Source organism: Pseudoalteromonas sp. XMcav1-K (assembly GCF_044005875.1).
Taxonomy (GTDB): domain Bacteria; phylum Pseudomonadota; class Gammaproteobacteria; order Enterobacterales; family Alteromonadaceae; genus Pseudoalteromonas; species Pseudoalteromonas spongiae.
In genome coordinates this window covers 1-57,671 of sequence record NZ_JBIPJE010000049.1, presented here as the reverse complement: position 1 = coordinate 57,671, position 57,671 = coordinate 1, and the positions used below count along the sequence as shown (strand labels likewise).

Annotated in this window: 56 protein-coding genes (1 of these 56 running past the window's edge); 44 read left to right on the top strand and 12 right to left on the bottom strand. The window is 40.6% G+C overall.

Translation table 11 applies throughout. The features are described from left to right. The 4 genes in view from ACHSBP_RS16775 to ACHSBP_RS16760 are tightly spaced (at most 11 nt apart) and all read left to right on the top strand, a layout consistent with a single transcriptional unit that may run on beyond the window. Positions 1–322: the final stretch of a cell wall metabolism sensor histidine kinase WalK gene (locus ACHSBP_RS16775; RefSeq protein ID WP_010561967.1), read on the top strand. The gene continues 1,226 nt to the left of window position 1, outside the view; the window shows 322 of its 1,548 coding nt (coding positions 1,227–1,548); its start codon lies beyond the left edge, outside the window; it ends in the stop codon at positions 320–322. After that, positions 322–708: a hypothetical protein gene (locus ACHSBP_RS16770; protein WP_010561966.1), complete on the top strand. Its 387-nt coding sequence runs from the start codon at positions 322–324 to the stop codon at positions 706–708. Before ACHSBP_RS16775 ends, ACHSBP_RS16770 begins: the two co-directional genes overlap by 1 nt. Beyond that, entirely contained in the window at positions 695–2,095 is a 1,401-nt protein-coding gene (locus tag ACHSBP_RS16765) for a hypothetical protein (protein ID WP_010561965.1), read from the top strand. Before ACHSBP_RS16770 ends, ACHSBP_RS16765 begins: the two co-directional genes overlap by 14 nt. A gap of 11 nt (positions 2,096–2,106) precedes the next feature. Next, positions 2,107–2,793, top strand: coding sequence for a response regulator transcription factor (locus tag ACHSBP_RS16760; RefSeq protein ID WP_010561964.1), 687 nt, complete (start codon positions 2,107–2,109; stop codon positions 2,791–2,793). Positions 2,794–2,880: 87 nt separating this feature from the next. Here the strand turns inward: ACHSBP_RS16760 and gorA are convergent, their stop codons facing one another. Further along, a complete protein-coding gene (gene gorA / locus ACHSBP_RS16755) occupies positions 2,881–4,239 on the bottom strand; it encodes a glutathione-disulfide reductase (RefSeq protein WP_010561963.1) in 1,359 nt (452 codons plus the stop codon). 136 nt (positions 4,240–4,375) lie between these two features. On the opposite strand from gorA, the gene prlC reads away from it, so the two are divergent. From prlC to alr, 20 genes are all read left to right on the top strand, one after another. Beyond that, positions 4,376–6,412 carry an oligopeptidase A gene (gene prlC / locus ACHSBP_RS16750; RefSeq protein ID WP_395389685.1) on the top strand — a complete coding sequence of 679 codons (2,037 nt, stop codon included), beginning with the start codon at positions 4,376–4,378 and terminating at the stop codon, positions 6,410–6,412. 409 nt (positions 6,413–6,821) lie between these two features. Continuing rightward, entirely contained in the window at positions 6,822–8,030 is a 1,209-nt protein-coding gene (locus tag ACHSBP_RS16745) for a response regulator transcription factor (RefSeq protein ID WP_395389684.1), read from the top strand. A gap of 81 nt (positions 8,031–8,111) precedes the next feature. After that, a complete protein-coding gene (locus tag ACHSBP_RS16740; RefSeq protein ID WP_395389683.1) occupies positions 8,112–8,888 on the top strand; it encodes a class I SAM-dependent methyltransferase in 777 nt (258 codons plus the stop codon). Positions 8,889–8,934: 46 nt separating this feature from the next. Further along, complete coding sequence (locus ACHSBP_RS16735) at positions 8,935–10,842, top strand: methyl-accepting chemotaxis protein (RefSeq protein ID WP_395389682.1); 1,908 nt, start codon at positions 8,935–8,937, stop codon at positions 10,840–10,842. Positions 10,843–10,874: 32 nt separating this feature from the next. After that, positions 10,875–11,348 (top strand): peroxiredoxin, encoded by a 474-nt coding sequence (locus tag ACHSBP_RS16730; protein WP_395389681.1) that lies wholly within the window; start codon positions 10,875–10,877, stop codon positions 11,346–11,348. 297 nt (positions 11,349–11,645) lie between these two features. Beyond that, positions 11,646–12,170, top strand: coding sequence for a non-heme ferritin (gene ftnA, locus ACHSBP_RS16725; RefSeq protein ID WP_010561957.1), 525 nt, complete (start codon positions 11,646–11,648; stop codon positions 12,168–12,170). 254 nt (positions 12,171–12,424) lie between these two features. Then, positions 12,425–12,766, top strand: coding sequence for a 30S ribosomal protein S6 (gene rpsF, locus ACHSBP_RS16720; RefSeq protein WP_010561955.1), 342 nt, complete (start codon positions 12,425–12,427; stop codon positions 12,764–12,766). 17 nt (positions 12,767–12,783) lie between these two features. Beyond that, positions 12,784–13,131: a primosomal replication protein N gene (gene priB / locus ACHSBP_RS16715; RefSeq protein WP_038637364.1), complete on the top strand. Its 348-nt coding sequence runs from the start codon at positions 12,784–12,786 to the stop codon at positions 13,129–13,131. Beyond that, complete coding sequence (gene rpsR, locus ACHSBP_RS16710; protein ID WP_010561953.1) at positions 13,106–13,333, top strand: 30S ribosomal protein S18; 228 nt, start codon at positions 13,106–13,108, stop codon at positions 13,331–13,333. The genes priB and rpsR overlap by 26 nt, the downstream gene beginning before the upstream one ends. Positions 13,334–13,369: 36 nt before the next feature. Continuing rightward, positions 13,370–13,822, top strand: a complete 453-nt coding sequence (gene rplI / locus ACHSBP_RS16705) for a 50S ribosomal protein L9 (RefSeq protein WP_010561952.1) — start codon at positions 13,370–13,372, stop codon at positions 13,820–13,822. Positions 13,823–14,033: 211 nt separating this feature from the next. Beyond that, complete coding sequence (locus ACHSBP_RS16700) at positions 14,034–14,423, top strand: type IV pilin protein (RefSeq protein ID WP_395389680.1); 390 nt, start codon at positions 14,034–14,036, stop codon at positions 14,421–14,423. Between the two features lie 4 nt (positions 14,424–14,427). Then, on the top strand, positions 14,428–14,856 hold the full coding sequence (locus ACHSBP_RS16695) for a GspH/FimT family pseudopilin (RefSeq protein ID WP_395389678.1): 429 nt from the start codon (positions 14,428–14,430) through the stop codon (positions 14,854–14,856). Next, the gene (locus tag ACHSBP_RS16690) at positions 14,856–15,263 is read left to right on the top strand and encodes a prepilin-type N-terminal cleavage/methylation domain-containing protein (RefSeq protein WP_395389677.1); all 408 of its coding nucleotides are present in this window, start codon (positions 14,856–14,858) and stop codon (positions 15,261–15,263) included. Before ACHSBP_RS16695 ends, ACHSBP_RS16690 begins: the two co-directional genes overlap by 1 nt. Positions 15,264–15,265: 2 nt before the next feature. Next, the gene (locus ACHSBP_RS16685) at positions 15,266–15,784 is read left to right on the top strand and encodes a prepilin-type N-terminal cleavage/methylation domain-containing protein (RefSeq protein ID WP_395389676.1); all 519 of its coding nucleotides are present in this window, start codon (positions 15,266–15,268) and stop codon (positions 15,782–15,784) included. Continuing rightward, complete coding sequence (locus ACHSBP_RS16680; RefSeq protein ID WP_395389674.1) at positions 15,784–17,559, top strand: hypothetical protein; 1,776 nt, start codon at positions 15,784–15,786, stop codon at positions 17,557–17,559. Before ACHSBP_RS16685 ends, ACHSBP_RS16680 begins: the two co-directional genes overlap by 1 nt. Positions 17,560–17,701: 142 nt before the next feature. Then, positions 17,702–18,271, top strand: coding sequence for an RNA polymerase sigma factor (locus ACHSBP_RS16675; protein WP_010561946.1), 570 nt, complete (start codon positions 17,702–17,704; stop codon positions 18,269–18,271). Further along, on the top strand, positions 18,258–18,746 hold the full coding sequence (locus tag ACHSBP_RS16670) for a hypothetical protein (RefSeq protein WP_010561945.1): 489 nt from the start codon (positions 18,258–18,260) through the stop codon (positions 18,744–18,746). The genes ACHSBP_RS16675 and ACHSBP_RS16670 overlap by 14 nt, the downstream gene beginning before the upstream one ends. Before the next feature lie 11 nt (positions 18,747–18,757). Further along, complete coding sequence (locus ACHSBP_RS16665) at positions 18,758–19,699, top strand: DUF4097 family beta strand repeat-containing protein (protein WP_395389672.1); 942 nt, start codon at positions 18,758–18,760, stop codon at positions 19,697–19,699. Between the two features lie 94 nt (positions 19,700–19,793). Then, positions 19,794–21,173 carry a replicative DNA helicase gene (gene dnaB, locus ACHSBP_RS16660; protein ID WP_010561943.1) on the top strand — a complete coding sequence of 460 codons (1,380 nt, stop codon included), beginning with the start codon at positions 19,794–19,796 and terminating at the stop codon, positions 21,171–21,173. Further along, positions 21,173–22,252 (top strand): alanine racemase, encoded by a 1,080-nt coding sequence (gene alr, locus ACHSBP_RS16655; protein WP_395389671.1) that lies wholly within the window; start codon positions 21,173–21,175, stop codon positions 22,250–22,252. Before dnaB ends, alr begins: the two co-directional genes overlap by 1 nt. Before the next feature lie 26 nt (positions 22,253–22,278). On the opposite strand, the gene ACHSBP_RS16650 is transcribed toward alr, so the two are convergent. The 3 genes from ACHSBP_RS16650 to ACHSBP_RS16640 all read right to left on the bottom strand — a co-directional run bounded on the left by ACHSBP_RS16650 (position 22,279) and on the right by ACHSBP_RS16640 (position 23,693). After that, positions 22,279–22,707 carry a secondary thiamine-phosphate synthase enzyme YjbQ gene (locus ACHSBP_RS16650; RefSeq protein ID WP_010561941.1) on the bottom strand — a complete coding sequence of 143 codons (429 nt, stop codon included), beginning with the start codon at positions 22,705–22,707 and terminating at the stop codon, positions 22,279–22,281. Between the two features lie 2 nt (positions 22,708–22,709). After that, positions 22,710–23,177, bottom strand: coding sequence for a chemotaxis protein CheX (locus ACHSBP_RS16645; protein WP_010561940.1), 468 nt, complete (start codon positions 23,175–23,177; stop codon positions 22,710–22,712). 84 nt (positions 23,178–23,261) lie between these two features. Continuing rightward, a complete protein-coding gene (locus tag ACHSBP_RS16640) occupies positions 23,262–23,693 on the bottom strand; it encodes a transcriptional repressor (RefSeq protein ID WP_010561939.1) in 432 nt (143 codons plus the stop codon). Between the two features lie 151 nt (positions 23,694–23,844). On the opposite strand from ACHSBP_RS16640, the gene dusA reads away from it, so the two are divergent. From dusA to ACHSBP_RS16605, 7 genes are all read left to right on the top strand, one after another. After that, on the top strand, positions 23,845–24,807 hold the full coding sequence (dusA, locus tag ACHSBP_RS16635) for a tRNA dihydrouridine(20/20a) synthase DusA (RefSeq protein ID WP_395389670.1): 963 nt from the start codon (positions 23,845–23,847) through the stop codon (positions 24,805–24,807). Between the two features lie 198 nt (positions 24,808–25,005). After that, positions 25,006–25,167 (top strand): hypothetical protein, encoded by a 162-nt coding sequence (locus ACHSBP_RS16630; protein ID WP_158523445.1) that lies wholly within the window; start codon positions 25,006–25,008, stop codon positions 25,165–25,167. A gap of 634 nt (positions 25,168–25,801) precedes the next feature. Continuing rightward, entirely contained in the window at positions 25,802–26,470 is a 669-nt protein-coding gene (gene pspA, locus ACHSBP_RS16625) for a phage shock protein PspA (RefSeq protein ID WP_395389669.1), read from the top strand. Between the two features lie 8 nt (positions 26,471–26,478). Continuing rightward, positions 26,479–26,685 (top strand): PspC domain-containing protein, encoded by a 207-nt coding sequence (locus ACHSBP_RS16620; protein WP_010561936.1) that lies wholly within the window; start codon positions 26,479–26,481, stop codon positions 26,683–26,685. A 120-nt stretch (positions 26,686–26,805) separates the two neighbouring features. Beyond that, a complete protein-coding gene (locus tag ACHSBP_RS16615) occupies positions 26,806–27,267 on the top strand; it encodes a copper chaperone PCu(A)C (protein WP_010561935.1) in 462 nt (153 codons plus the stop codon). Positions 27,268–27,275: 8 nt separating this feature from the next. Then, positions 27,276–28,259 carry a DUF2333 family protein gene (locus ACHSBP_RS16610; RefSeq protein WP_010561934.1) on the top strand — a complete coding sequence of 328 codons (984 nt, stop codon included), beginning with the start codon at positions 27,276–27,278 and terminating at the stop codon, positions 28,257–28,259. 4 nt (positions 28,260–28,263) lie between these two features. After that, complete coding sequence (locus tag ACHSBP_RS16605; RefSeq protein WP_395389668.1) at positions 28,264–29,028, top strand: TIGR04219 family outer membrane beta-barrel protein; 765 nt, start codon at positions 28,264–28,266, stop codon at positions 29,026–29,028. A gap of 78 nt (positions 29,029–29,106) precedes the next feature. On the opposite strand, the gene ACHSBP_RS16600 is transcribed toward ACHSBP_RS16605, so the two are convergent. Both ACHSBP_RS16600 and ACHSBP_RS16595 read right to left on the bottom strand, forming a co-directional pair. Then, the gene (locus ACHSBP_RS16600) at positions 29,107–29,988 is read right to left on the bottom strand and encodes a TIGR03899 family protein (protein ID WP_010561932.1); all 882 of its coding nucleotides are present in this window, start codon (positions 29,986–29,988) and stop codon (positions 29,107–29,109) included. Continuing rightward, positions 29,978–30,511 (bottom strand): hypothetical protein, encoded by a 534-nt coding sequence (locus ACHSBP_RS16595; protein ID WP_010561931.1) that lies wholly within the window; start codon positions 30,509–30,511, stop codon positions 29,978–29,980. The genes ACHSBP_RS16600 and ACHSBP_RS16595 overlap by 11 nt, the downstream gene beginning before the upstream one ends. Positions 30,512–30,721: 210 nt before the next feature. Here ACHSBP_RS16595 and ACHSBP_RS16590 point away from each other — a divergent pair, with 210 nt between their 5' ends. Further along, entirely contained in the window at positions 30,722–32,908 is a 2,187-nt protein-coding gene (locus ACHSBP_RS16590; RefSeq protein ID WP_010561930.1) for an EAL domain-containing protein, read from the top strand. Between the two features lie 62 nt (positions 32,909–32,970). Then, positions 32,971–35,187 (top strand): YgiQ family radical SAM protein, encoded by a 2,217-nt coding sequence (locus tag ACHSBP_RS16585; protein ID WP_395389667.1) that lies wholly within the window; start codon positions 32,971–32,973, stop codon positions 35,185–35,187. A gap of 172 nt (positions 35,188–35,359) precedes the next feature. On the opposite strand, the gene ACHSBP_RS16580 is transcribed toward ACHSBP_RS16585, so the two are convergent. The 3 genes from ACHSBP_RS16580 to coaBC form a co-directional block, all read right to left on the bottom strand. Beyond that, positions 35,360–38,128, bottom strand: a complete 2,769-nt coding sequence (locus ACHSBP_RS16580; RefSeq protein ID WP_395389666.1) for a prolyl oligopeptidase family serine peptidase — start codon at positions 38,126–38,128, stop codon at positions 35,360–35,362. A gap of 121 nt (positions 38,129–38,249) precedes the next feature. Continuing rightward, a complete protein-coding gene (gene slmA, locus ACHSBP_RS16575) occupies positions 38,250–38,837 on the bottom strand; it encodes a nucleoid occlusion factor SlmA (RefSeq protein ID WP_010561927.1) in 588 nt (195 codons plus the stop codon). A gap of 82 nt (positions 38,838–38,919) precedes the next feature. After that, complete coding sequence (gene coaBC, locus ACHSBP_RS16570) at positions 38,920–40,128, bottom strand: bifunctional phosphopantothenoylcysteine decarboxylase/phosphopantothenate--cysteine ligase CoaBC (protein ID WP_010561926.1); 1,209 nt, start codon at positions 40,126–40,128, stop codon at positions 38,920–38,922. Positions 40,129–40,222: 94 nt separating this feature from the next. Between coaBC and radC the strand changes: the two genes are divergently transcribed. Together radC and ACHSBP_RS16560 are read left to right on the top strand one after the other, a co-directional pair. Beyond that, on the top strand, positions 40,223–40,897 hold the full coding sequence (gene radC / locus ACHSBP_RS16565; protein ID WP_010561925.1) for a DNA repair protein RadC: 675 nt from the start codon (positions 40,223–40,225) through the stop codon (positions 40,895–40,897). 129 nt (positions 40,898–41,026) lie between these two features. Beyond that, the gene (locus ACHSBP_RS16560; protein WP_010561924.1) at positions 41,027–41,242 is read left to right on the top strand and encodes a bacterioferritin-associated ferredoxin; all 216 of its coding nucleotides are present in this window, start codon (positions 41,027–41,029) and stop codon (positions 41,240–41,242) included. Positions 41,243–41,315: 73 nt separating this feature from the next. Here ACHSBP_RS16560 and ACHSBP_RS16555 read toward each other — a convergent pair whose 3' ends face one another. Next, complete coding sequence (locus tag ACHSBP_RS16555; protein ID WP_010561923.1) at positions 41,316–42,284, bottom strand: class 1 fructose-bisphosphatase; 969 nt, start codon at positions 42,282–42,284, stop codon at positions 41,316–41,318. Between the two features lie 156 nt (positions 42,285–42,440). Between ACHSBP_RS16555 and ACHSBP_RS16550 the strand changes: the two genes are divergently transcribed. From ACHSBP_RS16550 to ACHSBP_RS16525, 6 genes are all read left to right on the top strand, one after another. Further along, entirely contained in the window at positions 42,441–44,843 is a 2,403-nt protein-coding gene (locus ACHSBP_RS16550; protein WP_395389664.1) for a zinc-dependent metalloprotease, read from the top strand. Positions 44,844–44,961: 118 nt separating this feature from the next. After that, on the top strand, positions 44,962–46,305 hold the full coding sequence (mpl, locus tag ACHSBP_RS16545; RefSeq protein ID WP_010561921.1) for a UDP-N-acetylmuramate:L-alanyl-gamma-D-glutamyl-meso-diaminopimelate ligase: 1,344 nt from the start codon (positions 44,962–44,964) through the stop codon (positions 46,303–46,305). 7 nt (positions 46,306–46,312) lie between these two features. Continuing rightward, complete coding sequence (locus tag ACHSBP_RS16540; protein ID WP_010561920.1) at positions 46,313–46,939, top strand: flavin prenyltransferase UbiX; 627 nt, start codon at positions 46,313–46,315, stop codon at positions 46,937–46,939. Between the two features lie 32 nt (positions 46,940–46,971). Next, complete coding sequence (locus ACHSBP_RS16535) at positions 46,972–47,892, top strand: ABC transporter ATP-binding protein (protein ID WP_395389663.1); 921 nt, start codon at positions 46,972–46,974, stop codon at positions 47,890–47,892. A gap of 2 nt (positions 47,893–47,894) precedes the next feature. Next, a complete protein-coding gene (locus ACHSBP_RS16530) occupies positions 47,895–48,662 on the top strand; it encodes an ABC transporter permease (RefSeq protein WP_010561918.1) in 768 nt (255 codons plus the stop codon). 4 nt (positions 48,663–48,666) lie between these two features. Continuing rightward, positions 48,667–49,341, top strand: coding sequence for a tRNA (guanosine(46)-N(7))-methyltransferase TrmB (locus ACHSBP_RS16525; protein ID WP_010561917.1), 675 nt, complete (start codon positions 48,667–48,669; stop codon positions 49,339–49,341). Here ACHSBP_RS16525 and ACHSBP_RS16520 read toward each other — a convergent pair. Then, positions 49,328–51,202 carry an EAL domain-containing protein gene (locus ACHSBP_RS16520; RefSeq protein WP_010561916.1) on the bottom strand — a complete coding sequence of 625 codons (1,875 nt, stop codon included), beginning with the start codon at positions 51,200–51,202 and terminating at the stop codon, positions 49,328–49,330. The two genes, ACHSBP_RS16525 and ACHSBP_RS16520, sit on opposite strands and share 14 nt — an antisense overlap. A 201-nt stretch (positions 51,203–51,403) precedes the next feature. On the opposite strand from ACHSBP_RS16520, the gene panP reads away from it, so the two are divergent. Beyond that, positions 51,404–53,077, top strand: coding sequence for a pyridoxal-dependent aspartate 1-decarboxylase PanP (gene panP / locus ACHSBP_RS16515; RefSeq protein ID WP_395389691.1), 1,674 nt, complete (start codon positions 51,404–51,406; stop codon positions 53,075–53,077). A 93-nt stretch (positions 53,078–53,170) separates the two neighbouring features. On the opposite strand, the gene ACHSBP_RS16510 is transcribed toward panP, so the two are convergent. Then, a complete protein-coding gene (locus ACHSBP_RS16510; RefSeq protein WP_010561914.1) occupies positions 53,171–53,677 on the bottom strand; it encodes a glycine cleavage system protein R in 507 nt (168 codons plus the stop codon). A gap of 275 nt (positions 53,678–53,952) precedes the next feature. Between ACHSBP_RS16510 and ACHSBP_RS16505 the strand changes: the two genes are divergently transcribed. After that, positions 53,953–56,193: an ABC transporter permease subunit gene (locus ACHSBP_RS16505; protein WP_395389661.1), complete on the top strand. Its 2,241-nt coding sequence runs from the start codon at positions 53,953–53,955 to the stop codon at positions 56,191–56,193. 18 nt (positions 56,194–56,211) lie between these two features. Continuing rightward, positions 56,212–57,671, top strand: a 1,460-nt coding sequence (gene pstA, locus ACHSBP_RS16500) for a phosphate ABC transporter permease PstA (protein WP_395389659.1), incomplete at its 3' end; no start/stop codon positions are given.

Sequence of the window (57,671 nt, the reverse complement as noted above, 5' to 3'; positions counted from 1 at the left end):
TACACGCATGCTAGAAAATTTACTTAATAATGCCGCGCGCTTTGCAAAAAAATCGGTAACGGTTCAACTAACAAATCATCAGCAAAATATTGTGTTAGATGTAATTGATGATGGCCCCGGTGTTGATGAGCAAAGTAAACAGCATATCTTTGAGCCGTTTTACCAACAAGATCAAAGCCGAAGCAATAAAACCTCCGGTTATGGATTGGGGTTGGCCATTGTTCAGCAAATTGCATCACAACATGATGCCGATATCAGACTCATTGATACGCAAGTGGGCGCTCACTTTAGTATTCACTTCCAGCTTAAAGGGAGTGAATAATGAAAACGCTATTTTTCCTTTTCTGCTTGCTTAATGCATCTTCTGTATTTGCTGCGCAACCGCCTAAAAAAGAGCCGGAAAATACACCGAGTAACAAAGCGCTTAAACCACGTAGCGACAGTAAAAATGCTATTGACTGGGGTGATTGGGATAAAAAATTTCAACCTCAGCAGCGTTATGGTGTTGGCATTAAAGGCAAATTACAAAATGCGATCAGTGAGTTGGATAAAAGTAACTTACTTAATGATACAAGCGGTGTTTCAAGTACGCCGAAAACGCCCACAGATAAAAATAAAAAGCGAAAAGACATAAAGAAAATGAAGCAAGAACTCAAGGCGCTTGAAGAAAAAGTAAAACAAGAGATTGAAAGCGATGAAGACTATTAAATTATTTAAGTTTGCGATTGCTCACCTATTATTGGCACAGATTATTAATCCGTGTTTTGCAAGTGATAAAAATCAGCCGCTTAGTGCGTTTGAGCAAGCAATGCTGCACAATGAGCGCGGTGAATGGCTGGAAGCTGAAACACTACTTAGCTATCAGTTATCGCAAAATCCGATGCAGCACCGCGTGCGTTTAGAGTTAGCATTAACACAAATGCAACTGGGCAAATTTGACGTGGCAAAAGAGCACTTGTTAAGTTTAAAGCAAGTGACTGAATTGCCCGAAAACGTGCGCTTTAATATCGATATTATGCTTAATGAGATTAACGCTAAATCGCAGCTTGCCGAGGTTGAACCATCAAAAAGCCAGTGGGGACTTATTGGCACACTTGCTACCGGATACGATGACAACGTTCGCTTTAGCTTTGGCGACTATTTTTTAGATGATGATCCGTACTTAGATAGTTTTTACTTTGTATTACCGGATGGCAAAGAATATTTTATTTCTCAAAAAGGTTATTTGTATAGTTTAGATGGCGAAATTGTGATGCCTGAAGAACTCGGTATAGACATTTCCCCATTTCTTGAAAAGCCAAATTCAATGTTTGCTGAATCGGCGGCCATTATAAAATACAGCTATTTGGGCGAGCAGGTAAATTGGAAAAACAATCTGCTGATCCGTAATATCGATAATGCTGATTTTAGTGATTACGATAAGCTGCTATTTAAACTTGATTCAGAACTAGCATGGCCGCTGGCAAGTGATAAAGAAATCGCCTTGCAATTTGAACAGCGAAATCAGTTTAGAGGTGGTGAGCCACAAATTACGTCAAGCGCATTAACATTAGGCTATCGTCTATTTTCAAAAAGTAGTGAGTGGTACATGTATGGTCAGTACATGGATAGAAGTTTTAAAACCATAGAAGTGCAGTTTGGGGATTATTCATATACCAATTATGGCTTTGATAATAAGTCTTGGGCAGCTGGTGTAGAATGGAATAAACTTTTTTACAACAATCAATTGTTAGCTAAAGTACAATTTGAATTAAAGAGCAACGACGCAAGCGATGGGCTTAATTATTTAGGCGCTATTTTAAAAACTGCGTTAGTTTATCAGTTAGATGATAAATGGAGTGTTGCGGGTTATGTGAACTTTTTTCAGCAAGATTACAGTAAAAGTGATTTAATCGAAGCTTACGGGTTGGATGAAAATAGCGAACTGGCAACCATTGATAAAAGCTTACGTATTGGTTCTAAAGTTGATTATCAAATTAATCAACAGCTCTCAGTATTTGTTTCAGCGGATTGGGGCGAGCGTTCGTCAGATATTTACTGGGGTGTGCAAAGTAATACAGTGCGAGCAAAGCTAGGATTTAACTTCGAATTTTAAAGTGGCATTAAATGGAAAAATATAATCTGATAATTGTTGAAGATGATGCTGAGTTGGCGAGTTTAACACAGTCGTTTTTTCAGCAGTTCGAGTTTAATTGTACTGTGATAAGCGAAGGACAAACCGCAGTACAACAGATTATTGCCGAGCAACCAGATTTAGTGTTACTGGATTTAATGCTGCCAGATATTGATGGTATGCAAGTATTCCAACAAATAAAACCTGCCTACACTGGTAAAGTGGCTATGTTAACTGCGCGAGGTGACACCATTGATCAGGTGTTGGGTTTAGAGTTTGGTGCTGACGACTATATTTCTAAGCCAATCGAGCCGCGTTTATTATTAGCAAAGTGTCGCGCCTTATTACGCCGAGAAGTGAACACTGAAGTAATGAAAGAGCAGGGTATTTCATTTAACGATATCACTATTAATAAGCATAAACGTGAAGTTAAAAAGCGAGATCGTGTATTAGAATTCGCAGCCCCTGAGTATGATTTGTTGCTGTTGCTGGTGGAGCATAGTGGTGAAGTGATAACGCGAGATACCATTTTCAAAACCCTGTGGGGCATTGATTATGATGGTCAAAATCGCCAAGTGGATATTTATATTTCATCGATTCGCAGTAAGTTAGAAAGCGACCCAAATCAGCCAAGCATAATTAAAACTGTGCGCTCTAAAGGCTATTTATTTACTGGATAATTTCATTTGATGTGTAAACGAAAAGGGTATCAAATGATACCCTTTTTTGTTTTTCTATTAGCGTTAGAGCGACTTTTTACTCAGTTCCTAACGCATAGTAACAAATTCTTCTGAACCAGTAGGGTGTATCGCCACAACTGAATCAAAATCAGCCTTTGTTGCACCCATCTTCATGGCAACGCCAAAACCTTGGATCATTTCATCAACGGCAAAACCAATGCCGTGCAAGCCAACAATTTTCTCGTTAGGGCCTTGGCATACCAGTTTCATTTTACATGGTTGACGGTGCTGTGTTACTGCAGTGTACATTGCAGTAAAACTTGAGGTATACACTTTAATGTCATCATCACCAAACTGTTCACGGGCCTCGGTTTCAGTTAAACCAATAGTGCCAATTGGAGGGTGGCTAAATACAACGGTTGGTACTAAGTTGTAGTCCATTTTGGCATTTGGCATTTCAGGGTTGAATAAGCGCTCGGACAATAAGCGTCCAGCTTTAACAGCCACAGGGGTAAGTTCAATACCGTTTTCAATAATATCGCCAACAGCGTAAACGCCTTCAGCTGAGGTATTTTGGAATTCATCCACTTTTACGTGGCCTGATTCTGTTAACTCAACACCTGCTGCTGCAATATTGATTTTATCTGTGGTTGGCTGACGACCAATCGCCCAAATAACTTGGTCAACATTAACGCTGTTACCATTTTCAAAGTGCAGCGTTAAAGAACCGTCTGATTCTTTTGTAACTTCTTTTGGCGTAGCGTTAGTGTGAAGTGTTGGACCTTCTGATTCAATTACTTCCATCAGAGTATCAACAATAAGTGGGTCAAATGTGCGAAGCGGTGTATCACGGCGAACGCATAAATGCGTTTCAGTGCCTAAACCGTGCATTACGCCTGCAAGTTCAACTGCAATATAACCAGCACCTACTACTGCTACACGTTTAGGCTGCTCTTTTAACTCAAAAAAGCCGTTTGAGTCGATGCCGTATTCAGCACCAGGAATATTTGGAATGCTAGGGCGACCGCCAACAGCAACAAGAATATGGTCGGCAGTGTAGTGCTCACCATTCACTTCAATGGTTTTATTATCGACAAATTTTGCGAAGCCTTGGATTACGGTAACGCCATTTTTTGCTAGGTAATTATCATAGCCATTATGAATACGGCCAATGTAAGCTTCACGACTCTCAAGTAATTTAGCCCAATTAAACTCTTTAATTTCAACGTCAAAACCGTAGTCAGGTGCATATAGTTTTATCGCTTCAGCAACTTGCGCACCATGCCACATTACTTTTTTAGGAACACAGCCAACATTTACACAGGTGCCACCTAGCGGGCCTGCTTCTACTAGGGCGACGTTTGCACCGCGCATTGCTGCTCGGTTTGCTGATGCAATGCCACCACTGCCACCGCCGATAGCGATATAATCAAAATGCTTTGCCATTTGAAGTTCCTTAATTTTTTAGTCTTTGTTTTTAACTGATATAGGTATTCTAACCGATAACACAATAGCCTAACTTGCAATTTTTATCGATTGCCCCAATCTAAATTAACAATGACAAATTAATAAGAAGCGTTTTATGACTAATCCATTAATTGGCCTTGAAGGGTTACCACCATTTTCACAAATTAAACCTGAGCACATTGTGCCTGCATTAAAACAGGGTATTGCGGATTGTAAGCAAACGATTGAGCAAGTATTAGCGCAAGAGTCGTATACTTGGGATAACTTTATTGTGCCACTGGATGAAGTTGACGATAAATTAACGCGTCTTTGGTCACCAGTGTCGCATATGCATTCAGTGGTAAACAGTGAAGAACTGCGTGCAGCCTATGATGAGTGTTTACCGCTTATCTCGGAATATTCAACCTTTGTTGGTCAACACCAGGGGTTATTTTTAGCAACGAAAGCGATTGCTGAAAGCGATGAGTTTGCAAACCTTTCAGAGGCACAGCAAAAAGCGATCAATAATAGCTTGCGTGACTTTAAACTTTCAGGCATTGCATTGCCTGAAGAAAAACAAAAACGTTACGGCGAAATTGTTGCACGTTTATCAGAGCTTGCTGCTAAGTTTGGCAATAATGTGATGGATGCCACGCTTGCTTGGCAAAAACACATCACAGATGAAGCGGATTTAGCGGGCTTACCAGAGTCAGCAATTGCTCTTGCAAAACACACAGCGGAAAGTAAAGAGTTGGAAGGTTGGTTATTTACGCTCGATTTTCCATCGTATTTACCTGTGATGACCCATGCGGATAACCGTGAACTGCGTAAAGAAACCTATATTGCATTTAGCACCAGAGCGTCTGATCAAGGCCCAAATGCCGGTGAGTTTGATAACAGCGCCATTATGGCCGAAGAGCTTGCACTTCGTCATGAGCTGGCGCAATTGCTCGATTTCGAAAACTTTGCAGATAAGTCACTGGCAACCAAAATGGCAGAATCGCCACAACAAGTGTTCGATTTTTTAAATGACCTTGCAACAAAATCAAAACCTCAAGCGCAAGCAGAACTTGCAGAGCTAACTGCCTATGCAAACGAAAAACACGGTATTAGCAAGTTAGAAGCATGGGATTACACCTATTACAGTGAAAAGCTTAAGCAGGAAAAATACGCCATTTCAGATGAAATTTTGCGCCCATACTTCCCGGAAAACAAAGTGCTAAGTGGCTTGTTTGAAACCGTAAACCGTCTATTTGGTATTGAGGTTAAAGAAGTACAAGGTGTTGATACGTGGCACAAAGATGTTCGCTTTTTTGAGATTTTTGATAACAGCGGCGAAAAACGCGGTTCATTCTATTTAGACTTATATGCGCGCGACCATAAACGCGGTGGCGCGTGGATGGATGATTGCATTGGCCGCAAAGTGCGTGCTAATGGTGACGTACAATTGCCTGTGGCTTATTTGGTATGTAACTTCAATAAACCGGTTGGTGATAAACCAGCGTTATTTACACACTACGAAGTAACCACTTTATTCCATGAGTTTGGTCATGGTATTCACCATATGCTAACGCAAGTGGATGTGGGCGCGGTTTCGGGCATTAATGGTGTGGCGTGGGATGCGGTTGAATTACCAAGCCAATTTTTAGAAAACTGGTGTTATGAAGAAGATGCTCTGGCGTTTATTTCGGGTCACTATGAAACAGGTGAGCCGCTTCCTAAAGATTTACTTGAAAAATTACTCGCGGCTAAAAACTATCAATCAGCAATGATGATGATTCGTCAATTAGAGTTCTCATTATTTGATTTCCATATCCATGCTGATTATGACCCTGCTAAAGGGGATGAAATTCAAACAATTTTAAATAAGGTGCGCGAACAAGTTTCAGTAGTTAAAGCGCCAGAGTTCAACCGTTTTCAACATGGCTTTAGTCACATTTTTGCTGGTGGCTATTCAGCAGGATATTATTCGTACAAATGGGCTGAAGTGCTTTCTGCAGATGCGTTCTCTCGTTTTGAAGATGAAGGCATTTTTAATGCAGAGACAGGCCAATCATTCTTAAATAATGTATTAGAAATGGGCGGCTCAAAAGAGCCTATGGAACTATTTGTTGCATTTAGAGGGCGAGAGCCAAATGTGGATGCCTTGCTGCGCCACAGCGGTATTCAATAAATCTAGGGTCTGTTGACCTTTCAAGTTCGTTTTTGCAGCCGTTTGATTGGGTTTTATACAAGGCAGAGAGGCTGCGTGGCATAGTTATTCTATGTGAGTCAGCCGATAACACAGTAGAAAACCCAATCAAGCGCTGCCGAACGGTTCTTTTGAGCGCACTTTTCTCATTGTTGCCTATATGGATGTAGGTAAGGGGCGTGAGCAGGACGCGGAAGCTTTGCTCGATATTCGCTTAGATTGCTAGGCCACACATCGAGCGCCGCGATAAAAGCACGCTCAAAGAGAACAAAAGTAGAATAGCAAAGGTCAACAGACCCTAATAAGCCGCTAAAATTTAGCGGTTTTTTTATGCATTTCATTTGGTTAAGTCTATGCTTAATTTTAGCTAATAAATAATATAGGTTTAGGCATGTTAACCAGTGTACTTGCTATTGATGATGACAAGCTAATCCACCAAATAATCGAAAAAACGCTCACCGATAATAACCAAGTAAGTCATGCATATAATGGTGAAGAGGGCATTAAAATGGCAAGGGATACGCATCCCGATATCATTTTGCTCGATGTTGAAATGCCAGGTATTAATGGGTTTGAAGTATGTAGCAAGTTAAAACAACAACTTGATACCCAAGATATTCCAATCATGTTCTTATCGTCTCGTAGCTCTCTTGAAGAGCGCATCAAAGGCTATAATTCTGGTGCGGATGATTACATCGTTAAACCATTTGAAACAGAAGAGTTATTAGCACGCATTAAAGTACTTCACCAATATAAAAAGCAGTCACAATTATTAAAGCAAGATATAGAACAAGCGCAAAATACTGCTGCAATCGCAATGACAGATTACAGCGATATGGGGCGCGCTATGCGGTATGTAAGTCAAACTTATGGTGTTAAGTCTCTTACGCGCCTTTCTGAGTGTTTATTTGAGTTTTTTTCACCTCTTAATTTAAATGTTGTCACAGCGTTTTGGTTTGAAAGTGGTAATGAATTTTTCTCCAACAATAGCGCGGTATGCCCTCTTGAGAAGGAGCTGATGCTCAACGCGAAAGAAGGCGAGCGGTTTATCGATTTTGGTTCGCGCACAATTATTAACTACCCGAATGTCTCGCTGTTAGTAAAAAATATGCCTGTAGATGACGCGCCACTTTATGGTCGTTATAAAGATTTGTTTCCACATATTTTGGAAGCAACAAACGCCAAGCTTGGTACACTCGAATTGCATAATCAGTTATCGGAGCAAGCGCAACAAATCACTAAAACGTTTGAACTGGTCGACAGTACACTGCGTGCACAGCTACAAAGCTTGTATAACAATAGTAAAGTGTCGGTTGAGTTAATCGAAACCTTATACCAGCGCTTTTGTGATACGGTGCCGCGGTTAGCGTTAGAGTCAGACCAAGAAGAATACATTTTAGGCTCAGTAGAAGAGACTGTAGAAAGTTTGCGCTATCATTTAACCGTTGGTGATGAAATTCAAAGCTCATTTAATGAAGTGATGACATACCTTGACCACATTATGAAAGAGCGTGAAAAAATACTTGAAAGACTTGAACAAGAACAACAAAGAGAAGAAATTAACGAAATTACGTCGCAGGACGATATTGAGCTATTTTAACAAGTTTGCATTATTCGCGTATAAAAATACTTTGCTAATCACTATAATGTTGTCATCTCAATATTTAGCAATGGATTTTCTGTGTTAATTGCTAACAGCATTCCTGAACAAAAAGACTACCTTGAACAGCTTGATAAGCGCTTTGCGTTATCTGAATGGTTATCGAGCAATCCGTTATTTTCCCTTCATTATGAGCGCGATGGGTTGGCATTAAGCAAAAATGATGAGCCAAAATTGGGGGCGATTCGTGTTGATTTTGTAACAGGTGCTGCTGCACACAGACGCAAATTTGGTGGTGGTAAAGGGCAGGCTATCGCTAAAGCAATTGGTTTAAACAAGGGCAAAGGCATCACACCGCATGTACTTGATGGTACAGCCGGATTGGGGCGTGATGGTTTTGTTTTGGCATCGCTTGGCTGTACAGTGACGTTACATGAGCGTCACCCAGTTGTTGCTGCACTTTTATTTGATGGCTTAGAGCGCGCGTATCTTGATGCCGAAATTGGCAGTTGGATGAGCGAGCGTATGAAAATGGCATTTGGCTCGAGTCACCAGTTGTTGCCAGATACTCATAGCGAAATTGACGTAGTGTACCTTGATCCCATGTTTCCACACCGTGAAAAATCAGCGGCGGTGAAAAAAGAAATGCGGGTGTTTCAATCATTAGTTGGTTCTGATTTAGATGCTGATGAATTGTTAGCGCCAGCGTATCAATTAGCATCGAAACGAGTTGTGGTAAAACGCCCTGATTACGCGCCCTTTTTAGCTGAAAAAACGCCGTCGATGCAAATCAAAACTAAGAAAAATCGCTTTGACGTTTATGTCAAAGCAGCGATGACTGAAACAAAAACGTCATAATAAAGTCATATACTCGCAGGGCAAGTTAATAGATTTAGAGTGCCCTATGCGCGTTTCAAGTTTTACCCGATTACTTTTAGTCGTTTTAAGTGCCATCAGTATTGCACTTGCTGTTGTACTTTTGTGGGCAAGCCAAACAATAAACACCCTTAATCAACAAACTGTTTCGTACAATCAGCTTAAAAATACGGTTGTAGTCGACTTAGCGAATAGCCTGCAAGATTATTTAACTTATGGTGATAACCAGTACTTAACTTTGGCAAAGTCACATATTGAATCGGTTGAGCAAAAGTTAACGATTTTACCGGCCTCTATTTCGTCCTCTTTGCAAGCGCAATTAACACAGCTAAAAAGCGGCATTGACGGAAAATACTTGGCACTGGGTAAGTTAAGCGGTAATAAAAATGCATTGATTGACCATGCGCTCAATGAAATGGCAGATTATGCTAGTGCTTTAAGTCAGTACGCGCAGAAAGCGCAAAGCTCAAATGGCCAAACACGTTTTTATGTATTGGCAAATGCCTATCAAACAAATGTCGTGCAACTTGTTATCGCATTGAAAGAAAACAATTTAGAAAGTACCAATTTGGTTCTGACTGAACTGACACGAGTTGCAAAAGAGATTGAAAACCTACCCTTATTAGGTGTTTTTGACCCTAATATTGATGAAGACGAACTAATGCTAACGGGCGATGAGCCTGAAGATCTTGGTGAAGAGATCCAAGCTGAACTTGTTAGTTTACCCAATCGTTTGCCAAAAGAGTTGGCAAATACCAAGCGTTTAAATGAACAACGTGAGTTGGGAATTTCATCACTTCGAGAAGAAATTAGCACGTTAACTAACAGCATTTTAACTGCTGAAAAACAATTGCGTGATGAGCAGGCATTAATCGAAAAGCGCGTGTTTTATACCTTGTTAGTGGCGGTTGTAGGACTATTTGTGATTGCTGCAGTGGTTTATTTTACACAAAGAAAGCAAGTGCTTACACCTGTGAGGGCACTCAGAAACGCATTTTCTAAGCTAATTGAAAACGATAACTTAGAGCATATTCAAACAGATAACCCAAAAACCGAAATGGGTGAAATTGCGCAGTACTTTAATCAGTTGATTGAAAAGCAAAAATTAGAAGCACAAGAACGCGCAGAAACCTTGCAACTAGTGAGCGACTTTTTAGCAAATATGAGTGAGCAGCTAAAAGTAATGCTAACGGCGTCAGAGCAATCGATAGATGAAGTTGTGCAAAGCGAAACTCTGTTGAGTCAAGTGACAGAAATTGGCGAGCAAGTTAATGATATTAACGGCACGGTAAAAAACAATGCGGAGCTAACATTCAGTGCAATGGAAACCAGTGTAAATCAATCTGAATCGATGCTGGTGGCGAGCAACAAGACCCAACAACAAGTGCAATCGGGTATGGATTCGATGGACCAGCTACTGAAAGGCGTGAGTGATGTGGCGTCTGTTCTCGAAGTTATCAACTCCATTGCCGAGCAAACCAATTTACTTGCGCTTAATGCCGCGATTGAGTCGGCGCGCGCAGGCGAACATGGACGAGGATTTGCCGTGGTCGCCGATGAAGTAAGGCAGCTTGCGAAGCAAACCCAAAGCTCATTGCAAAGCATAAAACAACAGTTAGATGGCTTAACGTTAAGTTCACAGCAAGTTTCGCAACAAATGGGCGAGCTAGCAGACAATGCAAGCCAGCAAACAAAATCGGCAACACAACTAAAAGAAACCGCGAGCAGTGTTGCGGATAATGCGCTATCAGCCTCTGAAGTGGCAAATCAAGCAAGTAGTTTTGCCCTTGAACAAAGTAATTATTTGAATGAGTTTTCGCGCGCGATGGCACAGCTTAAAACGCGTGTGCAGCAATCAAATACGCAAGTACAAGGAATACAAAGTGATTTAGAGCAGAAGATGGTTCAAATTCGTCATTCTTTAGGTCTACAATAGTGGTTATTCGCCAACAATTGGGAGACACAAATATGATTAAAACGAACCAAACACTGCCAAACCATACATTTAACCTATTAACTGAAAATGGTATGACTACGCCATCGACTGCTGATTTATTCGCAAATCAAAAAGTAGTGATGTTTGCAGTACCGGGTGCATTTACTCCAACCTGTTCAGCAAGGCATTTACCGGGTTTTGTTGAGAATTTTAATGCATTTAAAGAAAAAGGAATTGACCGCATTATTTGTATCTCAGTTAATGATGCGTTTGTAATGAAGGCGTGGGGTGATGCACAGAGCGCAGCGAATATTGATATGTTGGCAGATGGTGATGGCGCGTTCACTAAAGCGTTAGGGCTAGGTATGGAAACAGGTGTATTTGGTGGTTATCGTTCACAGCGTTACGCCATGCTTGTTGAAAATCAAACTGTTACTCAATTGTGGCTAGAAGAGCCTAAAGCCTTTGAAGTTTCAAGTGCAGAGGCTGTTCTAGCGAATCTCTGAAACAAATAAGACTTGTTTTTATTACCCTTTTATTCACGTTTTTCTTTAATTAAATTAAGCAGTTAAATGCCTTGCATTTAACTGCTTAACGCTTACAATGCGGGCTTTTAAATCAATTCTGTTACGTGTGTAATTAAATACAGCGCAGGATAAATGAAATGCTAACAAAGCGATATTGTTCTTATGGTGTTATTTAACATCGAAAAATTTAGGCGCAGTTAGTATTTGTTTAATCTGTGAGTTCATAGCAATTAAATGAATTGGTATTAGTTAATCTATTTAGTCGTGGAGTCAGTTATGTTAGCACCTGCAATGGTTGAAAAATTAAATGAGCAAATCAATTTAGAGTTTTATTCATCAAACCTTTATTTACAAATGAGTGCATGGTGTGAAGATAAAGGGTTTGAAGGTGCGGCAGAATTGCTGCGTAAGCACGCGTTAGAAGAAATGGATCATATGAATCGTTTGTTCACTTATGTCAGTGAAACTGGCGCTATGCCAATTTTAGGGTCGATCGCTGCGCCACCACATGAGTTTGCGTCGTTAGGTGATGTATTTCGAGAAACTCTGGAGCACGAGTGTCAAATCACCAAAGCAATTAATGAATTAACGCACGTTGCGTTTACCACTCATGACTATTCTACATTTAACTTTTTACAGTGGTATGTTGCTGAACAGCATGAAGAAGAAAAGCTGTTTAAAGGTATTTTAGACAAAATTGAATTAGTAGGCGAAGACGGTAAAGCATTATTCTGGATTGATAAAGATCTTGCTGAGCTTGCGAAAAAAGGCACTACTTCAATTATGGAGCCAGGCGCTTAATTAGTCTGTTGTTATAAGGGTCAGGTTTCAGAAGCTTTGCTGAACCCTGAACCCTGAACCCTGAACCCTGAACCCTGAACCCTGAACCCTGAACCCTGAACCCTGAACCCTGAAATTCTCTTAAAAAATCTATTTGCACTCTGCACTCAATGTGCGTAAAATGTGCGCTCTTTCGACCATTTAAACTTTGTTTTCCTTGCCTTAAACCGACCGGTCGAAACGGTACGAGGCTAAATTAACCGTAAGGAATACCCATGCGTCATTACGAAATCGTATTCATGGTTCACCCAGACCAAAGTGAGCAAGTTCCTGGTATGATCGAGCGTTATACTGGTTCTATCACTGAAGCTGGTGGTCAAATTCACCGTTTAGAAGACTGGGGTCGTCGTCAACTGGCTTACCCAATCGAAAAGCTTCACAAAGCACACTATGTTCTAATGAACGTTGAAGCACCAACTGAAGTAATCAACGAGCTTGAAACTTCTTTCCGCTACAACGATGCAGTACTACGTAACCTAGTTATGCGTACTAAAAATGCTGTAACTGAAGCTTCTCCTCTTGCTAAAGAAGAGAAGAAAGAAGCTGCAGAAGCTTAATCGTTTTTGAGACTTGTATGACTGATAACCAGTTCGTTTTGTCTGGCACGGTTTGTAAAAAACCTAAATTCAGTCAAAGCCCAGCCGGAATACCACACTGCATTTTTGTGTTAGAACACAAATCTACGCAAATGGAAGCAGGACTTAATCGTAGTAGTTATGTTCGCATTCAAGTGGTTGCAAGTGGCGAAGGCTTAAAACAGCAAACTCAAGATATTGATATGGGCACGCAACTTACTGTTCGCGGTTTTATTAACCGTCACGAAGGCCGAAATGGCGTGAGTCAGTTAGTGTTACATGCTCATCATATTGAAAGAATTACTATTGGAGATTTATCTCATGGCACGTTACTTCAGACGTCGTAAGTTCTGCCGCTTCAAAGCGGAAGGCGTACAACAAATCGATTATAAAGATCTAGCTACTCTTAAAAACTACATCACAGAAAGTGGCAAAATCGTACCTAGCCGTATCACAGGTACTAGCGCTAAATATCAGCGTCAACTAGCTGCAGCTATCAAGCGCGCACGCTACTTAGCCCTTCTTCCATACACTGACTTACATAAGTAAGCAGCGGTTTAACTAGTTTTTAAAAGGTGTAGAGACATGCAAGTTATTCTACTAGATAAAATCGGTAACCTTGGTGCGCTTGGCGACCAAGTTTCTGTAAAAGCAGGTTACGCACGTAACTTCCTTTTCCCTAAAGGCAAAGCAGTTCCAGCAACTAAAGCTAACATTGAATCTTTCGAAGCACGTCGTGCTGAGTTAGAAGCTAAAGTAGCTGAAGAACTAGCAGCATCACAAGCTCGTGCAGAGAAACTAGAAGCGTTAGCTGAAGTTACTCTTGTATCTAAAGCTGGTGACGAAGGTAAGCTATTCGGTTCTATCGGTACTCGCGATATTGCTGACGCTATCACAGCTGTAGGCCTAGAAGTTGCTAAATCAGAAGTTCGTCTACCTAACGGTACTATCCGTGAAACAGGTGAATTCGATGTAGCTATCCAGCTTCACTCAGAAGTAACAACTACTATTAAAGTAATTGTTATCGCTGAAGCTTAATCAAGTTTCTTGATTAGTAAAAAACCGAGCATTTGCTCGGTTTTTTTATGCCTGTAATTCCCTCTTTGCTGACTCCCTTATCACGCTTGAGTGTTCACTTACATTTACAAAAAGAAATTAACATATAACTGAAAGGTATTGATTTGCATGAATATTGCGTAATAATGACAGCGTTGTCATGTTTTTGGCATGTATTTTAGGGGGATACAAAGTGAGAAAAAGGCACTTATTCAAAGAGACCGGGTTTACCCTAGTTGAAGTAATGATAGCTGTTACCATTATTGGTATTTTGCTAGCGATTGCGTTGCCAGCTTATGGTGATTATGTGAAAGATGGTCGACGTGCCGAAGCGCAGCAATACCTTATGCAACAAGCTGGCATATTGGAACGAAACTATACGCGCTTAGGTCGATACCCTAATGAACAAAATATCACATTTAAAGCATCAGATTATTATGCCTACAGTTATAAGCCTGAAAATGATACCGAGTTTTCATTAACAGCTGCACCAAAAGGGGCACAAGTTGGTGATAAATGCGGTTTACTCTCTATTAATCAGCAGGGTGTAACGTCGGCTTCGCTTTCATCTTGTTGGAATTGATCAAATGAAAACAGAATATGGATTTACTTTGATTGAAGTAATTATTGTTGTTGCAATCATCGGAATAGTATCAGCTGTTGCAGCACCAAATTTGCTCAATAATATCAAGCAAGACCGTATCGTTAGTACTGCTAATGAGTTAATGAGTACGTTTAAGATGGCGAGAAGTGAAGCGGTTAAATTAGAGAAAGAAGTGACTTTAACCGCGCAAGGCTCAAATTGGCTAGCTAGTATCGATAATCAGACTTTTGTGGTTTTTGACAATGACCAAACAGGGGTGGTTATTTCTGGCATAGCTACACAAAATATTACTCCTTTAGGTGAGTTCCCCGTTACTAGCATTGATATTAGTGATCGAGATAGTGATACGACAGATCGCTGTTTTCGTGTGTATGCCAGTGGACAAAGTAAGATTGAAAAAGGGAGTTGTTAATGAGCAAAATACAAAAATACACAAACCAAGCCGGATTTTCGCTTGTTGAGGTAATGGTAGCACTGGTTGTTTCAAGTTTTGCTTTACTAGGTATGGCTGCTGGACAATTGCAATCACTAAAATATGCCACTAACTCATTTGATTACACCTTGTCACTTTTACAAGCAAATAATGCAGTTGAGCAAACTTGGGTCAATCTGTGTGATTTACAAAAGGGCAATGTTACATTTGCTGATGTAACTCCTGATGCTCAATTTAACAAATATACAATTGATTTTGAGAATAACTTCAACAGCGATTTTTTTCGCGTTGGCGTGAGTTGGTCTGACAAGCGAATCAATGATAATAATTTAGCAAATCGCGTCGAAATTGAAGCTAGTTTTCCTGATATTTCTGGGAGCTGCTAGCGATGATAAAATATGTAAAAAATGGATTTACGCTTGTTGAGGTGATGGTAGCTTTAGCGGTAAGTAGCTTTTTAATGACAGGTATTTCCTTTGTATATATTGCATTGAGTGAATCTGTTGAGACATCAAAAGAGCTTGAAAATGCACAAGAGGTTTTAAGGTATAGCTCGGAAGTATTTTCCCGTAGTTTAAAACAAACAAGAAGGACACCAGGTTCCCCAAACGCCAATACTATTGTGGTTCAACAAGAAACCTTAGGCTCAACAGCTTGCAATAGTAGCAAACCTGCTGTGCCGTTTAGTGAGACATTTACCTTAGTTGACAATCAGCTTCGCTGCAGAGTCAACGCGGGAGATGAAGAAGTCTTATTAACTGGCTTACAAGATATTAGTTATCGCATAAATGGAAATTTGGTAGAGGTTACTGTTACACCAGAAAGTTTAAATGTGGATATGCTCGCAAATGGATTTCGAATAGATATTGCGCTGAGTGGCAAGATACTGGAGGAGGCATTGAACTAATGAATAATCAAAAAGGGGTTGTTTTACTATCCGTTATGATTTTAACCACGATGACAAGCATCATCGTATTAAATTCATTACGAGATAATGTTATCCAAGAAAGATTAACTGGCAATTATCAAAAGAAAATGAATGCTCGTTTAGTATCTGAAAAGGGGATTTTTGAAACCCATAAATTACTACAAGATAAAATTAACAATAACCCGAATATCTCCAAAGACGATATTATCAGGGTTGGTGAAGAAGGTAGTGGAAATGTATCTGGTAGTGCAAGTATAGATGACATGGCTTTCAATGCGAAAGTTTCACAAAACAGCGATGGCTTAATTGAAATTAGAAGTTTGGGTAGTCGCTACGAAGGCTTGAATAATACAGTCGCTTTATTTGATTATATTCAATCAATCGATAAGAGTTTTCCGTTTGAACAGTTTTTAGTTGGTTGTAGTGGTGTTGGTGTTAAAGCGGGCGGCAGTGTAAACAGTTATGACTCACGAGATCCAACACTTGATTATTCAAATAAAGCGAATATTTCAACGTTGAACAAAAACTCTGATGTGCTAATCGACGGTGGCGCTTTAGTTTGGGGCGATGTAACAACAACGGGCACTATATCGGTTACAGGCGGAACCAGTGTTGCAGGAACGCTACACGCAAACAGTGACATAACGATATCTGGAGGCTCAGGTGTTGAAATGCCTGTAGGTACAATTGAAGGAACTCGTGTTACCGAAGATATTTTAACGAAAGGGTCCGTTGATTTTGTCGGTGGTGTAGGTGGCGTGGTGCGTGCAGAAGGTAATCTGAGTTACGGAACTGCATCAACTACCTTTATAAGTAATCTGAATAATGAAGAGTTTGCATTAAAGTATAGTGGTGCAAATTTGACCACTAATGATGAGTCAGATACACCGAGAGATAACGATGGAACATTATTGTCGCATGCAAAGTTTAAACAGACAGTGTCGGTTGCTGAGGTTGAAGCGGTAGATCCTAACAACATCAGACCCGAAGATTTAAAAAACCCAAAGAAGTCGTGTGATTTTTTACAGATTACGTCTGAGTTCTCCCATATTTTAAATGGTATGGGCAGTTTTGATGATTTGGATCTATCAAGGTGGGATAGTCGTTTTGAGCTGTCATCTCAAAGTGGAAGTTATATTCGTGGCGGCAGTAGTAGTTATTCACCTGTGTCTAAGCATGTTTTTGGTACCACTCAAAGCATCTTTTTCTTTAACAACGTAGAGATTAATGGCGGTCGACTTGTTTTTAAGAAATCAGACAATAACTTAGATAATGAAACAATTCACGTATTCGTTAAAGGTGACTGGAATTACTCCGCGAACGGTGGTTCACAGATTGAAATTCAAGAGGGGGTTTCAGTCGTTGTTTATATTCTTGGCAAAGCAGTATTTAAAAAACCTTTTGCATCAGATAGCAGTGAAGGCTTTAGACAAGCTTCAAAAACACCAAGCTTTACAATTTATTCGGCCTATAATGACAAAGCCAGTAGTTCATTAAACTGCCAAAGGCCAAGAGGTCCTTGGGGAGTGGAAATGTCAGGAACGGGGGATATGTATGGTGTTATTTACTCTCCTTATTCAGATGTGTTTATCGGCTCATCAACAGTTTTTAAAGGGGCTATAAGGGCAAATACTATTACGGCATGTGGCGCAGGCTCGGTTCATTACGACGTTGCTTTAGGTGAGTATTCTGTCGGTGATGGTGATGGTGGCGGTACTTCCAGACTCGTCTTCAAAGGCTGGCGCTACTTATAATCTAAGATAACTATCTAATAAAAAGCTCTTTTTAAAGGGCGTTTTATTTTTCTCAAAAAAATTTATTTTCATTTAAACCTTTCCAAACCCTTCTTACGTCTAATAAAGTAATCAACAAGAAAACAACACTAGGGAAGTAAATGTGTTAATTGATGCAGAGCAGCGTTTTGTAAAAGAACAAGAAGCAAACTTTGATCTGCAGTTAATCGAAAAAGTGAATATGGGCGATAGACAAGCATTCCATGACTTGTATAACCGTCACTATAAACGCGTTTTTGCACTTACTTTACGTTTAACCGCAAATGAAAGCCTTGCTGAGGAAGCACTTCAAGAAGTGTTTGTTCAACTATGGCAAAAGCTATCTAGTTTTGATGGCAAAGCAAAATTTACTACCTGGTTACACAGTGTAGCGGCAAATATCACTATTAGTTATTTGCGTCGGCAAACCAATTGGTTGCAAAAAGTTGTTAGTTTTGAACAGGCGGGTATGCCAGAACAAGAAGTGGATATGTGCCACGGCTTAAACGGGTTAGATAAATACATAGTGCGGCTACCAGAAAAAGCGCGACTTGTATTTGTATTGTTTGCGGTAGAAGGGTATCGCCACGAAGAAATTGCAGAACAGTTAAATATGGCTGTGGGCTCTTCTAAAGCGCAGTACCACAGAGCACGTAGTTTATTAAAAGAGTGGATGAGTAATGAAACAGACTAATTTAGACAAAATGCTAGATGAAGCAGTTGCTCAATTGCCAACTGAGGTTAGCCCTAAAAAAGATTTATGGCAGGGCGTGGAAAACGCGATTGCTAACCAGCCAACACAGACGAGTAAAAAGTCTCATGTTTGGCAACAAGTTACCGCGTTAGCTGCGTGTATGTGTTTAGGTTTACTGAGTTATCAAGTGTTTTTTAACCAACAAAGCAGTCAATATGAGGCGGGCTTAAAAGCGATGACGCAAACCTTTAAACATGAAAAGCAAGCCTTGCTTGTAAAGTACAGCGATCAAAAAGCCCTTGCTGATAATTGGCAGGCGCAATTAGCAGAATTAGAAGAAGCAGAAAAAGCGATTAAGTTAGCGTTAGAAAATGAGCCAGAAAACGCCACATTACTAAGAATGTTGTCGCAGGTTTACCAGCAACAACTCGATTTAATTAACAAGGTTCATGAGCCTAGCTGGCAACGAATTTAAGAGGAAGTGTTATGAAATTATTAGCTTTTGTTTGTAGTAGTTTATTATCGTTTTCATTGATGGCCGGCGAGCTTATCGATAAAACTATCGATGTACCAAGCAATAACAAAATATATATTGAAAATGATCAGGGCGAAATTATCCTAAAAGGCTGGGATAAGCAGCAAATGCAAGTTTCGGGTACCCTTGATGACCGAGCGGATGGTTATATCTTCCGTAACAAAAAAGGCGGACGTACCGAGTTTATTGTGGAAATGCCAAATCATTACAGTCGTAAAGACGGTAAAGGTTCTAAGCTCACCATCTTTGTGCCAAAAACACATTTAATCAATATCGAAAGTGTAAACGCCGACATGGATATCGCGGAGCTTAGCGCTGGCATTGTACTGGATACTGTAAATGGTGATATTGATATTCAAGATGTTACGGGTCGTATCAATCTTGATACCGTAAATGGCGACATTAAATCACACAACCTAAACGGTCAAATTCGTATCGAAACGGTTAATGGTGATATTCGTGATACTAATTCACAAGGTGATATGCGTTTTGAGGCAGTAAATGGCGATTTAAAAAGTACAACGCTGAGTCACGATATTCGCATCGAAAGCGTTAATGGCGACGTAGAAATTAACGCTGATACAATTAAAAACTTTGAAATTACAACGGTAGGCGGAGAAGTTGAAGTTGCTATGAAAGCTTTGAGCCGTGGCGCCAATATTCAAGCTGAAACAGTTAATGGTGATATTTTGTTTAAATTACCGCGTGACTTATCAGCAGATGTTGAAATAGCAGCTCACGCTGGCGGTAAAATTAGAAATGGTCTATCAAAAGATAAACCTAAAAAAGCAAAATATGGCCCATCAAGCTCACTTGAATTTCAGCTGAAAGATGGTGATGTTGAAATCGAAATCGACACAGTAAATGGTCGTATTGAGTTAAAATACAATTAATCATCGCGCATATTTAATAAAGCCCAGCTCAATGCTGGGTTTTTTTATTGGTTCTGGTTAGAATAGCTAGATTCTCTTCGAGTTAAATCCAGTCATGGCAAAAGCAGATAAACAGTTAGATACCTTAAAAGTCCCTCCGCATTCAATTGAAGCTGAACAGTCGGTGTTGGGCGGCCTAATGCTTGATAATGAAGCATGGGACCGTGTTGCCGAGCGAGTTGTTGCGCAAGACTTTTATACCCGCACCCACAAGCTCATTTTTGAAGCGATGGAAAAGCTAGTTGAAAGCGGTCAACCCATCGATTTAATTACTATTTCTGAAACATTAGAAAAAACCAATGAGCTGGATTCAATTGGTGGATTTGCTTATCTAGGCGAAATCGCTAAAAACACGCCAAGTGCAGCGAACATCAATGCTTACGCTGAAATTGTTCGCGAGCGCGCAGTTGTTCGTGAGATGATCCATGTGGCTAATGAAATTGCTGATGCCGGTTATAACCCTGAAGGGCGAGATAGCCACGACTTACTCGATTTAGCTGAAACCAAAGTATTTAAAATTGCTGAGCAACGTACAAAAAGCTCAGATGGTCCGCAGAATATTCATAATATTCTGGAAAAAACCATCGACAAAATTGAAGAGTTATATCAATCACCGCAAGACGGTGTAACGGGTGTAAGTACTGGCTACAGCGATTTAGACAAAATGACGGCGGGTATGCAACCGTCAGACTTAATTATTGTTGCCGCGCGTCCTTCAATGGGTAAAACCACCTTTGCCATGAACCTTGCAGAGCATGCTGCAATGACGCAAGACAAGCCAACGCTTATTTTCTCGCTAGAGATGCCGTCAGAGCAGATTATGATGAGGATGCTGGCATCCCTTGGTCGTATTAACCAAACTAAAGTGCGTACCGGTCAGCTAGATGATGATGATTGGGCGCGTTTATCGTCAACCATGGGATTGTTAATTGAAAAAGGCAAAATGTTTGTCGATGATTCATCAGGCCTAACACCTACCGAGTTACGTTCACGTGCGCGTCGTATCGCTCGTGATCATGGCGGAATTAGCATGATTATGGTGGATTACCTTCAGCTAATGCGAGTGCCAAGCTTACAAGACAACCGAACATTAGAAATCGCCGAAATTTCACGCTCTCTCAAAGCCTTAGCAAAAGAGCTTGAATGTCCTGTTATTGCGCTGTCTCAGCTTAACCGTACACTAGAGCAACGTGCTGATAAACGTCCAATTAACTCCGACTTACGTGAATCGGGTTCAATCGAGCAGGATGCCGACTTAATCATGTTTATTTATCGTGATGAAGTTTATAACGAGGATTCAACCGATAAAGGCGTCGCTGAGATTATTATTGGTAAGCAGCGTAACGGCCCAATTGGTAAAGTACGCTTAACCTTCCAAGGTCAATTCTCGCGATTTGACAACTACGCAGGACCTGCAGTGGATGATGAGTATTAATGCGACTCGCTTGCGCCGAAATCAATTTAACAGCGTTAAATCATAATCTAGCGCGAGTAAAAGAGCTTGCGCCGGGTTCACGCATTATGGCTGTGTTAAAAGCCAATGCTTACGGGCATGGTTTAGTGACTATTGCGCAAAATCTAGTTGACGCAGATGCTTTTGCGGTTGCCAGAATTGACGAAGCCTTGGCGTTACGCGCAGGTGGTGTAATTAAACCAATCGTGCTGCTAGAAGGGGTTTTTCGCGCGGAAGATTTAGCGATTGCAGCAACCAGTAACTTTAATATTGTGGTGCATGATGAAGCGCAGCTGGTTATGCTTGAAAACGCACAGCTTGCAAGCCCAATAACTGCATGGTTAAAACTTGATACCGGCATGCATCGTTTAGGAATTGAGCCAAGCCATTGTCATGATATGTACACGCGTTTAGAGTGCTGTAATAGTGTAGCTGAAAATATTAAGTTAATGACACACTTTGCCTGCGCAGACGATCTTGACGACGGTAAAACAACTGAGCAAATGGCGCTCTTTTTCGATAGTATTAAAGGAAGAAATAACGAACTGTGCTTGGCAAATTCAGCGGGCATTGTTGGTTGGCCAAATAGTCATTGTGATTGGGTTAGACCTGGCTTAATGCTTTATGGTGTATCACCAATGATCGATTCAACAGGGCAAGATCATCAATTAACGGCAGTAATGCGATTAACCAGTAGTATTATTGCTATTCGTGATGTAAAAGCGGGTGAAACGGTTGGTTATGGCAGTGCCTGGCGTGCAGCGAGCGATACTCGAATTGGTGTGGTAGCAATGGGTTATGGCGACGGCTACCCAAGACATGCGCCAAATGGCACACCAGTGATGATTCGAGGTAAACGCTTTACGATTGTTGGTCGTGTGTCGATGGATATGATCACCGTAGAAATTGGCGATGACGACTCAGTAGCCTTAGGTGATGAAGTCGAGTTATGGGGACCAAATTTGCCAGTTGAGCAAATTGCGCAGTTCGCAACAACCATTCCTTACGAACTTCTGTGCAACATAACCCCTCGGGTTGAATATAAGTATATCCAAGAATAGTTTTATTTTGCTGCTAAGTGCGAGGTTTAGAATACCTCGCCCTGTATTGTAGCGACTAAGGTACGAGCACCTCCGTAATCTCTGTGCTCACCAAGATAAATACCTTGCCACGTGCCCATATTAAGCTGACCATTAGCAATGGGAATTGAGATACTTGAACCCAGTGTGCTTGCCTTAATGTGCGCTGGCATATCATCATCACCTTCGTAATCATGCTGATAATAACTTTGACCTTGTGGTACAAACTTATTGAAATGAGTTTCCATATCAATGCGCACGGTTGGATCGGCATTTTCGTTAATCGTTAAACTAGCAGATGTATGCTGTATAAATAGGTGCAGTATGCCAATACGATATTTGCTCAGTTCAGCAAGATGATGCGTAATTTCAGCGTCTATTAAATGAAAACCTCGCGCACGAGGTTTTAATTGAAAGCTTTTTTGTTGCCAGCTCATAATTATAGTTTGTCGAAACAAACCTCAATATGTGCTGCACCGAAATCCGATGTAAACGGCATAATAAGTTTAGGGCCTTCACACTTATGAGTGATAGTGTGGTCTTTACCTGAAACAACAACGGGCGTTGCCATATCAAATTCGTAGCCCTTGTCGCCTAGTAAGTTTTTAGCACCACCGGCAACCATATTGGTAATTTCACCAACCATGTCGGTGACTTCTTCATCTATTTTCTCAGGGCGTTCACCGAGCATACGCTCCATAATGGTCATGGCAAGTTCGCCGTCAAAGGTTATAGACAATGAACCTTTAGTTTGTGGGCCAACCATGCCGATTAAGCCTGATACATCGCCAACAGCCACTTCTGTTTTCTTTATTTTGGGCTTGCCCGGCGACAGATCAGTTTGTGCCATTGTTGATAACACATTGAGTAAAGAAGAAATAAATGGGTTTATGAATTCTACATTCATGTTTTAGTCCGGTTCCGTTTTTTAGGCGTATATCATCTATAATTCAAGAATGAAGTTGCGATTTTTGCAAACTAATTCTGATATTTATTGACACTTAGCGCAAATACCACGCGCTTCAATTGTTTGAGTTACAACTTTAAAACCCAAATCTGTCGCTTGGTTGTTCAGCTCGTGCGCAATTGCGTGAGAATGAAGCTCTTCAACATGGCCGCATTTTTCGCAAATGAGTAACTGAACTGGATGAGTATGTTCAAAATGATGGCACAGCATAAATGCATTAGTGCTTTCAATTTTGTGAATAAAGCCCATTTCGGCTAAGAAATCGAGCGCTCTATAGATTGTAGCAGGTTTTGCATTAGGCTCAGTTTGCTTTAATTGCTCTAGCAAATCATACGCGCCAACACCTGATTGAGTGCCAGCCAATAAGCGAAAAACTTTCTCGCGAATTGTCGTAAAGCGAACCCCTTTGTCGTTGCAAACGACTTTTGCTTTTTCTGTTAATGCTTCAACTGTCATAAAATTGTTCCTCGATATCAAAGTCATCTTACCACAATCAATTTAACTATTTGTAGTTAAGTCTTTAAGCAAATCCCTCTTTTATGAATATAAATTGAGCAAAGACAAAAAATCGAGTAGAATCGCGACCCCATATTTACTGAGGTGTAGCGTGAATAGACGTTTTTCTGTAGCCCCAATGCTGGATTGGACGGATAGGCATTGTCGTACTTTCCATCGACAATTAACAAAGCATTCAGTGTTATACACTGAGATGATTACAACTGGTGCAATTATCTTTGGCAAAGGTGATTACTTACATTTTGGCCAACATGAACAACCAGTGGCATTGCAATTGGGTGGTTCCGATCCGAAAGCTTTAGCAGAATGCGCAAAACGTGCTGACCAATATGGTTATCAAGAGATTAATTTAAACGTCGGTTGCCCATCTGATCGAGTGCAAAATGGCCGTTTTGGTGCCTGTTTAATGGCTGAGCCTCAGTTAGTGGCTGAATGTATTTCGGCGATGAAAGCTGAAACAGACGTTCCTGTTACCGTTAAAACGCGTATTGGAATTGACGAGCAAGACTCTTACGAGTTCTTAACTGCATTAATTGATGCTAATTATAATGTGGGTTGTCGTGACTTTATAATCCATGCACGTAAAGCGTGGTTACAAGGTTTAAGCCCGAAAGAAAACCGTGAAATCCCGCCGCTCGATTATGAGCGTGTTTACCAACTTAAGCGTGATTTTAGTGATTGTCACATTTCACTAAACGGTGGGGTAAAAACCATTGATGAATGTTTAACGCATTTAAAGCATATTGATGGTGTAATGGTTGGACGTGAAGCATATGCCAATCCATATATGCTGGCTGAAGTTGATAAGCTAATTTATGGTGATGAGCAAAGTACAATGTTGACTCGGCACCAAGTGGTGCGCAATATGTTTGATTATATAGAATCAGAAATGACACAAGGTGCAAACTTTTGGCATGTTGTAAGGCATATGCTGGGTATTTTCCAAGGTCAGCCAGGAGCACGTTCATACCGTCGTCATCTTTCTGAAAATGGTCATAAGAAAGATGCTCAAATTTCGTTATTGGAAGAAGCGCTGGCGTTTGTTCCTGAGTAATATCCCGAAATAGGGAAACCCTAATTCCGTATTTGGGAAAATTAAAAGCTAAATATTGGTTAAATTAACCAGTGTTTGGCTTTTTTTTTATTTGTTAGACTGGTGTTTTTTATTATTTTCTTTTAAATCAAACGATTATGTTTTTGGCATGCTCTTTGTTATGTATTACGTACGATTCTTAATATTTAACCGAACGTTATGTTAGCAAAAATAGTTACTACAGCGTTGTTACTGATCAGTTTACTTCTGCAATCTGTACTTGCAACGCAAGCAGATCAACAAGCGCAGCTTGAGCAGGTGTGTGAGCAAGTACCGAGTGTGGCTAACTTATTGCAATTGAAGTGCGAAAAAGGAGCTTAAAATGTTGGACTTACTTGATTTATTTAGCCTGTTTTTATTACCAGTTGTTAGTTTATTAGTGACAGTGGGTGTGTGGCACGGATTTATTGGGCAGCGTGGTCAAACTCTTTTTAAATAATTAATCTGCAGCTTTATTTCATATTTAAGCTCGTAATCTTTGTTAATCCTTAATCTGCGAACTTCTCCCCTTTTGGGGCAGCTGTAATACGTTTGGAATTACACCTGACGTTTTAGCCATTACATATACCTTCTCTATATAAGCTTGTTTGCAATTAATCCCGTTGTTGATGTATTCAATAGCGTTATCAATAGCGCGTTATTTACTTAGTTACGGTCGTAACCTTTAATTAATTGTTATCGTAAAACAGTGCCTTGTGTTCTTTTTAATTTGATTTTCTACTTAGCGCTCGCTTTTAAATCACGCGCATAAATCTTCTGAAAATGCTTGCCAAATAAAATTCAATTATTAGTTAATTTAACTAATATTGTGGTTAATTTAACTACTTTGCAACTTTTTATAAATCCAACATAACTGTAACTTATTGTATTTGTTAGTTTTGTTTATTTTGGCACAATGATTGGAATAACAGAATATACAAGAGAAAAAATAGACGAATATCAACAGGAGAGAGTTATGGGCATTTTTACTCGATTAACCGACATTATCCAAGCGAACGTATCAGCAGCCTTAGACCGTGCTGAAGAACCAGAAAAACTAGTGCGTCTAATGGTACAAGAAATGGAAGAAGCGCTAGTAGAGTTACGCACTACATCGGCAAGCTTGATAGCTGAAAAGAAAACACTGCAGCGCAAGTTAACCAAACAGCAATCATCAGCAGACTATTGGCATGCTCAAGCTGAAAAAGCGTTGCAAAAAGAGCGTGAAGATCTTGCTAAAGCAGCACTTGCTGAAAAGCAAAAAGCAAATAAAGAAATCGATTCGATTCAACCAGAAATTGACCGTATTGATGAAGTGCTAAGTAAAGTTGCGCAAGACAGTAATTCATTGCATCAAAAACTAACGCAAGCGAAGGGTAAACTAAAAGAGTACCAAATTCGCTCGCAGTCAGCAGAAGTTAGAGTGAAAGCTAAATCACAGCTTCATAGTGAGCAAATAGATCGGGCGCTAGAGCGTTTTAACGAAATCGAATACAAAGTGGACCGCATTGAAGCACAAATTGAGTCTTACGAAGTAACTCAGAGTTCGAGCCTTAAAACGCAGTTTGACGAGTTAGAAAAAGACGACGCACTAGATGAAGAGCTAGCGGCATTGAAAGCACAAGTTGCTAAAAAAGCAGCGTAGGAGGGGTTATGAAATCTCATATACATAACGGCAGTTTTTACAAAGACAGACTAAACAAAAAAGTGTCGGGCGTGTGCGCAGGTCTTGCTCTTGGTAATAGTTTACCAATCTGGAGTGTAAGATTAGCCGCAGTGGCAGCGTTGTTGGTTTTTCCTGTCGCAACTTTGCTCGCTTATTTTGTGGCAGCAACAGTACTGCCAGCACGCTATTATTAATTTTTTACTTAGGGGAGCTGGACCTAACCGCTCCCCTAAAATTTACAATAATTAATAATTTTCAGGTACTTTTTGCATCTTCCTCTGTAGTATACTGAACCAAAGCATGGAGGGATTTTGATGTTTAAGCGCTATCTATTAATTATTATTTCAGTTTTTTCTTTTTCACTTGCAGCCAACCAAATTACAGTATCTGACTTTACTGTTCGCGAGTTTATTCCCGGAGCGCCATCAAGCGTTGGGTATTTTCAGCTTGCTAACCACACGAACCAAGATCAAGTGCTTACTTCAGTCAGCATTGAAAAATTGGGTCGTGTTGAGATCCATAATCATGTGCAGAAAAATGGCATGATGAGTATGGTTAAACTAGAAAAATTGGCCATCGATGCACATTCTACAGCGATGTTTCAATCAGGTGGTTTGCACCTTATGTTGTTTTCACCTAAATCTAAATTAATTAAAAGTGAATCGCTAAGTGCTACATTTAATTTTGCATCTGGTTTAACGGTAAACGGTAAAGCGACGGTTGTAGGCATTAATGAAAGCGTTGAGAATGCGCATCAGCATCACCACCATCACTAGGAGGGGATATGCAACATAAAGGTAAAATTGCAGCTGCGGTTGCATTTATTTTCTTATTTTTTTATCTAATCGCGGTTTATTGGAGTATTGAACCCGATATATTTAACGTGCAAGAGCGCGCTGAAAATGCGGCTAAACAAGAACAACAGCAAGTGGTTACTGGTTACGTTACTACAACTGCCGTAATTGAAGTTGCCAGTACATTGTTAAATAAGCCTGGTGGTTATTTAACTAACGATGTAATGCCACCGTCAGTAATGATGGATAACATGCCGTCATGGGAATTTGGCGTGTTGGAAATGACACGTGATATCACGTTGGCAATGCGTAAAGATTTTAGCCGCTCTCAGTCTCAATCAACGGAACACCCTGAGCTTAAAGCTGCACAGCCGCAGTTTAATATCAATTCAACCGCATGGATTTTACCAAGTGCGGAAGATGAGTATCAAAAGGGCATAGACGCATTAATTCGTTACCGTAAAGATATCGCAAATCCGGTAGATTCTAGCGCGCAATTTTATGCACGAGCTGACAATTTACGTGCCTACCTAAAAGAGGTTGAAAAGCGTTTAGGTAGTTTAAGCATGCGTTTAAGCAGTAGCGTAGGGCAAGATAAAATTAACACTGATCTTGCCGGTGATACAGCTGCGCGTCGCGCAAGTTATGCGCCTTCACACCAATTGGTTAAAACGCCTTGGTTAGAAATCGATAATGTATTATATGAAGCGCGCGGTGCGAGTTGGGCGCTGTTACATTTTTTTGCGGCCATTGAAACCGACTTTGCCGATGTGTTAGAAAAGAAAAATGCACGTGTTAGCGTTAAGCAAATTATGCGCGAATTGGAAGCAACACAAGAAACTGTTTGGAGCCCAATGGTGTTAAACGGCAGTGGCTTTGGCTTTGTCGCAAATCACTCATTGGTAATGGCAAATTATTTATCGCGCGCGAATGCCGCGATTATTGAATTATCAGAATTACTCTCTCAGGGATAACTTAATGAAAAAAATGATGTTTGGTGCAGCACTAATTGCTGCCGCAATGGTACCACAGGCGAAAGCAGACACTTTGTTAGGCCTGTATGTTGGTGGTGATTATTGGGCTGCACAAACCGGTGGTGCGCTAGGTACGTCGAGCGATATGCAAAGCTTCAATTTTGAAGATAAAGAGTACGGCAGTTACTATGCAGCGCTTGAGCACCCAATCCCGCTAGTACCAAATGTAAAATTAAAATATACCCAATTAGAATTAGCAGCTGATGCCAATTTAAATACCTCGTTTGGCTTTGGTGATAAAGTATTTAAAGTTAACTCAACAGTTACAGGTGACAGTGATTTAAGCCATGTTGATTACGTACTTTATTACGAAATCTTCGACAACGACTTGGTGTCGATTGATTTAGGTTTATCTGCTAAACAGTTTGATGGCTATGTCGCGGTTAAAGGCGATCAACAAGGTTCAAACTTTGGTGAAGAGTCGGTTGATTTTAATGGTTTTATTCCTATGGCTTATGGTGCGGTGCAGTTTGGTTTACCGTTTACTGGATTGAGCGCATTTGCCGAAGGCCAGCTATTAGCAATTGGTGATAGCAAAATTCAAGATTATCAAATCGGTGTTGCGTGGGAGTTTATCGATAATATGGTGGTGGATGTTGCTGTTAAAGCTGGTTACCGTGCAATGTTACTTGAATTAGATGACGTTGATGATATTTACACAGATATCGACGTTGATGGTGTATTTGCGGGCTTGCAAATTCACTTCTAATAAAATACCTGCATCTAAACTTGGTTTACGCTAGCAAATAGCTGGGTTTACCAAGTTCATACTATAGTTTTGCCAACTTTAGCTGTTGGCAAAACTCACATCAAAGCTCTTCTCTAATGCCTTTTTCAGGCACTCTAAATATTGATTACTAAGTTTATTACTGGTTAATCGCGCTAGCGAGAACCCTGTTTGGGTAAACTTATAGTACGTTAAAATACTGCCTTGACGCTTAGCTGTTAGGGTTAAGGTACCGTTGGCAAAGCTTAATGTTTGGCTTTCACCTCGTTCAAATGCTTTAGATTCAATCTCTTGCTGATAAATTAACTCAATGTCGATAAGTGTTAAAATATCGGGATAATTGAGTCCGGCGCTACTTAAGTTCACGTAGTTTTTTTTATGCGGATTTAAAAAATTAAGCAAACTTGGCGCAAGGTAGCTGCCAGTAATTATTTGGTGAAACCCATCACTGGCCGATTTACCCGCACACCCTGTTGCTAATTGTAATACGTCAGCTTCTTTTGGTGTGATGTGTTTAAGCGTGATCAAACTCTTATACGAAAATGATCCCGGATTAATAACTTCACCAGCAAGTACTTTCGCCCATAACTTTTGAATATTGCTATTGCTGGTATCTTCGGCCAGCTCTAAAAAGCGCTCAATCCAATCAGGGTCCGGCTCACCTTGTGAGGTTACTGGCGGGCAGTAATGTTGTGCTAATCCAAGAATCGATTCAATATTTGTTTGTTTTCGCACGAGTGCAAGCTTACGGCGTTTTTGTGCGCGTTGCAGTGTGCTTTCGGTGCTATTGTAATTTGGTAGTGGGTTAAGGGTTTTAGAAACACTGTCTTGCTCAAGGCGTTTTGATGCTTGCTCTGCGTTTACTTTATTGTGTTCTACACCTACTTTGCTTTTAATTATCTTTGCAAGGTGTTGTTGTGCCGTAATCGGTTTAATTGGCATCTTGTTGTTCCATCTTTTGACTTTTGCAAAGCGAGTTTAAATTTCGTAACCCTAAATCAATCGCGTCCTGCATTTTATATTTATGGTATTGCGTTAATAAACTACCCACTAGCGGGGTGTTAATGCCCCCTTCAATTGCCCAACTTATTTGTAATTTATTGGCAAATGGCTTGGCAACAAAGTGACCAATATTAGTATGGTGGTCAATAATACTGGTGTAGGAAATGCTGTTATTACTAATCGCTGTTACCGTCATTTCACCAATGCGTTCGCCGCTTTGCCACTTTAAATAGGCGCCAATCTTATTGCTGTTAGCAAGCTCTAACTCTTGCCATGTTTTTTCGTACGTTGCCCACGGTGTCCACAAGTGCCAATTAGCTAAATCCAACACCCAGCTTTGAAATTGCGGTTGCTGACAATGGCTCGTTATGGTTTTTTCAATAGTATAGCGATTTGGCAATAAAGCGCTGGTTATTGCAATTACCAAAACTATGCTAAACAAGGTGCGAATTAAGTACCGCATTTGGCTCCGTATTTTCAGAAAACACTATAGTTATCATAGTATTTTTAAACATTCTAATTAATAGTCTATACTAGGTAAGTGGCTGATGCTAACGTTGCTTTAGCGCTATGTTTTGCTCACCAAAGTTTAAGTGGCAAATTACCGGATAACAAAAAAAATAATTGTGACCAGAGAAAGAGTTCAAAGGTCTTGTGACGACGTAGAGGTTTCATGACACAACCTGCCGAAGAACAGTTTTTATTCTTGAATGAAGATGATAACGAAACCCCCGAGCAGTACTCTGGTTTTTGGGATGTTTTGATAGTAGATGACGAGCCTGAAGTGCACTCCGTTACACAGCTGGCGCTGTCAGGTTTATCGTTTTGGAATAAACAACTCAGATTTCATCACGCTTATAGTGGTGAAGAAGCAGTTAAAAAACTAACTGAAATCCCCAATATTTCAGTGGTCTTGCTCGACGTGGTAATGGAAACCGACGACGCCGGATTAGTAACGGTTAAACGCATTCGCGAAGAGTTAAACAATTCACAATTACGAATTATTTTACGTACGGGTCAACCGGGTTATGCACCGGAAGAAAATATTATTCGTGAATATGATATTAATGACTATAAAACAAAAACAGAACTGACACGCGCCAAACTGGTAACCTCTCTTGTAACTGCACTTCGTTCTTATCAACAACTATGTGAACTATCAGAGCATAATACTGGCCTAGAAAAAGTACTTGATGCGGCCAAATCGATTAACGGCCTTGAAGATTTAACGGCCTTTGCTTCACAAGTTATTGAGCAGATCGCCAAGTTGTTAGACGGTTCTGGTGATGGTGTGATTGTGAGTGCCGAGGGCGGACGTTCCGCTGTGCTTGGTGGTAGCGCTGAATACAAAGGAGCTGTTTGGCAAGGTATAGAACAAATAGATAACAGCCGAGCGCTAGGCGTATTGCAACAAACGTTAGCAAATAAAACTCATCAAATTGACGAGCATGACAGCTGCTTTTTTGTCGAGGATGACAAATCTCAGTTTGCGATTTATCTTGAAACCAAAGAAATGGTGCATGAGCAGCAGATTAAACTTATTGAAATCTTTTTGCAGAATGTGTCATCCGCATTTAAAAATGTCAGAATGCTCAGTGAGCTGCGTGATGCAGCTTACAAAGATAAACTCACCAAGCTACCAAATCGTAACGACTTTATAAATCAAATTGGCCGTTTTTACTCAGATAGTAATAACGATTTCTCTCTTTACTTTATTGATATAGCTGACTTTTCATCAATTAATAATGGTTTAGGGCAAGATGTTGGCGATTTACTATTACAAGCGGTAGCAACGCGAATTCAAGAAGATGTAATTGGCATCCGTTATTTTGCGCGCATTGGCGCGGATGTGTTTGCGGCATTAGTTGAGTCCGACAAAGTGACGCCTGAGTCACTCAATCATATATTGTCTTTGCCTTTTCATGCTGGTGAACATTTATTGCCGGTTAACTTTCACTTGGGCGTCTGCGAGCAGCAGTACTTCTATAAAGATGGAAAACAAACACTCAAGTCGTGTTATATCGCACTTAATTTAGGTAAAAAACACTTAAGATTTAACTACGAATATTATCTGCCAGAAATGGAAGAGAAAATGGCGTGGCAGCTTGGAGTGCTAAAAGAGTTACGCCATGACTTTAGTGAGCATAAGTTGGCTGTGTGGTATCAGCCGCAAATTTGTTTAGCAACACGTGAAGTAATTGGCTGCGAAGCATTATTAAGATGGCCAAACGAGCAGGGCAGTTTTATTTCTCCGGCGATTTTTGTGCCCTTAGCGGAGCAATCTGGGTTAATTTTACCAATTGGTCAATGGGTGTTAGAGCAAGCTTGTATAACGCAAAAGCAGCTATTAGAACTTGGTTTTGATATGCGTATTGCTGTGAATGTTTCAGTGCCGCAATTTCGTGATCCTCAGTTTGTTAGCAAAGTAAAAGACACACTAGCAGATCACCAAATAAACCCTCAGAAAATTGAGTTAGAAGTAACTGAAAGCATTGTGATGGATGAACCTGAAATTGTGATTGAAGCACTAACTGAGCTAAAAGAGCATGGTTTAGAAATTGCGATTGATGACTTTGGCACAGGCTTTTCGTCATTGTCATACCTTAAAAAACTTCCGCTTAACCGCATTAAAATAGACAGGGCCTTTGTAAAAGACATTCCTGAAGACAGTGGTGCCATTGCAGAGTTAATTGTATCACTGGGTAAAAAGCTTGGTTTAAACACCATTGCTGAAGGAATTGAGAATGAAGATCAGGCGAGTTGTTTGCGCCTAATGGGTTGTGAAGAAGCGCAGGGCTTTATGTTTGCAAAGCCAATGCCGTATGAAGAACTCAAACAATTCTTGCTGGCTAAAAAATAAACACTAGAGGCTAGCGCTAAACTCAGCTATAATTTGCGGCCATTTTATTCTAGGGGCATTTTATGGCTGCTTTATCAGCAGAGCGTAGTCTTTTTTCATATCCAAAATATTGGGCCGAGTGTTACGGTCCATCGCCTTTTTTACCAACCAGCAGAGAAGAAATGGATGCCCTTGGTTGGGATTCGTGTGACATTATTATTGTAACGGGTGATGCCTATGTTGATCACCCAAGCTTTGGCATGGCTGTAATTGGCCGTGTGCTTGAAGCGCAAGGCTTTCGTGTCGGTATTATTTCACAGCCAGATTGGTCTTCAAAAGATGCCTTTATGTCGCTCGGTAAACCCAATTTATTTTACGGTGTAACCGCTGGTAATATGGACTCGATGATCAACCGTTATACCGCAGAAAAGCGTTTACGCCATGATGATGCGTATACGGCTGGTAATATTGGTGGTAAACGCCCTGATCGCGCGGTGATTGTATATAGCCAGCGTTGTAAAGAAGCTTATAAAGATGTACCAGTGGTTATCGGTGGCATTGAAGCAAGTTTACGCCGTATTGCCCATTTTGATTACTGGTCTGAAAAGGTGCGTCGCAGTGTTATTTTTGACGCCAAAGCGGATATTTTAATTTACGGTAATGCAGAAAGGCCTCTAGTTGAAGTGGCGCACGGTATTGCTGCGGGTAAAACCATGGATGAAATGCATGACATTCGTGGTACTGCTGTTATTCGTAAAGAGCCATTACCTGGCTGGCGCGGTTCAGACTCCACTGCCATTGATAAAATTGGCAAGATAGACCCAATTCCAAACCCTTATGGTGCAGATGACGTAGGTTGTAGCAAATCAGAATTTAAACAAGCGGGTATTGAACTAGGCGCTGAAGCTAAGCCTATTACCATTCAGCCGCCGCGCTTAAAGCCGTGGGAAAAAGTGTATGTAAAGCTGCCAGCTTATGAGCAGGTAAGTGTAAATAAACCTCTGTATGCACATGCGTCACGTATTTTACACCAAGAAACTAACCCAGGTTGTGCCCGCGCACTATTCCAGCGCCATGGTGACCGTTCGGTTTGGGTGAACCCTCCGGCATTTCCACTTGAAACACAAGAGATGGATGATGTATTTGGTTTACCGTATCAGCGTGTGCCTCACCCAAGCTATGGTGATGAGAAAATTCCTGCTTACGATATGATCAAAACTTCGGTCAATATTATGCGAGGCTGTTTTGGTGGCTGTTCATTCTGTTCAATTACAGAGCATGAAGGGCGTATTATTCAAAGCCGTTCCGAGCAATCAATTATTGATGAAATTGAACAAATTCGTGACAAAGTACCGGGTTTTACAGGTGTTATTTCTGATCTTGGCGGCCCAACAGCCAATATGTACAAATTGCGCTGTAAAAGCAAAAAAGCAGAAAGCACTTGTCGCCGTTTATCCTGTGTTTTCCCTGATATTTGTAAGCATATGGATACTGACCAAACGCCAACAGTAAACTTGTATCGCAAAGCGCGTGAAGTTGAAGGTGTGAAGAAGGTGTTAATTGCATCAGGTGTGCGTTATGACTTAGCAATTGAAGATCCTAACTATGTTAAAGAGTTAGTGACACACCATGTTGGCGGCTACTTAAAAATTGCTCCAGAACATACTGAAGATGGCCCTTTATCTAAAATGATGAAACCGGGCATGGGCACGTATGATCGCTTTAAAGAACTTTTTGAAAAATACTCAAAAGAAGCGGGTAAAAAACAGTATTTAATACCGTATTTTATCTCTGCTCACCCTGGTACAACAGATTTGGATATGGTCAATATGGCATTGTGGTTGAAGCGCCATGATTTCAAATTAGATCAAGTGCAAAATTTTTACCCGTCGCCGATGGCAAATGCCACTACCATTTACCATACCGAGATGAACTCGCTCAAGAACATTAAGAACAACACGGAAGTTGTTAGTGTGCCTAAAGGCGCGCGTCAACGTCGCTTGCATAAAGCGATTCTGCGCTATCACGACCCTGCCGGTTGGCCAATGATCCGTGAGGCATTAAAGAAAATGAGCAAAGCGAACCTTATTGGTAATGGTCCAAATTGTTTAGTGCCTGCAGAATCAAGAGGCGAGCAACGTAAGTCTGGTCAGAGTAAAGGTGGTAGGCCAGCACTTTCTCGCCATACGGGTTTTGGTCAGTTTAATAAAGCAAATACAAAGCCTAAGGTGGGTGGCAATAAGTCACGAGGTGGTAAATCTGCAAACTTTAGTAAGAGCAGAAAAAAAGCCAGCTCGTAAGAGTTGGCTTTTGAATGTTACTTTACTCAATCGGAATTCCCTTCCTGAAAACAACTATACGGTTTTTAGCTTAAGCTAAACTGAATAACTTAAGCTTAGGTTAAATAACTCAAGTTCAGCTTAAACAAAAAATGGCGAGCTAATAGCTCGCCATTTTAGTATTTAAATTAGATTACTCTTTCTCAAATGGCACGCCATTTTGCATCCATTTTGGTGCGGGCTTACCTTTAAGGTGATGATCAAAGTATTCCATCATACGAATCGAGAAATCCACTTGGTTGGGAAATTTCTTCAGGTGATGCGGTTCACCTTCGTATTGTAAGAAAATTACATCTTTACCTGCACGGCGAAGTGCAAGGTAGTATTGGATCCCTTCCTGCCACGGCACTGCGCCATCTTTGTCACCAAACATAATCATAATTGGTGTATTAACTTTATCGGCGAAGAATACCGGTGAGTTTTCAATATAGAGATCTAAGCCTTCAAACAAGTCTTTGCCAATGCGGCTTTGTCCTGTTTCGTACTGGAATTGACGTGCAAGACCTGATTTTAAACGAATGCCACTGTATGCACTGGTCATGTTTGATACTGGTGCACCCGATACAACCGCTTTAAACATATCTGTTTGCGTTACCATAAAGGCACTTTGGTAACCGGCCCATGAGTGACCTTGTAAACCAATTTTGTCTTTGTCAGCCACACCCATATCAATCAGTTTTTGTGCTGCGTTGATCATAGTTTGAGTCGATGATTTACCTGGGTGACCAATTTCAAAACGAATATCCGGTAAGAAAATAGCGTAACCGTTTGAAGTAAACATTGGGAAGTTCGGTCTGTGGTTTAACTCCATTTTCGGGAAGTCATACATGCGTTGGCTCATATAGCGGTAGAAATAAATTACTACAGGTACTTTATCGCCTTTTTTATAGCCTGCAGGTTTTATTAGCACGCCTTGTAAATCTTCACCATCAAAGCCTTTATACTTTACAAGTTCCGGTTTGCTTGCCCATGCAAAACTCTCTTTTTGTGGGTTCAGGTCAGTTAATTTTGTTGAAGTTGAAAGCGACGTGTTGCTTACCCAAAAATCAGGAAACTCATGATAGCTTTGACGCGTATAAATTAGCGTATCGGCATGTTGCGCTTTCTTTACTAGGTCAAAACGCGCTTCGCCAGTTAAAACCTGTTCAAGTTGGTTGTTTGCTAAATTAAGTTTTGCAACGCCGGTTTGTTTGTTCTCTAGGTTAAAGCTTGAAAGTAATAACGTATCGTTTAAATCAAAAGATAGTTTGTTTTTATCTAAGTTTTTAATGCGATAACGTGTTTCGCTTTTATAACCATGAGTTAAACGCGCGCCTTGCTGCGTGTTTACATCAAATGCCCAAATGTCATATTTGTCATATACATAAAGGGTATTACTATCACTGCTCCAACCGGCAAATCCATAGCCAGGTTGTTCACTTGGATAATCGTGTTGGTCGTCGCCAAAAGTGGCTCGAATGCCTTTGGTTATCGCATTAAGCTTGGCGTCTTTAAGGGATTTAAGCTGAACTTGGCCCTTATCGAAGTATGCGGCAAATTGACCATTAGGTGAAAGCGTCGGACGTGCGCGGGTATTTTCGCTAATTTTAACGCTCTTGCCGGTTTTAGTATCTATTGCGTAGTAATCTGCAAAGAAACCGTCATACATAATTTTGTGAAGATGCGGCTTATTACTGTAGCCAAGTAAAAATTGCTTTTCAGTATGCAGTCTTACATCTGTTACAAGCTCAGTTTCGAGCTGTACTGCTTTATCGCTGTTTAAATGAAATACCGCTTGGTAATGGCGATTTTTATTCTTTTCATTCCATTGCTGAATTTCGCGCGGCTTTATTTCGGCATCTTTGTGGTGCCATACTTTTAAACCTTTTTGGTCACGAATTACATCGTAATCATAAAGGTCGTTTTGCTCTTTATATTTTTTTTGTTCAACTTTTGCTGAGAGTAACGGGCGTGTCTCAAAATAAAGGCGCTCGCCAGTTTCAGACCATTTTAATTTAGCCGTTTTACCGATAAACCAATTCTCGATAGGCGTTTCGATTTGTTTTAATTGGTTGTTTTCACTGTGCCATAAGTAAAGTGAATGTTCACGACGACGCTTATCATCATTAACGTAATTACCGACCGAAAGCGCTAGAACATCATTAACTGGATGCCATACGAGTTTGTTAGCTACAACGCCAGGCTCAGCAAATAAGCTGCTCATTGCAAAGTTTGGCAGGGCAATTTGGCTAATGGCGTTTTTATCGCCTTCTTTGCTTACTTGGCTCACAACAAGCTGCGTGCCACTTGGTGCAATGGCGTAAGTAAGCACGTTTTCAATTGAATGCGTTTTATCGTTTGTTAAGTTCACAATGTTAAGGGTGTAAACTTTATCTTTTTTATCCGCTTTTAACTTCGCGTCTTTATCGTCTTTTTTATCTGCTTTTTTATCACTTTCTGCTTCGTCTTTTTTCTTAACTTCAGTGCGATAAGCAAGCCAGTTACCGTCATTTGAAATGGCAAAGTCTTCAACACGTTCAAAAGTGATGACCTCGCCTGAACTGGTGTTTACTAACGATAAATCATTTTTTAGCTTTTTCTTTTTATCTTTTGATGCACTTTCACTGGCTAGTAAGTCAGGTTTAACGGTAAACGCGACCCATTTCTCATTTTTATTAATAACCGGTGATGTGCCGCGTTCAACAGTAGCAAGCAATGCTTTGTTATTTAGCGTATAAACCTGTCCTTCACTGTTACCGCGATAAGGGCTTGCGCTAAATGCGAGTAAATTTCCCTGCTCTGAAAGTTGGGTAGATTTTGCGTATTTAAAATCAAATACGTCTTTAAATTGAAGAGGTTCGCTGGCGCTTAATGCAAAACTGGTTGCTAACGCTAAGCTTGAAAGTGTAAACGCGAGTTTCATTAATGATTACCTAGTGCTAATTATTAGCTCTAGTGTAAACAGAAACCAAAAAGAAGAAAGAGAATGCGATAAGTCGCAAAATAGCGCGTTGAAGTAAAATATATACTTCAACGCGAGGGGGTTAGTGCCAAGCTAAGGTGAAAAGTGACCACTGCGCGTCAAATTGCGCGGTTGGTTTTGCTTTAAAATCAGAGCGCACAAACTGGTTCATTTTACCTTCAACGTAGGCTAAAAGTAGATTTGCTAACTGTTCTTCTGCAAGGGTAAAGGTTTTACCTTCACGTAATTTACGTTCGCGTAATACTTGCTTTAGTTGCGTTTCTAGCTTTTCAAATAAACCTTGAATACGTTCACGTAAACGCTCTTGTTCACCTTGCAGTGCATCACCGGTTAGAATGCGCGTAATGCCTGGATTTTTTTCAGCAAAGCTCAGAAGCAACAATAAAATATTGTGAATACGGCTATGGGTGTCTTTTTCTTTTTCTAAGATAAGATTGATATTGGAAAGCAGGGCATTTTCAATAAACTCAATTAAGCCTTCAAACATACGTGCTTTGCTTGGAAAGTGGCGGTAAAGCGCCGCTTCTGAAACACCTACCTCAGTGGCTAGTTTAGCCGTGGTGATACGCTGTCCTGGACTGGTTTCAAGCATTTGCGCAAGTGCTTGTAAGATTTCTTCCTTGCGATTACTACGTTTTGTGGCAGGCATTTTTATCCCTTACTTCTTATCATTATTATCAACCTCAAGAGGCGCATATCTTAATTACTTATGATTTTAGATGCCAGTTTTTTTACTTTTTAGCCGCGAGTTTTGACGCGATTTCTTTCAATATTAAATGGCTAATTTGTTGTTTCGATTGTAGTGATAAGTGGCGTTCACCCTCTGGCCAAAACAGTGTCATGGCATTGTTTTCACTATTAAAACCAATGCTAGAATCAGACACATCGTTAGCGCAAATCATATCGAGATTTTTATTTTTTAATTTGCCTTTGGCGTAGTTAGCAACATCGTTGGTTTCGGCTGCAAAGCCTACTGTAAACGGGCGATTTGCTTTGAGTGCAGCAACTGAGGCAATAATGTCAGGGTTTTTGCTGAGCTCAATGGTCATGGTATCGCCCTGTTTTTTTATTTTATTATTTGCAGTCGTTGTTGCCTTGTAATCGGCAACAGCAGCGCAGCCTATAAATACATCTGAATTAACAGCTAGTTCCATGGCAGCATCATGCATTTGTTGTGCACTTTCTACATCAAAACGATTTACTTCACTCGGTGTGGTTAAATTCACTGGGCCACTAATTAGGTTTACATTAGCTCCTAGCGCTTTTGCTGCACGGGCCAATGAAAATCCCATTTTCCCTGAGCTGTGATTAGAGATAAAACGCACAGGGTCAAGCGCTTCACGAGTTGGACCCGCTGTAATAGTAACGGTTTTGCCTGCAAGCAGAGGTGTTTCATGGCGCATTAAACACAGTTCAACTAGTTCGTTTGGCTCAAGCATTCGCCCTTTACCTACATCGCCACAAGCTTGCTCGCCACTGGCAGGTCCCCAAATAGACACTCCATATTCACTTAATTTTTGTAAGTTTTGCTGGGTTGCAGGGTGGGCGTACATTTGTTGATTCATTGCCGGTGCAATCGCCACTTTTGCCGGGGTTGCGAGTACCAAAGTGGTTAATAGATCGTCGGCCATACCATGGGCCATTTTAGCTATGGTGTTAGCGCTGGCTGGGGCAATTAAAATAAGGTCAGCCCATTTAGCAAATTCAATATGCCCCATTGCCGCTTCTGCCGCAGGGTCAAGTAAGGATGTCGAAACAGGATTACCTGATACAGCTTGCATGGTAAGTGGGGTTATAAACTGTTGCGCAGAGTCGGTCATTACCACTTTAACTTGCGCACCGTTTTCGGTTAAACGTCTTGTTAATTCAGCACATTTATAAGCAGCAATACCGCCCGTAATTCCCAATACAATTTTCTTCGACATAATATTTAATGACATGTTTTAAATTAGCTAAACCATACCATTTTCCATAATTTTTGGCGAGGCTGGCTATACTAATAAAATGATTTCAAACGTTAACATGGATCGTTAAATGCAAATAAATCAAATGCCCATAGAGGCAAGACCAAGAGAAAAGTTATTAAGTAAAGGCGCTAGTAGTTTAACCGATGCTGAGTTATTGGCGATTTTTTTACGTACTGGCATTAAAGGGCTGAATGCCATTGAGTTAGCCGATACATTACTCAAACAACAAGGCTCAATTGGTCAGCTCTTTTCATTGGAATGTGATTCATTCTGCCAACAATTAGGGCTGGGGCCCGCAAAATATGTGCAGCTGCAAGCTGTGCTTGAATTAAGTAAACGCTTTTTTGCTGAGCAACTTCAGCGTGAAGCCGTATTTGATTCGCCTTATTCGGTAATTAACTATTTAAAATGCGAATTACAAAAAGAGCACAAAGAATGTTTTTACTTGCTGCTGCTTGATAGCCAAAATAGGCTCATTAAATCGGTCAATCTATTTCAAGGCACCATTAATGCCGCATCGGTCTACCCACGAGAAGTTGTTACTACGGTATTAAAATACAACGCGGCAAATGTGATTTTGGCCCATAATCACCCCAGTGGTATTGCTGAGCCTTCAGAGGCAGATAAATTAATAACTAAGCGACTATCAGACACACTTGCGTTGATTGATGTGAGTATTTTAGATCACATTATAATTGCAGCAGGTAATACGCATTCCTTTGCTGAGCATGGTCAAATTTAAAGGGTAAAAAGTGAGTTTATTAATGCTTTTTTGTAAATAGCTGTTTTTACAGTTATTAATATTATTGAAAATTATTCTCAATAGCATTAAAATTTGTAGTGTAATTAATTTTGAAAGCACTCATTTATTATGTACGTTTGTATTTGTCATGCAGTTACTGAAAAACAGATTAAACAGGCCGTAACCGATGGTATGGATTCGATGCGTGATGTGCGTGGTTGTTTAGGTGTAGGCAGTCAATGTGGTAAATGTGTATGTCATGCAAAAGATGTCATCACACAATCACAGCAAGAATTAGCTATTAAAGTAAGTGTTGATTACACCAGCTGCCAAAAAGTAGCTTGATTCAAAATATGAGATTTCTAAATTAAAAAAACCGCGTAAATCGCGGTTTTTTATTACTCAAAATAAAGAGTGCTTACTTGTGATAATCCAAGCAAATCTCCACTTCATTTTTTGAACCCATGGTAACAGCAACGCGCTGGTGAATTTCTTGCGGTTCAATATCTAAAATACGATCAAGGCCAGCATACGCAACACCGCCAGCTTGCTCTACTAGCATTGCCATTGGGTTTGCTTCATAAAGTAAGCGCAGCTTGAATGGCTTTTCTGGATTTTTTGTGTCTTCAGGGTAAGTGAATAAACCGCCGCGACATAATAAACGGTGAACATCACCTACCATGCAGGCAATCCAACGCATATTGAAGTTTTTCTTGCGTGGGCCTTCTTCGCCTGCAAGGCAATCAGCAATATAGTTTTGCATTGGTGTTAGCCAATGGCGCTGATTTGATGCATTAATTGCGAATTCTTTAGTATCTTCAGGAATAGCTACTTTATCTTCAGTAAGTAAGAAACTGCCGTGAGTTCTATCTAATGTGAATAAACGCGTACCTTTACCAATGGTGAGCGCCAACATAGTAGATGGTCCATACAGTACATAACCTGCAGCCACTTGGTGTTTGCCCGCTTGCATGAAAATGCTTTGATCATCAGCAGCTTTATCTTTTGGCGCTTTCATAATTGAGAAGATAGTGCCAACTAACGAGTTAATATCGGTATTTGAAGAACCATCAAGTGGGTCAAATGCAACGATATATTCAGCATCAGGGTTGCCAGCAACAGTATAATCTTCTTCTTCAGATGCAATGGCTTTTACGTAGCCAGACTCAAGTAGAATATCTTTAAGTAACTGGTTCGATAAAACATCAAGCTTCTTTTGCGTTTCACCTTGAATGTTCTCGTCTAAGGTTGAACCTAAAACACCTGATAATTCACCTTGGCTTACGCGGAATGAAATTTCTTTACAAGCAGCAAGAATCGTTCTGATCAATGATAAAAGATCACGAGGACAGCCGTCTTCGATCAATACTGGTGGAAGTCTACGCATTTTATATTCCTGACTAATAGCTTATTGCCACATAAAGTGAGAGGGTGGCAACAGGCAACCTTTCGGCAGCGCTCAGTTAAATTTGTATACAATTGTGCATTAGCTTGTGTATGATTTAAGCACCATGCACCATTGATAATGAAATAACAAAGAAAGATGCAAAGATTAGTACAACCATTTCTGCTGATCTGTGCTTTGTTACTGTTAAGTATACCAAAAGCGCAGGCAACCCTGAAACCCATTGAATCATTTACTCGCGAAATGAATCGTTATCCGGGTTATTTTACCTTTTATTACGATAATGCTTCGGGCAAGGTTTACTTAGAAGTAGATAAATTAAACCATGAATTTCTGTTGCAACTAAGTATGCCTTACGGCCTAGGGTCAAATGATATTGGTCTTGATCGCGGTCAGTTAGGTGATACTAAAATTGTGCAATTCGAAAAGCATGGTAACAAACTTTTATTAAAACAAAATAATACTTACTACCGTGCAAACAGTACTAACAAAGCTGAGCTGCAAAGTATTCGTGAAGCATTTGCTTCAAGCGTATTGCACGGTTTTGAAATTAAAGCTGTGAGCAATGAGCGCGCTTTAATTGATTACACACCGTATTTATTATCCGATGTACATGGCGTTTCAAGAACGTTAGCGAGTCGAAACCAAGGAAGCTTTAGCTTAGATAAAAGTAAAAGTGCTGTTTATATGCCGCGCTCTAAGTCGTTTGCTAAAAATACTGAGTTAGAAGCGATTGTTAGCTTTAATGGCACAAAGCCGGGTAAATACATCAAACAAATAGCGCCAGACCCTTACGCTATTTCAGTACATTTACACCACTCGTTTATTGAAATACCGGATGATGGCTTTAAACCACGTAAATTCCATCCGCAATCGGGTTTTTGGAGTGAAGAATACAAAGACTATGCAGCGCCGTTATCTGAGTCTATGTATGTGCGTTATATTCCAAAACATCGTTTAGCGAAAAAAGATCCAACTGCTCAAATTTCAGAAGCCGTTAAACCAATTGTTTACTACCTCGACCCAGGTGTGCCCGACCCGGTAAAAACAGCGTTACTCGATGGTGCAAAATGGTGGCAGGCAGCCTTTGAAGCGGCAGGTTATAAAAATGCTTTCCAAGTAAAAATGCTACCTGAAAATGCAGACCCTATGGATATTCGTTATAACGTGATCCAATGGGTGCACCGTGCAACCCGTGGTTGGTCATATGGTTCAAGTGTTATCGACCCACGCACAGGTGAAATAATTAAAGGCCATGTAACGCTTGGTTCTCTGCGTGTACGTCAAGATATTCTAATTGCAGAAGCACTCGCAGCACCTTATTTAAAAGGTGATGAAAACGTAGAAAAACTGCATGCGATGGCGCTTGACCGTATTCGCCAGTTAAGTGCCCATGAAGTAGGTCATACCTTAGGTATTGCGCATAACTTTTCTGCATCAGTAAAAGACCGCGCATCGGTGATGGATTATCCGCACCCGTTAGTGAGCTTTAATGATGATGGCAGCTTTAATACTGAAAACGGCTATGGCAAAGGCTTAGGTGTGTGGGATATTCAAGTTGTGAAGTATGGCTACTCTGATTTTCCAATTTTGAGCGAAGCAAAAGAGCTTGAAAAAATCTTAGCGGAAAATAAACGCCTTGGCCTTGAGTTTATTTCCGACAGCGATGCACGTGCCAAAGGCGGCGCACACCCAACAGCACATTTATGGGATAACGGTGAAAACCCAAGCCAAGAGCTACACCGAGTGCTCTCCATTCGTGAAAAAGCGATGTCGAAGTTTGGCATTCATAATATTAAAAATGGCACGGCGCTATCGCAGCTAGAAGAAGTGTTTATTCCACTTTATTTATTCCACCGTTACCAAACAGAAGCAGCGGTTAAATTGATTGCAGGTGTTGATTACGATTATGAATTACGTAGTGGTGATACGTTTAAAGGTAACAAGCTTGTTGATGTTGCTAAACAAAAAGAAGCACTAAGTGCGCTATTAGCAACGCTTGAAGCGGACCAGTTAGTAGTGCCAGAGCTCGTACTTAATGTGATTACACCAAAAGCGTACGGAGAATACAAAACCCGCGAAAGCCTAGTTGGACGTACCGGTTTAACACTCGATCCGTTAGCATTACCGGAAGTATCAGCAAATCACACATTAACCCTGCTGTTAAACTCCGAGCGTCTAAATCGTTTACATTTCCAAGCGATGCGAGATAGCAAACAATTAAGTGCGCGCAATGTGTTATTTCAACTCAGTGAGCAAGTGTTTTTCAGTAACCAAAAGCAAGGCATGTTGCATCAAGTGGCACAGCGCATTCAAATGGTAACGGCATATCATTTAGTGAACACTGCATTAAGTGATAAAACTGACCCTGAAGTACAGGCTGAACTAGCAGGACAAATTGAATTTATAGCCCGTAAATTTGCGCGTTCTAATGATAACTTTAAGAAATATCTTGCGAATATCTTATTTAAATCGTTAGAAGAGGGTCAATGGCAAGGTCACTTTAAGCCACTGCCGATGCCGCCGGGCTCACCTATTTAACACCTAAATAGTAAGTTATGGCATACTAAGCCCATTAGCGAAATCTAATGGGCTTTTTTATTGAACTGTTAATCTATTTAAAGCTCATATCGAATTTATACGACAAGAATCAACAACAATGCATATTCATATTTTAGGTATTTGCGGCACCTTTATGGGGGGCATCGCAGCCATTGCAAAATCCTTGGGCCATAAAGTTACAGGCTCAGATCAAAACGTTTACCCACCAATGAGTACTCAACTTGAGTCTTTAGGCATTGAGCTAATTCAAGGTTACGATGTTGCTCAGTTAAAACCACAACCAGATATTGTGGTGATTGGCAATGCTATGAGCCGTGGTAATCCATGCGTTGAATATGTGCTTGAAAATCGTATTCCTTATACGTCGGGCCCAGAATGGTTAAAGCACAATGTACTGCAAGATGCGTGGGTACTAGCGGTGTCGGGCACCCATGGTAAAACTACCACTGCAAGTATGCTTGCATGGGTATTAGAATACGCAGGTCTTGATCCAAGTTTTTTAATTGGTGGTGTAGTACAAAACTTTGGCCTGTCGGCGCGCATAGGTAAAACACCGTTTTTTGTTATTGAAGCGGATGAATATGACACCGCATTTTTTGATAAGCGTAGCAAGTTTGTACACTACTTACCGCGTACTTTAATTCTCAATAACCTTGAATTTGACCACGCTGATATTTTTGAAGATTTAGCGGCAATTCAAAAGCAGTTTCATCACTTATTACGCATTGTACCAGGGCAAGGTAAAGTGATTTGGCCAAGCGATGATGTGAATATTCAGCAAGTGATAGAAAAAGGTTGTTGGAGTGAGCAAGAGCAACTTGGCAATGACTGGGATTATCAACTTATAAACGCCGATGGCAGTGAGTTTGATGTGCTTCTTGGTGGTGATATTGTTGGCCGTGTGAGCTGGCAAGCTATTGGCGAACATAATGTTAAAAACGCTTTAATGACGATTGCAGCAGCACGTCATGTAGGTATTCCTGTTGAAACATCAATTGCGGCGCTGGCCGAGTTTATTTCACCAAAACGTCGTATGGAATTAAAAGGCGAGGTTGCGGGCATTAAGCTCTACGATGATTTCGCCCATCACCCTACTGCTATTAAAACGACGTTAGCTGGGCTTAGAGCAAAAGTGGGCCAAGCGCGTATTTTTGCCGTATTAGAACCACGTTCCAATACAATGAAAATGGGCGTACATCAAAATACATTATTAGCGTCGCTCGAAAATGCCGACGATGTGATTTTATTTGAGCCTGAGAATCTAAGCTGGTCACTCAAAGAGGCTGCCAATAACGCTGGCGCTTTATGTTTTAACAGCACAGATGAGATCGTTAAAACGCTACTTGAAAAAGCAACTGCCGGCGACCATATATTGGTAATGAGCAATGGTGGCTTTGAAAATATTCATAATCGTATTTTAGATGCGCTCGCCAACAAATAGGCTTTTTATGACGCAAAACCATGAATTTAATGAAACCATTACCGTTGCATTTAGCGGTGCTTCAGGTATGCCGTATGGTTTAAAATTAATTGAAACGCTAATTTCGTTAAATCACCAAGTATTTGTGTTGGTATCAAGCGCTGCCCGTGTAGTACTTGATACGGAATCAGATGTAAAACTATCGGGCAACGAAGAAAAGGCAACTGAGCAACTGACAAGCTTATTTAATGCCAAGCCAAATCAACTAAAAGCATTTGGTAAAGATAACTGGTTTAGCCCTGTGGCATCGGGTAGTGCTGCACCTAAAAAGATGATTGTCTGCCCGTGTAGTGCAGGTACTGTTTCGGCGATTAGTCATGGTGCATCTGATAACTTATTAGAGCGTGCTGCTGATGTGGTGATTAAAGAAAAAGGCCAATTAATGCTGGTGGTGCGCGAAACACCGCTTAGCGCGATTCATCTTGAAAATATGCATAAGCTGGCGCAACTAGGTGTCACTATTATGCCCGCAGCACCTGGGTTTTATCATAACCCTAGCTCAATTGACGACTTGGTTAACTTTATGGTGGCGCGCATTTTAGATCATCTCTCTATTGAGCATACGCTGGCTAAACGTTGGGGCTACGGCTGCTAATTAATCCATTCAAAATTGGAACGCAAAACACAATGACAAAAGCTCTCGAAATTGTTGGTTTAGAAAAAACCTACAGTAACGGTGTTCAAGCTGTTAAAGGAATTGATTTAACAGTCGAAAAAGGCGACTTTTTTGCACTGTTAGGTGCTAATGGTGCTGGCAAATCAACCACAATTGGTGTGATTTCTTCACTTGTTAATAAAACCAAAGGCACGGTAAAAGTCTTCGGTCATGATATTGATACCGACCTTGGTAAGGCTAAAACTAATTTAGGGTTAGTACCGCAGGAATTTAACTTTAGTCAGTTTGAAACACTTAACCAAATCCTTGTTAACCAAGCGGGTTACTATGGCGTGCCACGCGCAGAGGCGCACAAGCGTGCTGATGAGTTGCTTGCACAACTTGGCCTTGCTGATAAAAAAGATAAGCAAGCGCGCACGCTTTCAGGTGGTATGAAACGCCGTTTAATGATTGCACGTGCGTTAATGCACAAACCTCAACTGCTGATTTTAGACGAACCCACGGCAGGCGTTGATATTGAGTTGCGTCGCTCTATGTGGGAATTCTTAAAAGAAATAAACTTGCAAGGCGTGACGATTATTCTCACCACTCATTACCTTGAAGAAGCGGAAATGTTGTGTAAAAACATTGCGATTATCGATAAAGGTCAAATTATTGAAAACACCAATATGAAGTCACTGTTGGCAAAGCTTGATAAAGAAACTTTTATTCTTGATCTCAAGCAGCCAACATCGGCATTTTCACTTGATGGTTACACAACTCGTGAGATTGACGACCATACAATCGAAGTAGATGTGGAAAAATCACAAGGGTTAAATGATGTATTTGATGCATTAAGTACGTCAGGTAATACGGTGCTAAGTATGCGTAATAAAGTGAATCGATTAGAAGAGCTATTTGTTGCGATTGTTGAAAAGGGGCGCGAGCAATAATTATGAGTAGTCAATTTACTGCATTAAAAACACTGTGGATCAAAGAGTGTATTCGCTTTACCCGAATTTGGGTGCAAACCTTAGTGCCGCCAGCAATTACCATGTCACTGTACTTTGTTATTTTTGGCAACCTAATTGGCTCACGTATTGGTGATATGGGTGGCTTTAACTATATGGAGTTTATTGTACCGGGTCTGATCATGATGTCGGTGATTACCAACTCTTATTCCAATGTGGCATCGAGCTTTTATTCAACGAAATTTCAAAAAAGCATTGAGGAGCTGCTAGTTTCGCCAGTGCCTACCTATATTATTGTATTAGGCTATATGGGCGGCGGTATGGCACGCGGCCTATGTGTTGGCATTATCGTCACTATTTTGTCGCTGTTTTTTGTTGATATTCAAATTCATAATGTTGCCGTTATTTTTGCCACAGTATTACTTACCGCAGCCGTGTTTGCGCTCGGTGGTTTAATTAATGCGGTATACGCTAATAGCTTTGACGATATCAGCATTATCCCCACCTTTGTTTTAACGCCGCTAACTTATTTAGGTGGCGTGTTTTATTCAATCACCTTGTTACCTGATTTTTGGCAAGGCGTTTCACAATTTAATCCAATTATTTATATGGTTAATGCATTTAGGTACGGCTTTTTAGGTGTATCTGATGTAGATATCACAACGGCATTTGCAGTAATTATTGCGTTTATCAGTGCGTTATTTGCTGTTGCATACCGTTTAATTGATAAAGGGGTTGGCATTCGCCACTAAAATTATGTCTGACGCAAATTCAAGAAGTATTAGTTCGAATCAACAAGGACTAAATGAAAAGTTAGAAGAAGTGGTACGTAAGCACCTAAGTTCTGAGTTTAAGAAGCCGATTGCAGCGCATACGCAAACGGCTTTTGATGAAGTCAATAAGAAGGTACAGCAGTTTGCTGGGCCGATTATTCTCGATTCATGCTGCGGGGTAGGTGAAAGCACCGCTAATTTAGCGCGCAAGCACCCAGATGCCTTAGTTATAGGCATTGATAAGTCGGCACATCGTATTGAAAAACATGATGTTGAATACAAGCAAACTGAAAACGGTCAGTACTTATTAGTACGTGCAGATTTAAATGACTTTTGGCGCTTGGTGGTTGAGCATCAATGGCAGGTGACACATCATTACTTGTTGTATCCAAACCCGTGGCCTAAAGCTAAACATTTAGGGCGCCGCTGGCATGGAGCACCGGTGTTTCCTTATATTGTGAAAATTGGTGGTCAACTTGAAGTAAGAAGTAATTGGCAAACCTATGTTGATGAGTTTGCCTTTGCCCTTGGTTTAGCTGGCGTGGATGTGTCTGTAACGCCATATAGTGCAGACACAGCAATTACTCCATTTGAGCGAAAGTACTGGGCCAGTGGCCAACAAAGCCACCGACTGCAAATTAACCTTAACTCGCTTTAGCGGTTTGTGAAATGTGAGCCAGCTCTCGAGCTGGCTTCGCGTAGTAAAAACCCTGTACGTATTTAATGCCCGCTTTTGCGAGCTTATCGGCAACGAGCTTGTTTTCAACGCCTTCTGCAATCAAGGTTAAGTTCACTTCCTTAGCAAAATTGGCAATGTGTTGAATAAATAAAAACACTTCATCGTCTTTGGTAATTTGTGAGACTAAAGAGCGATCGATTTTTAAGCCATCGACTTCTAGTTTAAGAATATTCGAAATATTTGAGTAACCAGTTCCAAAGTCATCGATAAAGACCTTAGCACCGTGTCGTCTTACCATTTCTACAAAGCCTTTGATTTCCGTTAGGTTGGCAATCGCTTCAGTTTCGATAAGCTCAAATGAAATATGGTGAGGTGTAGGGTAGCGCTTTAATTCATCATCAAGAAATTGCGCCAGGCTTGGGTCTAACATATCTTGCGCAGTTAAATTCATGCTCCAGCATAAATTAGTTTGGCGAAAGCGCTTAACGCAATCAAGAAAAACCATGCGAGTTAATTGTCCATCCATGCGACTGCGATTTACGACAGATAAAAAGTAATCAGGCTCATATAAAGCATCGTTAATCTTAATGCGTGCTAAGCCTTCGTACTTTAAGGTTTCGTTACCGTCGATAGTGAGTATTGGCTGAAAGTGCGCTTCAACTTGGCCATTTTTAAATGCTTCTCGCACATCTTTGGCAATTTTTAAGTTGTGCTGATATTGATTTTTAATGATGTTCATTGCATCGGAGTAAAACACCACAAGCTCACGACTACGCTTAGCTTGTTCAACCGCAATACGTGCATTTTCAATTAACAGTGTTTTATTGCCAGTGGCAATACCGGCACATAAGGTCACGTAGATAAATGGGTCATATAATAACGGCGCATTTTTATTTAGATTTTCGACAAGTTTTAAACAGGCATTGCTGTCTAAGTTGGGCGATAGCAATGCTATTTTATTGCTTGATAAGCGATACAGGTGACATTCTGTGCTTTTTAACTTATTTAAACGTGCCAGCAGTTTTTGCATTACTTCATCACCAATGTGGGAGCCGTAAAAACCGTTAATATCTTCAAGATTACTAATTAATACTATGGCCAATTGCATGTGCAGTGGTGAATGGCTTTGCAGTTTTCTTTCTAGCGCAATGTGGTTTGCGTAGCCCGTAACGGGATCGCGGGTTAAGTTTTGTTTTAGTAGATAAATGTAAGCGCTGCCCACTAAAGTTGCGATAAAGAAAAAGAAACTTGCGGTGATTACCGCTTGGGTAACACTTGCTGCAAGCTGTTCATTTAAATCTTTAATGGTGATGTCGGCGCCAGTTAAATAGGTGCGCCCGTCTTTTGCTTGAAACGGTAAAAATATGGTGCGGAAATGGCCCCACTGATCTTCTGAATGCTCGAATAAAGGCTCTGTTGAATAAAACGCTTTAACGTTTAATTGTGTCGCTTCAGGGTAAAGGTCATAAAAGTAAGTAAGCTTATTGTTTTTAATATCCTCGTTAGTATAACTAGATGCAGAGAAGTAAACTTGATCGCCTTCTTTTATCATCGCGTATACGTATTCGAGTTCGAGCTTGCTGGCAAACTCAGAGAGTTGTTTGCTTTTTAATAGGTAGCTTTTTTCATCAATGTGGTCGGGGTCGGTAATATTGTCGTGGTATTCGTCACCGAGGATAAATTTAACACTTTGTGCTGCGTTTAAGAGTTTAGCGTCAACATCTTTTAAAATGTCGTTGTAGGTGTGTGAATAAACGTAATAAACATAGCCGCCAAGGCTTGCTAAAAACAGTACACCCGCAAAAAAAAGCCAACGAATTCCTTGATTTGAATAATACATGCGCATCCTTGCCAAAAACTAATTTTTGCCGCAATTGAAAAATACTGCTTTACTGTATAGCAAGCAAAGGGTTATGTTGTTTTGAAACACCTTATAATAGTCAATTTAGTGTGTTTTTTACAGCAGTAGATGGAGATATTGTGCAAATTGCGAGACTTTTTCTTGTAATTGAAGTAGAGTTGACAGCCTTTTTTTATGAATATGTTTGAACACTTTTTGGGTAAAGTGAGTAGTATGGTTGATGAAACACGTCAAGCAGTGCGCCCAGCAATAGCGTCTGAAGAAAGCTTAATGCGAATTTTTACGGTGCCAGAGGCGCCGGGCTCGACTTTGGCTAAAATTGAGCAAGAAATATCTAGTAACTTAGCAGGCTTTCTTAACGAAAATATTGCAGCGGTTGAAAAACCTTTGCATGAAATTGAAAAAGATTTCCAAGCTGCAAATATCCCTGAAGAACCTCGTTTTGTATCTGAACACGCCCAAGAGTTAATGGAAAAGCTGGTGGCACATTCAGTACACACGTCAGCGCCGAGCTTTATTGGTCATATGACTTCGGCCTTACCGCATTTTGTTTTACCTCTGTCAAAGTTGATGGTGGGGTTAAACCAAAATCTGGTAAAAATTGAAACATCTAAAGCATTTACACCATTAGAACGTCAAGTCTTGGGTATGATGCACCACATGGTTTACGGCAAAGATGATGCCTTTTACCGTAAGTGGATGCACAACGCCAAAAATGCCTTAGGTGCATTTTGTTCAGGCGGCACGGTTGCCAATATTTCAGCACTTTGGGTTGCGCGCAATAAGCTGCTTAAACCAGATGGCGATTTTAATGGTATAAATAGCGATGGGTTAGTTGCGGCTATGATGCATTATGGCTACAAAGGCTTGGCTATTTTAGTGTCAGAGCGTGGTCACTACTCACTTGGTAAAGCTGCTGATGTGTTAGGCATCGGTCGCAGTAATATTGTATCTATCGAAACAGATCATAATAACCGTGTTGATGTTGCTAAAATGCGTGAAAAGGCTAACGAATTAGCAGAAAAAGGCATTAAAGTGATGGCAATTGTTGGTGTTGCAGGCACAACTGAAACCGGCAATATTGACCCGCTTAATGAAATGGCAGACCTAGCTGAGGAAATCAATTGTCATTTTCATATTGATGCTGCTTGGGGCGGTGCAACCATGCTATCTAATAATGCGCGTGGGTTATTAGCTGGTTGCGAACGTGCCGATTCAATTACCATTGACGCACATAAGCAAATGTATGTGCCAATGGGTGCAGGTATTGTGCTTTTCAAAGAACCAGATACGGTCAATGTGGTAGAACATCATGCTGAATATATCTTACGTAAAGGCTCGAAAGATTTAGGCTCACACACCCTTGAGGGTAGCCGCCCAGGTATGGCGATGTTAGTGCATGCGTGTTTATCAATTATTGGTCGCAAAGGCTATGAAATGTTAATTGATAAAAGCCTTGAAAAAGCGCGCTATTTTGCTGAACTTATTAAGCAAACAGATGACTTTGAACTGGTTACTGAACCAGAACTTTGCTTGTTAACATATCGCTATGTACCAGAAAAAATTAAAGAAGTACTTAAAACGGCAGATGAACAAACTAAGTTAGATATTTACGCAGCACTTAATCGTTTTACTGCGAGCATGCAAAAACGTCAGCGTGAAGCAGGGCGCTCATTTGTATCGCGTACACGTTTAACGCCATATCAGTACGATAATTTACCGACAGTAGTATTTCGCGTTGTATTAGCAAATCCGCTTACATCAAATCAAATATTGCATGATATTTTAGCGGAGCAGCGAGAGTTGGCTGGTAAAGATCCAATATTTAAAAAGTATTTAGCGAAATATTTATAATTTAGCGTTGTGAATTTTTTATGAAAAAGGGAGCATTTGCTCCCTTTTTTACGTTTTTATTTAACCTGAACTCGGATGAGATAATCGTAAACCCTAAGCCTCGGTTTCAATATCCACAATCAAGTCAGACGTAATAGACTCGAGCGCTTCAATCACATCATCTTTACTTAAACCTGCAGGTAACTCTACCCGAGCTTCTGCGTTAAACAGAGGTACACCCCAATTAGGCGCGCTTTGTTGCTTTGAGTTAAAGTGAATAATTGAGGCACCTTTATGACGTAACACACTAGAAAGCTCTTGCACTATACCTGGTCTGTCATTGCTGGTAATAACAAAGTTAAGCTGTTGGCTTGCGTCGGTTACTTGTTCTTGCCCTGCTTCAATTTTTACTTCGAGATCGGGAATGGCGTGAATTGCGCCCTCGAGTGCCGACAAATGTTCTTCAGGTACTTCTAACTGTAAAATTCCGGCAAAGTGGCCGCAAAGGTGGCTTAAGTTACTGGCTAACCAATTGCCATGGTTAGCTAAAACCGCTGAGGATAGTTCATCTACTAGACCTGAGCGGTCAGGACCAATAATTGTTAATACTAACTGCTTCATATACTTGTCTCGTTATCTAATTAGCGCAACCCTCTCTACACAAATTAAGAAATAATTGTTAGCTAATTCAAAGGATTAAATGGAGGTGTAGAGCTGTTTAAGTATTGATGATTGACTGCCTTTTGTCCAATTTATTTTGTCAAATTTTGTTAAATAATCGGTGTAACTTTTCGGTCATAAAAACGAAATATTTCATTCTCTGTAACATTTCTGTCATCTTGACAAAATATAATGCACGCCAACTAAATCCTAATTCTATTTGTAAGGGCCAATGGATGAGTTCCAATCCGCCAAGTGTTGAATTCAATACTAATAGAAACAGACTGATCAAAGATAAAGTCGCCAAATACAGTATTACGGCAGGCGGTACATTAGTACTGGTTGCCTTATTGTTGATCTTCTTTTATCTGTTGTATGTAGTACAGCCGATTTTCGCTTCATCACATGTTGAAGTGAGAAATCAATTCGCTTTACCTGAAACGCAAGAGTACGTTGCGGCAGGTATGGAAGAGCAAGGTGAAATCGCTTACTTGTTCACACCAACTGGCGAGCTAAGTTACTACACCATTAAAGGTGAGAAATTTGGCACTAAGCTAACAAGCTTTAATGTGGAATTTGATGCACCGGTAACCAGCTTTGCACGCACTGTGCCGCATCAGGCTATGTATGCTTATGGTCTTGACAATGGCGCAATTAAAGTTGTGAACCCGAAATTTGAAGTAGGATTTGCCAACAATGGCCGTACCATTAAGCCAAGTATTGCGTATCCACTCGGTGAAAGTGAAGTGATGATTGATGACGAAGGTGCATCAATTCGTAAATTCGCGTTCAGCTATGTTGCTGATGATAATCAACTTGGTGTACTCGCATTAACCGGTGATCAACGTCTGCTGTTTAGCATGCTTGCAGCGGAAGAAAATATGTTCTCTGGTGAAATGGAATGGTCAAGTGAAACCGCGGAGATTGCTGTTGAAGGCAAAGTGGATGAATTATTAATCTCACCGGACTTTAGTCGTGCATTTGTGCGAGTGGCTAATAAGATTTACATTTACAATACGCGCGATATTGAAGATATTACGCGTATTCAAGTGCTTGCCGCGAATCAAGAGAATGCCAACCTAGTTAAAATGCAATTATTGTCAGGTGCTAACTCATTAATGTTAGTTAACGACAATGGTGAAATTTCACAGTGGTTTGAAATTAATGGTGATTCGGGTCGTAAGTTCGCCAAAATCCGTGCTTTTGCAAGTGGTGATAAAGAAATTTCAGGGCTTTACAGTGAATTCTATCGCCGTACATTCTTTAGCACTAATAACCAAGGTGATTTATCGCTTTATTACACTACCAGTGAAAACAAGCTGTGGTCGGGTAAGGTAGCAGACGCGGGAATTGATTTCTTTGCGGTGTCACCACGCTCAAACGCAGCATTAATGCTGGCGGGCAATCAACTAATTGTTGTTGATATTGAAAATGAGCATCCTGAAGTATCTTGGTCAGCATTGTGGCAAGAAGTATGGTACGAAGGTTACCCTGAACCTGCTTACATTTGGCAGTCTACATCGGCAAGTGATGATTTCGAAGCTAAGTTATCGTTAGTACCAATCTCATTCGGTACAATTAAAGCGGCAATGTATGCGATGCTATTTGCGGTACCGATTGCGCTTTCTGCTGCTATCTATACAGCCTATTTTATGTCGCCTGAACAGCGTCGAATCGTTAAGCCAACGGTTGAAATTATGGAAGCATTACCAACCGTAATTTTAGGTTTCTTAGCGGGTCTTTGGTTAGCACCTCTGATTGAATCTCACTTACCTGCAATTATGCTGATTTTAGTATTAACGCCATTGGCGATAATACTCACAGCATTCTTTTGGCAAAATTTACCAGAATCGATTCGCCACAAAGTGCCAGACGGTAGCCACTCTATCTTACTCATTCCAGTGGTATTACTAGCAGGTTATATCTCGTTTGCACTGAGTCCTGCGGTAGAGCTTTGGGTATTTGATGGTGATGTACGTCGTTATATTACTAACGAGTTAGGCATTGATTTTGACCAACGTAACTCGTTAGTTGTGGGTATTGCAATGGGCTTTGCGGTTATTCCAACAATTTTCTCAATTGCTGAAGATGCGGTATTTAGTGTACCTAAGCACTTATCGAATGGCTCGCTTGCACTTGGTGCAACGCAGTGGCAAACGCTTGTTCGCGTTGTATTACTAACAGCAAGCCCAGGTATTTTCTCGGCAGTGATGATGGGTTTAGGTCGTGCGGTTGGTGAAACCATGATTGTATTGATGGCAACAGGTAATACGCCGATTATGGATTGGAGTATTTTCCAAGGTATGCGTACGCTTGCAGCAAACATTGCGGTAGAAATGCCAGAATCAGAAGTAGGCAGCACGCACTACCGCATCTTATTCTTAGCAGCGTTTGTACTGTTTATATTCACCTTTATCTTTAACACGATTGCTGAATTTGTTCGTCAGCGTTTACGTGAAAAGTATAGTTCACTGTAAGGTTAGGAGATTTAATAAATGAAGCAGTGGTTTAAATCTGGCTCACCTTGGATCTGGATGACAGGTGGTGCAGTAAGTATCAGCTTAATCTCGGTTATTGGCCTACTGGCAATGATTGCAGGTCGTGGTTTAGGGTTCTTTTGGCCGTCAGAAGTAACGCAATTTGAAATGCACCGTGGCGACGTTAAAGAAACCGTTATCGGTGAAATTTACGACCGTGAAATGGTGCCTGTTGAGCGCTTAAAAGCGGCGAATGTTGATTTACACGGTTTTACGGGTGAAGAAGTAGAGCGTTTACTGATTAAAACTGGTAACCGTGAATACGTAGACCTAGATTTCCGTTGGATTTTAGCAACGGATATTATTGAGCAATCTACCCCGAGCCAATTAGCGGTATTTGAGCGTAGTAAAAACGGTAACTTTTACGGTTACATTGAAAGTGTGATCAAAGACGGTAAAGTTGTCGCTGAAGCGCAAAAGTTAATTGAGCTAGAGCAACTTGTAGAGCGCGCAGTTGAACTTAATGAGTCAGCACTTGATTTGCAAAACGGCCCCATTGGTCATATTAACTACGACCTAGAACGTTTGCGTTTAAAAGAAAAAGCGCTCGACCTTAAAGGCGAATTAACACACGAAAAAGTCGCGGAGTTTGAGGCTCAGCGTAAAGACTATCGTGAGCAATACTTGGTGCTTGAAAAAGAGCTATTTAAGTTTCGTGATGCGGCAAAGCGTGACCAAGTTATTGTAAAAGATATGCGTGGTGAGTTAGTAACGATTCCACTTTACCAAGTGCTAGACGTAACACTACCAAACGATATGGGTTTAATGGCTAAATTAGGTCATTACTTCAAGCAAATCGGTAAGTTTGTTAGCGATGACCCACGTGAAGCGAACACCGAAGGCGGGGTATTCCCTGCGATTTTCGGTACCGTATTTATGGTTATGTTAATGGCGGTAATCGTAACGCCGTTTGGTGTAATCGCCGCGATTTACTTACACGAATATGCAGCGAAAAATTCAATTACTAAAATGATTCGTATCGCGGTAATCAACCTTGCCGGTGTACCATCGATTGTTTACGGTGTATTTGGCTTAGGTTTCTTTGTTTACATGCTAGGTGGTAGCATTGACCAATTATTCTACCCTGAAGCATTACCAGGCCCAACGTTTGGTACGCCAGGTGTAATTTGGTCAGCACTGACATTAGCAATTTTAACTTTACCGGTTGTAATTGTATCAACGGAAGAGGGTTTATCACGTATTCCAAGTTCAGTTCGTCAAGGTTCGTTAGCACTTGGTGCCACCAAAGCTGAAACTATTTGGCGTATTATTGTACCAATGGCAAGCCCTGCAATTATGACAGGCTTAATTCTTGCGGTTGCACGTGCAGCAGGTGAAGTAGCACCACTGATGTTAGTGGGTGTAGTAAAAATGGCGCCAACACTGCCAGTTGATATGAACTTCCCGTTTGTACACTT

Excerpts from the sequence above, each read along its gene's own strand:
- coaBC (WP_010561926.1), bottom strand. The coding sequence starts at position 40,128 with ATGTCATTAAATATTATGTCGAAGAAAATTGTATTGGGAATTACGGGC.
- ftnA (WP_010561957.1), top strand. The coding sequence starts at position 11,646 with ATGTTAGCACCTGCAATGGTTGAAAAATTAAATGAGCAAATCAATTTA.
- radC (WP_010561925.1), top strand. The coding sequence starts at position 40,223 with ATGCAAATAAATCAAATGCCCATAGAGGCAAGACCAAGAGAAAAGTTA.
- ACHSBP_RS16555 (WP_010561923.1), bottom strand. The coding sequence starts at position 42,284 with ATGCGTAGACTTCCACCAGTATTGATCGAAGACGGCTGTCCTCGTGAT.
- mpl (WP_010561921.1), top strand. The coding sequence starts at position 44,962 with ATGCATATTCATATTTTAGGTATTTGCGGCACCTTTATGGGGGGCATC.
- ACHSBP_RS16510 (WP_010561914.1), bottom strand. The coding sequence starts at position 53,677 with ATGAAGCAGTTAGTATTAACAATTATTGGTCCTGACCGCTCAGGTCTA.
- ACHSBP_RS16645 (WP_010561940.1), bottom strand. The coding sequence starts at position 23,177 with ATGAATGTAGAATTCATAAACCCATTTATTTCTTCTTTACTCAATGTG.
- ACHSBP_RS16735 (WP_395389682.1), top strand. The coding sequence starts at position 8,935 with ATGCGCGTTTCAAGTTTTACCCGATTACTTTTAGTCGTTTTAAGTGCC.
- priB (WP_038637364.1), top strand. The coding sequence starts at position 12,784 with ATGACTGATAACCAGTTCGTTTTGTCTGGCACGGTTTGTAAAAAACCT.
- ACHSBP_RS16730 (WP_395389681.1), top strand. The coding sequence starts at position 10,875 with ATGATTAAAACGAACCAAACACTGCCAAACCATACATTTAACCTATTA.
- ACHSBP_RS16745 (WP_395389684.1), top strand. The coding sequence starts at position 6,822 with ATGTTAACCAGTGTACTTGCTATTGATGATGACAAGCTAATCCACCAA.
- ACHSBP_RS16640 (WP_010561939.1), bottom strand. The coding sequence starts at position 23,693 with ATGACAGTTGAAGCATTAACAGAAAAAGCAAAAGTCGTTTGCAACGAC.
- ACHSBP_RS16550 (WP_395389664.1), top strand. The coding sequence starts at position 42,441 with ATGCAAAGATTAGTACAACCATTTCTGCTGATCTGTGCTTTGTTACTG.
- ACHSBP_RS16585 (WP_395389667.1), top strand. The coding sequence starts at position 32,971 with ATGGCTGCTTTATCAGCAGAGCGTAGTCTTTTTTCATATCCAAAATAT.
- ACHSBP_RS16665 (WP_395389672.1), top strand. The coding sequence starts at position 18,758 with ATGAAATTATTAGCTTTTGTTTGTAGTAGTTTATTATCGTTTTCATTG.
- ACHSBP_RS16540 (WP_010561920.1), top strand. The coding sequence starts at position 46,313 with ATGACGCAAAACCATGAATTTAATGAAACCATTACCGTTGCATTTAGC.
- ACHSBP_RS16530 (WP_010561918.1), top strand. The coding sequence starts at position 47,895 with ATGAGTAGTCAATTTACTGCATTAAAAACACTGTGGATCAAAGAGTGT.
- ACHSBP_RS16695 (WP_395389678.1), top strand. The coding sequence starts at position 14,428 with ATGAAAACAGAATATGGATTTACTTTGATTGAAGTAATTATTGTTGTT.
- ACHSBP_RS16605 (WP_395389668.1), top strand. The coding sequence starts at position 28,264 with ATGAAAAAAATGATGTTTGGTGCAGCACTAATTGCTGCCGCAATGGTA.
- ACHSBP_RS16650 (WP_010561941.1), bottom strand. The coding sequence starts at position 22,707 with ATGAGCTGGCAACAAAAAAGCTTTCAATTAAAACCTCGTGCGCGAGGT.
- ACHSBP_RS16690 (WP_395389677.1), top strand. The coding sequence starts at position 14,856 with ATGAGCAAAATACAAAAATACACAAACCAAGCCGGATTTTCGCTTGTT.
- ACHSBP_RS16680 (WP_395389674.1), top strand. The coding sequence starts at position 15,784 with ATGAATAATCAAAAAGGGGTTGTTTTACTATCCGTTATGATTTTAACC.
- ACHSBP_RS16505 (WP_395389661.1), top strand. The coding sequence starts at position 53,953 with ATGAGTTCCAATCCGCCAAGTGTTGAATTCAATACTAATAGAAACAGA.
- ACHSBP_RS16770 (WP_010561966.1), top strand. The coding sequence starts at position 322 with ATGAAAACGCTATTTTTCCTTTTCTGCTTGCTTAATGCATCTTCTGTA.
- ACHSBP_RS16560 (WP_010561924.1), top strand. The coding sequence starts at position 41,027 with ATGTACGTTTGTATTTGTCATGCAGTTACTGAAAAACAGATTAAACAG.
- ACHSBP_RS16590 (WP_010561930.1), top strand. The coding sequence starts at position 30,722 with ATGACACAACCTGCCGAAGAACAGTTTTTATTCTTGAATGAAGATGAT.
- rplI (WP_010561952.1), top strand. The coding sequence starts at position 13,370 with ATGCAAGTTATTCTACTAGATAAAATCGGTAACCTTGGTGCGCTTGGC.
- alr (WP_395389671.1), top strand. The coding sequence starts at position 21,173 with ATGCGACTCGCTTGCGCCGAAATCAATTTAACAGCGTTAAATCATAAT.
- rpsF (WP_010561955.1), top strand. The coding sequence starts at position 12,425 with ATGCGTCATTACGAAATCGTATTCATGGTTCACCCAGACCAAAGTGAG.
- ACHSBP_RS16685 (WP_395389676.1), top strand. The coding sequence starts at position 15,266 with ATGATAAAATATGTAAAAAATGGATTTACGCTTGTTGAGGTGATGGTA.
- ACHSBP_RS16765 (WP_010561965.1), top strand. The coding sequence starts at position 695 with ATGAAGACTATTAAATTATTTAAGTTTGCGATTGCTCACCTATTATTG.
- ACHSBP_RS16580 (WP_395389666.1), bottom strand. The coding sequence starts at position 38,128 with ATGAAACTCGCGTTTACACTTTCAAGCTTAGCGTTAGCAACCAGTTTT.
- ACHSBP_RS16630 (WP_158523445.1), top strand. The coding sequence starts at position 25,006 with ATGTTAGCAAAAATAGTTACTACAGCGTTGTTACTGATCAGTTTACTT.
- rpsR (WP_010561953.1), top strand. The coding sequence starts at position 13,106 with ATGGCACGTTACTTCAGACGTCGTAAGTTCTGCCGCTTCAAAGCGGAA.
- ACHSBP_RS16535 (WP_395389663.1), top strand. The coding sequence starts at position 46,972 with ATGACAAAAGCTCTCGAAATTGTTGGTTTAGAAAAAACCTACAGTAAC.
- ACHSBP_RS16520 (WP_010561916.1), bottom strand. The coding sequence starts at position 51,202 with ATGTATTATTCAAATCAAGGAATTCGTTGGCTTTTTTTTGCGGGTGTA.
- pspA (WP_395389669.1), top strand. The coding sequence starts at position 25,802 with ATGGGCATTTTTACTCGATTAACCGACATTATCCAAGCGAACGTATCA.
- dnaB (WP_010561943.1), top strand. The coding sequence starts at position 19,794 with ATGGCAAAAGCAGATAAACAGTTAGATACCTTAAAAGTCCCTCCGCAT.
- ACHSBP_RS16760 (WP_010561964.1), top strand. The coding sequence starts at position 2,107 with ATGGAAAAATATAATCTGATAATTGTTGAAGATGATGCTGAGTTGGCG.
- ACHSBP_RS16595 (WP_010561931.1), bottom strand. The coding sequence starts at position 30,511 with ATGCGGTACTTAATTCGCACCTTGTTTAGCATAGTTTTGGTAATTGCA.
- ACHSBP_RS16525 (WP_010561917.1), top strand. The coding sequence starts at position 48,667 with ATGTCTGACGCAAATTCAAGAAGTATTAGTTCGAATCAACAAGGACTA.
- ACHSBP_RS16670 (WP_010561945.1), top strand. The coding sequence starts at position 18,258 with ATGAAACAGACTAATTTAGACAAAATGCTAGATGAAGCAGTTGCTCAA.
- gorA (WP_010561963.1), bottom strand. The coding sequence starts at position 4,239 with ATGGCAAAGCATTTTGATTATATCGCTATCGGCGGTGGCAGTGGTGGC.
- prlC (WP_395389685.1), top strand. The coding sequence starts at position 4,376 with ATGACTAATCCATTAATTGGCCTTGAAGGGTTACCACCATTTTCACAA.
- ACHSBP_RS16600 (WP_010561932.1), bottom strand. The coding sequence starts at position 29,988 with ATGCCAATTAAACCGATTACGGCACAACAACACCTTGCAAAGATAATT.
- ACHSBP_RS16620 (WP_010561936.1), top strand. The coding sequence starts at position 26,479 with ATGAAATCTCATATACATAACGGCAGTTTTTACAAAGACAGACTAAAC.
- slmA (WP_010561927.1), bottom strand. The coding sequence starts at position 38,837 with ATGCCTGCCACAAAACGTAGTAATCGCAAGGAAGAAATCTTACAAGCA.
- ACHSBP_RS16615 (WP_010561935.1), top strand. The coding sequence starts at position 26,806 with ATGTTTAAGCGCTATCTATTAATTATTATTTCAGTTTTTTCTTTTTCA.
- ACHSBP_RS16610 (WP_010561934.1), top strand. The coding sequence starts at position 27,276 with ATGCAACATAAAGGTAAAATTGCAGCTGCGGTTGCATTTATTTTCTTA.
- panP (WP_395389691.1), top strand. The coding sequence starts at position 51,404 with ATGTTTGAACACTTTTTGGGTAAAGTGAGTAGTATGGTTGATGAAACA.